The following is a 57,671-nucleotide window of genomic DNA, read 5'->3' on the forward strand; positions in this document are numbered from 1 at the left end:
TTGGTCATTTAGAATACGCAATATCACATTAATGTGCATGTGGCAGCCAATGTTACAGTCAGTACTTGCTAAATGACATGTTACAGCCCATAGCATCTATAGATTAAAGTTAGTAAGTTTGGAGTGAGCCAGTCATGGCCTATTATTCTACGAATGATTTCAAGTCAGGCCTTAAGGTCATGCTTGACGGTAACCCATGTTCAATCATGGAAAACGAATACGTAAAACCAGGTAAAGGCCAAGCTTTTAACCGCGTAAAATTACGTAACCTTAAAACTGGTAAAGTTTTAGAAAAAACTTTCAAATCTGGTGATTCACTAGAAGCTGCTGACATCCAAGAAGTTGAAATGAACTACTTGTATAACGACGGTGAAATGTGGAACTTCATGGATCCAGAATCTTTCGAACAAATCGCTGCTGATAAAGTTGCTATGGGTGACGCGGCTAAATGGTTGAAAGATGACTCAAATGAACTTTGCACAATCATGCTTTGGAACGGTGTTCCTTTAACTGTGAGCGCGCCCAACTTCGTTGTATTAAAAATCGTTGAAACTGATCCAGGTGTACGTGGTGATACTTCAGGCGGTGGCGGTAAACCGGCTAAGCTTGAAACTGGTGCAGTTGTACGTGTTCCATTATTCGTACAGCAAGAAGAAAGCGTTCGTGTAGACACTCGTACTGGTGACTATTTAGAACGTGCATAATGGTTTAAAAATAGACTATTATCGAAAGGGATGAAGTGATTCATCCCTTTTTTTATACCTATTGGTTTAAATTTTTATTCCAAAGTATTAGATGAAAAAGCCCATAACAGGAGTAGAGTTTCAAGGGAAGAAACAGCAGTACCTCGAACAAGAAAAATCAAGCTGATTTATTTCAACATTTATGAGGGATTGAGATGGAAACCATTCAACCGAAGTCAGGAATGGCTTCAAAGATTATCTGGCTGTTTGTAGCCATTCTAGGTGCCGTTTCATTCGGCATACTAGCACTCAGTCGAGGCGAGCATGTCAATGCAGTTTGGCTGATCCTTGCAGCAATCTGTGTGTATAGCATTGCATATCGTTTTTATAGTTTATTTATTGCCAATAAAGTCTTTGAACTGAATGAGCGACGTTTAACGCCTGCCCATCGCTTAGCTGACGGCTTGGATTATGTACCGACCAATAAAAGCGTTCTATTTGGTCACCACTTTGCTGCGATTGCAGGTGCAGGCCCATTAGTCGGACCGATCCTTGCTGCGCAAATGGGTTATTTGCCGGGAACAATTTGGCTCTTGGTGGGTGTTGTTCTTGCCGGTGCGGTTCAAGACTTTTTAGTCTTGTTCATCTCAACGCGTCGTGATGGTCGTTCACTCGGTGAAATGGCAAAACAAGAACTGGGTTCTTTTGCCGGAATCATCGTGATGCTTGGTGCACTTGGCGTGATGATCATCATTCTTGCGGTACTTGCTTTGGTTGTTGTAAAAGCGTTGACCAACAGTCCGTGGGGTGTTTTCAGTATCGCGGCCACTGTACCGATTGCGATTTTCATGGGTATCTACATGCGATTTATCCGTCCGGGTAAAATTGCAGAAGTGTCGATCATTGGTTTTGTACTGATGATGGCAGGGATTATCTATGGTGGTGACATTGCACAGCACCCATACTGGGGTCCATTCTTTACACTTTCAAGTACTGAACTAACTTGGTGGTTGATTGGTTATGGTTTCGTGGCATCAGTTTTACCTGTTTGGTTGCTGCTCGCTCCACGTGATTACCTATCGACCTTCTTGAAAATTGGTGTTATTGCAGGTTTAGCAATCGGGATCATGTTTGCTTTACCTGAAATGAAAATGCCAGCGGTAACGCATTTTATTGATGGTACGGGTCCTGTATTTGCAGGCTCAATGTTCCCATTCTTGTTTATTACCATTGCCTGTGGTGCAATTTCAGGTTTCCATGCGCTCGTTTCTTCAGGAACGACACCGAAGCTTGTGAATAATGAAAAAGATATTCGCATGATCGGTTATGGCGGCATGTTGATGGAGTCTTTTGTTGCGATTATGGCTTTGGTCTGTGCAACGATTCTTGAGCCTGGTGTGTATTTTGCGATTAATGCACCAGCAGCTGTGATTGGTACAACGGTTGAGTCCGCTGCAGAAGCAGTTCGTACATTAGGCTTCGTGGTAACACCTGAAGCATTGACCTTACTTGCACAAGAAGTGGGTGAAAATTCGATTCTGTCTCGTACAGGTGGTGCGCCAACATTTGCGATTGGTATGGCTCACATTATTACGGAAATTTTCAATAACCGTTCAATGATGGCATTCTGGTATCACTTTGCGATTCTATTCGAAGCACTCTTTATTTTAACTGCTGTGGATGCAGGTACGCGTGCATGTCGTTTCATGGTGCAAGATACAGTGGGTATCGTGGTTCCTGCGGTTAAGAACTCACATAATTTCTTCGGAAATCTGTTGGGTACCGCTGTGGCTGTCGCAGGTTGGGGCTTCTTCGTTTACCAAGGTGTGGTTGATCCGCTCGGTGGTATTAATAGCTTATGGCCGCTATTTGGTATTGGTAACCAAATCCTTGCTGCGATGGCATTGATCTTGGGTACAGTGATTTTATTCAAGATGAAAAAACAAAAGTATGTTTGGGTGACGATTATCCCAACAGTATTCTTGTTTATCACTTCTATGACCGCTGGTTGGCAGAAGATTTTCCACGAAAATCCAAAGATTGGTTTCTTGGCTCAGGCAGATCGTTTTAACGCAGCAATTGCGAAAAATGAATTGTTGGCACCTGCAAAAACCATGGCTGAAATGCATACGGTTGCATTGTCGAATCAAATCAATGCCGGTCTTTGTGCATTCTTTATGATCGTGGCATTTGTGATGTTATTTGCAGCGATTGGTGTGGTGCGTCGTGCCTTGGCAAATCCAAATCCATCGGTGAATGAAGCAGAAGCGATTTACCGTGACCCAGCTGAAATTAATCCGTCAAATTCAGCACATTAATAGGGGAATATGAATGAACCTGAAGTTTGCAAAAAGTGGAAAAACGGTGATTTATAAAATCATTAAAATGACCATTATGTCGCAGAAGGATTTAATTCTGAACCCGAAAAATTGGTCACGTATTGCGACACTGTGGCAACGTTTACAGCAAAGCTTCCGCCTGATGGTAGGTGTGCCAGATTACCAAAACTATTTGGAACATATGGCAAAACATCATCCTGATTTGGAAGCGATGGATGCAAAAACATTTTATCGCCACTGTGTGGATGCACGTTATCCATCAGCTGGTGGTGACATGAAGAAGTGTCCTTGCTAATGCTTTGACTCGAGCTAAAAATCTAAGAAAAAAGCGTTCTTCGGGACGCTTTTTTATTGCAAAATTTTGATCAGTCGAAGCGAAAACAACGTTTTTGTATACTCAATAAATATCAAGCGTATGTATTTAAAGTATTGAACTGGGTATGGCTTGGAGATAAACACTGTATTTTTAAATAAAACCCTGTATGTTAGTCATTCATTTAACTTTTTTATTGGGGAATAAAAGGTGTTTTGGGGATCAGAGAAAAGCCAACAAAATAATACATCAACGCTTTTAAGTGAGCAGAGCCTTGCGCCTTTTTACCCGAAAATAAATACATTCCTCGAACAAATTAACCAAATTATTTTGGATAAAAACCAGCAAACCAAATTGGCTTTAGCTTGTCTATTGGCTGGTGGGCATGTGCTATTTGAAGACTTACCTGGTTTAGGAAAAACGACATTATCTAGCGCCTTGTCACATTTAGCGGGATTAAAGTTTCAACGGATTCAATTTACCAATGACATGCTGGCCAGCGATGTGATTGGGGTAAATATGTTTAATCAAAAAGAACATCATTTTGAGTTTAAATCTGGGCCGATTTTTACCCAAATTTTATTGGCAGATGAAATCAACCGTTGTAGTCCAAAGACCCAAAGTGCTTTATTGGAAGCGATGGAAGAGGGGTATGTGACGGTTGATGGTGTGCGCTATGCTTTGCCTCAACCATTTTGGGTGATTGCGACACAAAACCCTTTATTTCAAAGTGGTACTTATGCCTTACCTGAGTCCCAGTTGGACCGGTTTTTAATGCGTTTGTCTTTAGGTTATCCATCGCGTCAGGCAGAGAAATTATTGCTCCAACAAACTTCACGCCATGATCTGATTGCGGCATTAGCACATATCTTTAATGAATCAGAAATTTTACAACTACAAGGCTTTGTCGAGCAGATACATCTGAGTGATCGTTTGATGGATTACATTTTGGATCTTGCTGCTGAAACACGTAAAGGGAGACATGGTCTTTCTACGCGTGGTGTTTTATCCTTAAAGAAAGCTGCGCAAGCCTATGCGCTGATTGAGCAGCGAAATTATGTGAATCCTGACGATGTACAAGCCGTTTTTACAGCTGTGGTATCTCATCGAATTGGGTTGTCAGATCTTGAAGCCTTTAAGCTTTTAGAACAAGTTTCGATTCAATAAAGGAGTTGAACCTTGGCTTCGATGTGGCAGCAATGGATTGAACGTCGATTTAAAATCGATCAGCACAAGCAGCTGACTCAAAAAGACGTCTTGATCTTTATCTATCAGCAAGGCTACTTGTATTTGGTGTTAATTTTCATCACCTTTATTGCAGGTGTGAATTATGCCAATAACTTGATTTTAGGATTTTGCTTTTTAATTAGCGCCGTATTGTGTATTAGTTTCTATATTACTTTTAAACAGCTTCATGCGTTGCAGATTCAAATAAATGTTGTTGATACCCCGCAAGTAGGTGAATTACTTTCGGTCGATATTTACTTTAAACAAGATGTAGAACAGGCGCGATATTTGTGGATTAAAACTGAAAATCAGCTACATAAATTATTGTTCAATACGCAACAGCAATGCTTTCAATTAAATTTTACAACCAGCCAACGCGGTTTTTTTCAGATTCCACCCATACAAATTTATAGTGTTTATCCCTTTGGTTTGGTTCGGGCCTGGACGTATTTGTACGTACAGCAACCAGCGTGGGTTGCACCTCAAGCCAGTTGGCATTCCGTTGAAAATAAGCAACAACAGCAAAATTTTGAACCTGATCTTGATGAATTTCGCGAATTACGGAGTTTTCAGACGGGGGATTCACTTCATGCGGTGTCTTGGAAACAAGCAGCACGAGGACAAGGCTTATATGTGAAAGTCTTTGAACAATATGAAGATCTAAAGAAATTGGAGATTCATTATCACTATATGCCAGCTCAAAGTCATGAAGAAAAACTTAGTCTTATGATGGGTTTGGTCGAGCAGGCTGAGCAAAATCACGATCAATATGCACTGTATTTACCTAATGCTGAGTTAGCATCAGGCACTGGAGCACTGCATTTTTCCGAAGCTAAACGGTTATTGGCGCAGGCTTGATTTATGATTGAAAATACCATACGCCGCTCCATACTACTCACTTTAGCTTTGGTGCTCATTGCACAAATGCTTTATATCCCTGTGGCGACATCATTAGTATTTTTAGTCATTTGGCTTATTTTATTACTCAATACCCGCGCCAGTAAAAAACCATTTTCTAAAATTTTAACTTATGTGCTGACATTGACAGCATTATTTAGCATTTATATAAGCCATAAAACCTTTATTGGTGTTGATGCAGGGGTTGCAGTACTCAGTACATTTTTATTTGCTAAATCTTTAGAAACAAAAACACGTCGTGATGTAATTATTTTATATAACTTTGCGATGTTTGTGATTGCCAGTAGTTTTTTGTTTAGCCAGTCTTTTGCCATGGCATTGGTTATTTTATTGGCGTTGTTGAGCTGTTTTATTGGGTTGTACCGTTTACAGACCGTTGGTTTTAGCCAAGACTCAAGCGGTGAAATACAGGCGATTAAACAAGATATTGGGCATGTGGGAAAATTTATTGGCTTAGCTGTTCCATTTTTTATTTTACTGTTTCTCTTTTTTCCACGCCTGCCACCGCTATGGCACATTCCTATTCCTGAAAATAAAGCCACAACAGGGATAAGTGATAGCATGTCTCCGGGCGATATTGCTGAGTTATCACAGTCGAGTAGTTTGGCTTTTCGTATAATTGGAGATATTCAAGCCTTGCCACCACGTACAGAGCTGTATTGGCGGGCGATGGCATTAGATGAATATGATGGTTCTAAATGGACCAGTCATTTTTTTAACCAGAACGTTATACAGCTGAATCCAGCCGAGTTAAAACCCAAGCGGACATTGAATTATCAATATTTGGCTGCCGACCCAAGTGTGATGTGGATTATGTCGTTGGAGCAATCCGTTCCCAATGAAGCACGTTTTGCATTAGGTCAAGATGGTCGAATTACACCCTACCGATTAACAGCACGCACGGAGCCGATTCAACTGAAATGGTTAGGACGTGCAGAGCCGCCACAAATAAAAAATGTAGCTTTACTTGAAAAATTAAACACTCGCTATGTTGAAAACTTGGATGTTCAATCACAACAATTGGCCCAAACATTATGGCAGCGAAGTCACCAAAATCCTGAGCGTTATATTGCAGAAGTTATGCAATGGTATAAACAAAATCGCTTTGCATATACCTTAAACCCAGGTGTATTGGGGCAAAATCGGATAGATGATTTTTTATTCGGATCAAGACAGGGCTTTTGCGAACATTTTGCTTCGAGCTTTGCAATGTTGATGCGCTATGTTGGTGTTCCATCGCGTATTGTCGTGGGATATCAAGGTGGTCAATTAGCACCAGATGGAAAAAGTTGGGAAGTTCGTCAACTTGATGCACATGCGTGGACAGAGGTTTATGTCAATCAACATTGGCGTCGAATTGATCCTACAGCCATGATCGCACCTCAGCGTATCGATGGTGGGATGCAGGATTATATGGAACAAGATCGGACAATTTTTGGGAGACAGCAGTCGACTTGGGCCTATCAACAATTTTCGATGTTGAAAAAAGTCCGTGTATGGAGTGATTATGCGAGTTACCAATGGCAGAGTAAAGTGGTGGGTTACAATGCAGAATCACAGCAACAATGGTTTAAAAAGCTCGGTACAAATTCTGCTTATGCAGGTGTTTTAATTCTTATTTTGAGTATTGGTGGCATTGTAGCATTATATTTTATATGGATTTTGCGGAAAAAAAGAAAAAGTTTAAGCCCGCTTGAAAGAGAAATTACCAATTTCGCAAAGAATTTACCCTTGAGCCAGCAAAAATTGACTTCTGAAAGTTTTCGGCATTGGTTACAACGTTTGGCAGAAAATGTACCTGAACATGAAAGGCGTTCATTTGAACAATCCATCAAGTTATTTGAGCAGGAAATTTACGTAGGTACTCCGCTAAGTTCTCAAGATATTCAATGTTTTAAGACTTTGCTTAAAACTTGTACGCAAAGTTTAAAAAACTCAGAAAAGGGCTTGTCATAAAAAATAAAAATGAATATGATGCTTGGACTTCAGGTGTATAGCTCAGTTGGTTAGAGCGCTACGTTGACATCGTAGAGGTCTCCAGTTCGAGTCTGGATATACCTACCAAATTCAAAAAGCAGAATCAAAATGATTCTGCTTTTTTTTATCTGAAATTATTAGGGTCTGTTGACATTTACTGTTCATAATTAACCCTATAAAGGTAGCCATAAAAATATACAGGCTAAAGCAACAGAACTTTGATAATTCCTTTTGAGCTTGTCATATCGAGTAGCTATTCCTCTAAATTCCTTTAATCTGCAAAACATATTTTCAACTAAATGCCTGATTTTATATAAATACCAGTCCATATGGTCATTGTTCGATTGGCTATTCGTTTTCCTTGGTATATTCGCTTTGGTCTTTGTTTTCCTGATCTGTTCACGCAGTGGTTCTGAATCATAGCCTTTATCTGCGCATACCACTTATGTCTCTTTTAAATCTAATGTTGATATTAAATCAGGTGCAACTTTAACATCATGTATGGTTCCATCGATAATCATGAAATCAATAGGATTGCCATGTGCATCAACAATCAAATGTATTTTTGAGGAGTTTCCTCCTACACTTTTAGAAATAGATTGATTCGCTATGCCGGCAGAATGTTGATGAGCACGTACATGAGAGCCATCAATAAAAATCCACTCCATATCGGGGCATGAGGCTAGTAATTTAAATAATCTAAGTAACTTACCGCTGCTTGACCAACGATTAAACCGTTTGAAAATAGAGTTTGAATGACTAAAACAAGAAGGAATATCTCGCCACGGACAGCCTGTTCTAATTCTATAGAGAATAGCTTCAATAAAATTGCGTAAATTTGAGTTGTGGTGAATGGATAAATTACGCAGAATAACTTTCAACTTTTGCCAGTGTTGATCTGTCAGCATGGTACGAGGCATAGCGAATAGTAAAATTGGGTTTGGCGATTTGATTTTACTACTTCGCTATTTTTTAAGCTAAAAGTGTCAACACACCCTAATTAAAGTGTTATTAAGACTATAGTTGAATCAAATCTACTTATATGTAAGGTGTTATTCGCAATCGTTTTCAATCGTATTTGGCTTGAATAGATTCATATGGATTGAGTCGTAAAATAATCATGAGATGGAATTGGGTGTAAATGCATCTATGTGCAAATACATCAATTTGGATATTGGTTGTTTAAGTGATTAAGCCAAACTTCTTTGGCTCAAATATCTGCATTTATGACTATATATAGTAGTGCTTGATACAATGTGTGCTTTAGCGGATTGTTTGAAACAAAAGAGCCGCATTCTATGCGGCTTTTAATTGAGCAAATATATTATGCCGCTTCAGCTTCTAAAATTTCAAAGTCATGGGTAATTTCTACACCACCGTCCATCAGCATTTTGCTCGCAGAACAGTATTTTTCAGCAGAAAGTTCAACCGCTTTTGCAACTTGCTTTTCCTTCACGCCATGACCAGTGATTACAAAGTGCAAATGAATTTTAGTGAATACAGCAGGAATAGTGTCGGCACGTTCTGCATTTAATTCACAACGAACATCGGTAATGTCTTGGCGTGCTTTCTTTAAAATCGTCACAATATCGAAAGATGCACAACCACCAAGTCCTGTTAAAATCAGTTCCATTGGGCGCGGACCACGGTTTTCACCGCCATATTCTTGTGATCCATCCATCATAACAGTGTGACCACTTTGAGTTTTTGCTTCAAAAGCAACATTCTCTAGCCAATGAACACTAGTTTGCATTGCAAGTCCCTAAAAAAAGCTATAAATTTACGCAGTACCTGTACACTAACATAAATTGAGTTGATAAGGAATTTCAACTCTTACGTGTGACAAGTTCACTTTAGGTCTTGTGCGATCTATAAATTATCCATATTCGGAAACTGTTAGCATGACTTCAAACTTTTCACAACTTAGCACAGATGCGCTATCTCCGGGGCAGTTACCTGAGTCGGTGAAGGCATTATTAAAACGTGCATATATCAATCGTTACCCAAAACGTACAACAATCGTTGATGCGGGCTCAGAATCTAAATCTTTGTATTTAATTCTTAAGGGTTCAGTATCTATCATTTTACGCGAAGATGATGAGCGTGAAATTGTGGTTGCGTACTTAAATGCGGGTGACTTTTTTGGGGAAATGGGTCTATTCGAAGCAAATGCACAGCGTACTGCAGAAGTGCGTACGCGTGATGTATGTGAAATTGCTGAGATTACCTATGAAAACTTTCATGAATTAAGCAAACAATACCCAGACTTAAGTTATGCGGTATTTGCACAGCTTGTACGTCGTCTTAAAAATACGACACGGAAAGTCACTGACCTTGCGTTTATTGACGTGTCAGGTCGTATTGCACGTTGCTTAATTGATTTATCTTCACAACCAGAAGCAATGATTTTGCCGAATGGTCGTCAGATTCGTATTACTCGTCAAGAGATTGGTCGTATTGTGGGTTGTTCCCGTGAAATGGTTGGTCGTGTTCTAAAAACACTTGAAGAGCAAGGCATGATTGAAACTGATGGTAAAGCGATTCTAATTTTTGATGCATCGCTTGAAGAGAAAAGCCAATTGGCTTCAGATGATTTCGACGACGAAGAATAATCAGTCTTCCGAATCTAAAAAAGCAAACTCAGGGGTTTGCTTTTTTTATGTCTATTCATTTCTCACTATTATAGCGGAAGCAACCTTTCGCACATTTTTTGACAAATAAACAGAAAATTATGATTTAAACAAAGCCGATATCTTAGGTAAGCTACTTCGTGACTTATATATTGATATTTAAAATAAAGAGGGAATTTGTGGCATGCAATTTAAACCATTGGCACATAGCGGAATTTTAGTTCCAGAAATTTGTTTAGGCACTATGACGTTTGGTGAACAAAACACCCAAGCAGAAGCTTTCGAGCAACTGGATTATGCTTTAGAGCGTGGTCTTAACTTTTGGGATACTGCAGAAATGTATCCTGTCCCACCGAAACCTGAAACCCAAGGTTCAACTGAAACTATTATTGGTAACTGGATTGCAGCTCGCGGTGGACGTGATAAATTAATCTTAGCTTCAAAAATTGCAGGGCCGTCACAAGGCGGTAGTCATATTCGTGACGGGCAAACTAAATTTATTGCTTCGGAAATTGAGTCTGCTCTAGATCAATCTCTTCAGCGCTTACAAACAGATTACCTTGACTTATACCAGCTGCATTGGCCGCAACGACCAACCAACTTTTTCGGTAAATTGGGTTTTGGCAATGCCGAAGCGAACAATACGCAAACCATTACCAATTTAGAAGAAACATTGGTTGCTTTAAGTTATGAGGTGAAAAAAGGCCGAATTCGTACTATTGGACTCTCCAATGAAACACCATGGGGAACTTTAAAATTCCTACAACTTGCAGAAAAGCATGGTTTAGAAAAAATTGTCAGTGTGCAAAATCCGTATAGTTTATTGAACCGTACTTATGAAATAGGTTTATCTGAAATTGCACACTACGAAGGCGTGGGCTTATTGGCATATTCTCCATTGGCATTTGGTTATCTAACAGGTAAATTCCGTCATGGTGCGCGTCCTGCCAATGCTCGAGTGACACTATTTTCACGCTTTAGCCGCTATTCAAATGCGGAGAGTGAATGGGCAACAGAACAATATGCACAATTGGCAGAACAGCATGGTTTAACGTTGACACAGTTAGCACTAGCATTTATTAAGCAGCAATTTTTTGTCACCAGTACAATTATTGGTGCGACAAATCTAGATCAGTTGAAAGAAAATATTGATGCTTTTGAGGTGAATTTATCAGAAGACATTTTAAAAGGGATTGAAGCTATTCATCGCCAACAGCCAAATCCTGCACCTTAAGCTGAACTTTTTAGTGGATTAAGCAAAAGCCTGCATGTAAATGTGGGCTTTTTTGACATTTGTATTATTTAAGCAAATGGAAAATCATTGAATTTTATTGTCAGAAAGTCAGTTGAGTTGACAAGAAAATTGCCTAAAAATACATATGTATTTAAACAATATAATAAAGTACTAAATTCTTCAATAAATGACTTGAAAAGTATTCTATTTATACCAATATTATAATTGAGATTTATCTTTATCTTAAAATTAACTCATTGAAAAATATTTAAAAAATGTATTTGAAATTTTAAATATGACTCCCATATATGCTTCAAGTACAGAATTTGTTGTGAGGAATAACAAGAATGCGATTCGAAAAATTTACAAACCGTTTGCAGCAAGCATTATCCGATGCCCAATCTTTAGCAATGGGGAAAGACCATACAGCCATTGAAGGAATCCATATTCTTTCGACATTGCTTGAAGAGCCGTCGAACCAAAGCTTGTTACAACAGGCAGGTGCTAATCTTCCTGAGTTAAAAACCAAGCTTCAGCAAGCCCTACAGGATACCGCCACCATTGCTACGCCGACAGGGGACATCAACCTAAATCCTGAAGCAGTCAAGGCGCTGAATTTAGCTGACAGTTTTGCTCAAAAAGCTGGAGATGAGTTTCTTTCTACAGATTGGGTGATTCTAGGTTTAGCTGAAACGGGTAAAACCAAAACCTTATTAAATAGTGTAGGCGTAACGACAGATAAATTACGCAATGCAATTGAACAAATACGAGGCGGTGAACAAGTCATGAGTAATAACCACGAAGATCAACGTGATTCACTCAACAAATATACCTTAGACCTCAATGCACGTGCATTAGAAGGTAAGCTAGATCCAGTTATTGGTCGTGACGAAGAGATTCGTCGTACCATTCAAGTTTTATCGCGTCGTAGTAAAAACAACCCCGTACTGATTGGTGAGCCGGGTGTGGGTAAAACGGCAATCGTTGAGGGCTTAGCACAGCGTATCGTCAATGGCGAAGTTCCTGAAAGTCTGAAAGGTAAACGTGTACTTTCACTCGACCTTGGTTCATTGCTTGCAGGTGCAAAATACCGTGGTGAATTCGAAGAGCGACTTAAAGCCGTTCTAAAAGATTTAGCCAAATATGATGGCGAGATTATTCTTTTCATTGACGAATTACATACACTTGTTGGCGCAGGTAAAGGCGATGGTGCAATGGATGCTGGTAACATGCTTAAACCTGCATTAGCGCGTGGTGAGCTACGCTGTGTAGGTGCGACGACACTTGATGAATATCGTCAATATATCGAAAAAGATGCGGCTCTAGAACGTCGTTTCCAAAAAGTGATCGTTGATGAACCGAGTGTGGAAGATACCATTGCGATTTTACGTGGTCTAAAAGACAAATATGCAACCCATCATGGTGTGCAAATTTTAGACTCAGCGATTATTGCTGCGGCAAAAATGTCGCACCGTTACATCACAGATCGTCAGTTACCAGACAAAGCCATTGATTTGATTGATGAAGCAGCATCACGAATTAAAATGGAAATTGACTCAAAACCTGAGCCATTAGACCGTTTAGATCGTCGCCTAATTCAATTGAAAATGCAGTTAGAAGCGGTGAAAAAAGATGCAGATTCAGTCTCAAAAGCTGAAGTTGAGCACCTAGAGAAACAAATTGCTGAAGTTCAAAAAGAATATAGTGATTTGGAAGAAGTGTGGATTGCGGAAAAACGTTTGGTTGACGGCACGAATCAAGCTCAAATTGAGCTAGATAAAGCACGTACTGCCTTTGAAAAAGCACAACGTGAAGGTGATTTAGCAGAAGCTAGCCGTTTGCAATATGGTGTTATTCCTGAGTTGCAAAAACGTTTGAATGAAGAAGAAGTTGCCGAGGTGAATGAAGAACCAAAACTGATTCGTACCAAAGTCACTGAAAATGAAATCGCTGAAGTGGTAAGTGCGGCTACAGGTATTCCTGTTGCGAAAATGCTGCAAGGTGAACGTGAAAAACTCTTACACATGGAGGAGTTCTTACATAACCGTGTAGTGGGTCAAGATGAAGCTGTCGTAGCAGTGTCGAATGCGGTGCGTCGTTCTCGTGCAGGATTATCCGATCCAAACCGCCCAAGTGGTTCATTCTTATTCCTTGGGCCTACAGGTGTAGGTAAAACTGAGTTAACCAAAGCTTTAGGTAATTTCTTATTTGACAGTGATGATGCGATTATTCGTATCGACATGTCAGAGTTTATGGAAAAGCATTCGGTGAGCCGTTTAGTAGGTGCGCCTCCGGGCTATGTGGGTTATGAAGAAGGTGGTGTGTTAACCGAGGCTGTTCGTCGTAAACCTTATAGTGTAGTGTTGTTTGATGAGGTTGAAAAAGCACATCCAGATGTCTTTAACATCTTACTTCAAGTGTTGGATGATGGTCGATTAACAGACTCACAAGGCCGTGTGATTGATTTCAAAAACACCGTGATCGTGATGACCTCGAACTTAGGTTCAACCGATGTTCGTGAATTAGGTGAAAACCCGTCGAAAGACGAAGTTCGCGCTGTGGTTATGGCTGCGGTATCTGAACATTTCCGACCTGAATTTGTGAACCGTATAGATGAGTTGGTGGTTTTCCACTCTTTACAAAAAGCGCAAATTCGTGGCATTGCGGATATTCAGTTGGATCGCTTACGTTCTCGTTTGGCTGATAAAGATATGAGTTTGGCGGTTGAAGATAGTGCCTTTGAATTACTTATCGATGCTGGTTTTGACCCTGTGTATGGCGCACGTCCTCTAAAACGTGCCATCCAACAACAAGTTGAAAATACACTGGCACAGAAAATCTTGTCAGGCGCGTTCCAACCGGGCGATACGATTGTTGTTCAAGCGGAAGGAGATCACCTAAGTTTTGACAAGATGAAACTCAATTAAAAGGTACAAATTAGCCACGTTCAGTTGTAAAAACAGAAACCCGGTTTAGGCCGGGTTTTTTAATTTTACGCTTGTCGTAATTTTCGTTTAAATACGTAAAGTTGATTGCATTTCATCATTTTCACCCACTAAGATGACGTCCGCACACATCCAACGAGATGACTGTGTTCTGTAAAACAAAAACAATATCGCTCGTTCATCATGAATGAATGGCAACAGGGAATTATGATTATGATGGAATTTAAACTGCTTAGGCAGATCAAAAAAGAACCTTATAGTTTATATAAACATACTGGTGACATCACTGTTCAAGAACTCAAACGCATGTATGGTATTTATCAAAAGTATTATGCCAATACCCGTTATGAAATTTTTGAACGCGACTTCTTAGAAAAAACCGGTGTTTTTTTTATTATTGAACCGAAAAATAATCAAATTGTCGGATTTTCGACGGTTATGGAACGTGACTTTGTTGTTGATGGTAAAGCCCGACATGCTTTTTTCAGTGGAGATACCATTATTGAGAAAGAGTATTGGGGAAATCGTGCATTAACTAGAGCAATGTTCCGTTATATTATTAGTTTTAAATTTCGTCATCCAAGAACACCTATATATTGGATTTTAATCTCTAAAGGCTTTAAAACTTATCTGCTCTTAGCCAATAACTACTACAGCTACTATCCACACTATGGTGAGAAAAATGCTCATCTCAAAGACTTTGTTGAATCGTACTGTAAAGAATACTTCTCAGAATATTATAACCACGAAACGGGTCTGCTGAATTTTGGCGAAGACTATCAACCACTCAAAGCAGATGTTGCGCCCATCACCCATGAAATGCGCGAAAATAATACCAAGATAGCTTTCTTTGAAGATAAGAACCCAACTTGGGTCGATGGAACAGAACTTCCGTGCATTGGTGAATTACGCTGGAGCGATTTATACCGTTATGTGAATCGATTCTTAACCAAGACCACCAGTGTGAGCAAACATGATAGCAAGTTACGTTATAAGTCACGTACATTACATATTGCGACAGGTTCTGACTCGAAGGTGGCCTAATGGGATTGCTTCTCACCACTGCACATCAAGTTTTGAATATTGCCTGCCGCAAAGCGTTTCAACGCTATACACAGCAGGCAAATCAGCTAGAAAATGTGCAACGTAAAAAATTAAGCCATTTTTTAAAGCAGCACATTTCGCAAAATTTAAGCTATGAGCAATTTGCCAAAAAGTATCCGCTTTCTCGTTATAGCAATTGGAAAAGCCAAATTGAACAATCCAGACAAAGTGGCAAAAATAGTTTGGGGCCTGAAAAAATTGTACGGTTTCAACCGACCAGTGGGTCGAGTGAAGCAATTAAATTCATTCCCTATACTCAGGCTTTTTTAGATGAACTGGATGAGGCTATTGGTTTATGGCTGACTAATTTATATCGGACACACCCACAACTTAAAAATTCAACGCATTATTGGTCGGTTTCATGGTTGCCTGAAAGCCAGCGAAAGCTTTTAGAAAATAGTAATTTAAATGATGACAGTGCGCTGCTTAATCTGTCGAAGCGAGTGTTGAGTAAAATTACTCAATCGGTACCGACTGAAATTGCGATGGCAAATTCAGCCGAAGATGCCATGTTTGCAACCGCGGTGTATCTCGTTGCAGATAAGCATTTAGGCATGATTTCGGTATGGAGCCCTACATTTGCATTGCAATTGCTGGATATTATTCAAGAACATCAAGCTGAAATTGTACAGGTCTTAAAAACTGGACAATGGCAACGTGATGGTTTGAGTTTTCTGCAAGTTCCTAAATCTTGTCAACAATGCTATCGCTTACAAGACTTGGATTTAACCCAAGCAACGGCGTGGAAAAAACTGTGGCCTAAACTCAGTCTGGTTTCGAGTTGGGATACAGCGAGCGCAGAGCAGTGGGCAGTACAGCTACAGCAACGAATTGCAGGGGTGGCATTTGAGGGTAAAGGTTTATGGGCAACTGAAGGCGTAGTGACGATTCCATTTGCAAACCGTTTTACCTTAAGTTATCAGTCACATTTTTATGAATTTATTTTGCAAGACAGCCAAAAAGTGGTGCCATCGTGGCAACTGAAAGTAGGTGATATTGTTAGTCCTGTGATCACGACAGGTTCAGGATTAATTCGTTATGTGATTGATGATGAATTAGAAGTCACCGACTTTTATCAGCAAGTGCCATGTTTCGAATTTTTAGGTCGTAAAATGACGGTAGATTTGGTCGGAGAAAAGCTCGACCACAATGCTGCAGTTAAAGTTCTTGCAGAGTTTAAACAAGCGGATTATTTGCCGATTAGTATCTTGGGTATCGAACAATGTTCGGTTAAAAAACCGCACTATATTTTACTCAGTGAAGGCAATGTAGATAAACAACCATCCGCTCAAGCACTAGACCGTTTGCTTAAACATAATTTTCATTATGAATTGGCACGCGATCTAGGGCAGTTGGATGAACCTGAAGTGGTTCATGTACAAGATGCATGGGACTACTACAAAACATTAGCCATGAACAATGGCATGATTGAAGGGAATATTAAGCCTGAGCCGCTTAAGAAAATGAAAACAAAAATAATTGAGTATTGAGATGGATATTGATGTGTTAGATGCACCGTTCGAAGAAACGGCGCTATATCATTCAAAGAATGAGACTAAGTTTGCGGTTCGAAATGCGACTGTCGAAGATGATGAGCAACTAATGAAAATTAGTGCTGAGACTGTGCCAAGTAATGGCATTACCTTATCTTATGAACGTCACCCGAGTTATTTGGCTGCTAGCCATGCACAGTATAATCGACCAGATTTAAAAGTGGTTGTCCCTGTGGATGATCCATCTATTGTGATTGCGATGATGAATTTGGGATGGCGTTATTGTTATATCAATGGTCAGCCTGACCTAATGCGTTATGTCGCCGATTTAAGAATGAATCCAGCGTATCGTGGTGCTAAAGTCATGCGCTTATTGATGGACTATCTCCATGATGAAATACCACAAGACACGATTTTTGAAAGTGTGGTTTTAAACGACAATATTGTCGCTGCCAGTATTTTACATCATGAAAGATCTGGATTTCCGCTGCCATATTTTTATGATGAAATTCGAACCTTTACCGTTTCACAGGCAGTGAAACCAAAAACTTTCAATCAATATCAATTTAAAACCCTGACTGCTGAACGTGTAGATGAAGCGAATGATTTCATTTTAAAAATGAAAGACCATTATAATTTTTTACCTAGCTATGATTTTAATGCTTTGGTAGATGGTCAAAATCCATTTTGGGCATGCTTAAATCTAGATGACTTCTATTTGATTTACGATCAGCACAATCAGTTGGTTGGACTTTATGGCTTATGGAATCAAAAAAGTTTTAAACAAACTCGAGTGATCGATTATTCAAGGTCATTAAAGTTGATGAAACCTTTTTATAATGCCTATGCCAGTGTGCGTGGTGTGTTATCACTGCCACAAATTCAGGGAACTTTCGATTATTTAATGCTGCACAGTCCACTATGTCATCCTGAACATCTAGATGTATTTGCAAGTTTGATTTTTCATGCCAAGCAACAGACCAAGCGACGTGGCAAAGAAACCTATTGCATCACTTTGGCAGAGAAGGACCCACGTATAGGATGGATGAAAAATACGACCTCACATGTGTTAAAAGCCAAGCACTATTTTCATAGTTTTAAAGCCAATCCATACGCTGCTTTTGATCGTAAACGTATTAGTTATTTTGAAGTTGGGCGTATATAGAGGAAGTGATAACGATCAAAAAATCAATTAAAACTGCCAAATCAATCATTTAAAATCATTCTAATTGTGTACTTATGTAACTGAGTTCTTCAGTATACTGCGCAAAGAATAATCAGAATGAGAAAGACATGTCGAAGTTGATGTGGGGAATTGGCAGTTTAGCGGTGCTTTCAGCAGCAGTGGTGGGAGGGAATTTATATGCAGATAAATCTCTTGCCCAATTTTATACACAGAATAATTGGTCCGCAGCTGTACAAGATGTTGATGTAAAGTACAGCAATTATCAAATGGGCTTGATGGGTGGAACAGTCGATTGGGTATTAACCCTGAAAACAGACCCGTGTAAACCGAAAGAAGTGATCGTGTTGAAGGGTACCGATCAGATTCAACGTGGGTTGAAAGGCTATAACATCAACTCGAATTTTAAGATTGTTCAACAACAAAGTACGTCTGAATATGCCAAGCTTTTTGGTTCAGATTTAACTGCAAAAACCTTGGTCAATTGGATTGGTCAAAGTAAAACAGATTTACAGATTCCTGCATTTAAAACGACTGCACAAGGTGCAACGGTACAAGCTGATGCCAGCCAATTGCAAATTCGAATCAATAGTTTACCAGGGCAAGTCACTAAGGTATCTGAGCTTTCAATCCATTTACCTGTGGTTCGCTTGAGTGAAGGTCCAATGCAAACCATGGTGCAAAATTTTTCGATGAAGACCAATCAAGGTCTAAATCAGAAAAATCTTGAAAATGGTTTTGTTGAAATTCAAGCGGGTTCTATCAAACGTTTAGATCAAAAGTTCTCAGGCGGCATGCGTGGTATGCAACTGCGTTGGGAGACCGAACTAAATAAACATGATGTGGACTTTGAAGGTTACTTAAAAGCTGATGAGATGGATTTCCCAGGTTCACCGGTCACCAAAGATTTCGCACTAAATTTGGCATTGCATAAAGTCAATCTGGATAAAGTCCGTGCATTTAGTGAACTTTTGCATCAGGTGGAAAACTCATGCGATGCAGTGAGTGAATCAAGTGAAGAAATGACTCAAGCTTTCTTAGCAATCGCAAGCCAAGGTTTTGATTTTGAGTCTAAAGATAACTCGATCAGTATTGGTGGAGGTAAAGCCTCTGCAAATGTCGTGGGGAAAGTCATGCCGGGACACCATGCTTCAATGGAGTCTTTTATTAAAATGGTACCGAGCTTACTGGATTTTCAAGCAGACTTAAGTTTTGATAAAAATATGATGACTGCAATCATGAATAACTTTTTACAATTACAGGGCAAAAGTTTGTCAGGACAGGAAGCTGAAGCCATGTTTGCAGGTTTTGAAACATCAGGGCAAGGCAAGCGCGATGGCAATAACATGGTCATGAATATGCAATATAAGTTCGGTCAAAAGCTTTTTGGTCAAGCCATACAAAAGAAATAAGCAACAAGTCGTTAGTCGTTAGTCGTTTAGTTTGAAAATATAAAACCGTCATTGATTGACGGTTTTTTATTTTGAGCTGCGGAATCATGATGTTCACTTTATCGGAACACAGCGGCCTAGCCATTGTTGAACAGTTGAAAAGTTGCTAGCGTCAATGGGCAACTAGCCAATCAAAACAACAATAGGAAAGACACCATGTCACACGATTATTTTTTTAGACGGAAACTTGTTCAATCATCCATGCCTAAATGTTCTTGGGTAAAACACAGTCTTATTAGTAGCATTTTTCTGATCGCTGTTCAGTCTACCGCTTTTGCGGGTACTTCAATTTCAGATCAGCGTTTGTCGAATGAAACGCAAGGTAAAAAACAGTTTAGTGAAGAAACCTTAGATATTATTGAGAGTGAAGCAGCTAAACCCAAAGAAGAGCAGCAGAAAAATTCAAATCATAAATCTAATCGTAATAATAAGATCATTCAAGAAACCCAGCTTGAAGGCTCAACCATGAGTGATTATTTGCTTCAAAAGAAAAGGGCAGCGGATCAGGTCGGGTTAATACAATCTCCAGAAGTCGCACCGATTAACCGTATTGTGCTGCAAGAGCGACATGAAAATATTCGAGTAACGTATCCAGATGGCGTCGTGGTTGAAATGAAGCACTGACGTGCTTCATTTCATAGATCAGGAATTGCTAAAGTTAAACATTAGATTTGTGGATGGGTGATTTTCCATGCACGATGAATTTTGCTGTTACGTTTAAAGTCTAGACCAATGGTTTCATTGCTGATTTCTTCAACGTCAAACATTGCCATGATTACATCGTCCATCTCAAAACCACGGTAGTTGTTTGAGAAGTAAAGCGTTCCGTCAGTGGTTAAACGGTTCATGGCACGTTTAAGCAAAGACATATGGTCGCGTTGGACATCAAACGTACCATAGAACTTTTTAGAGTTTGAAAAGGTTGGTGGGTCAATAAAGATCAGATCATATTGCTCGTGACCTTCTTTTAACCATTCAAAACAATCGCTAGAGAAGAACTGATGTTGTTCATCTGCATGATCTACAGTCAAACCATTTAGTACAAAGTTCTCTTTAGACCAGTTTAGGTATGTATTTGACAAATCGACACTGGTCGTACTTGCTGCACCGCCAAGCGCTGCATGTAAGCTGGCTGTAGAGGTATAGCTGTATAAGTTCAGGAAGTGTTTACCTTTGGCTTCTTTGGCAATCCGTAGACGCATTTGACGATGGTCAAGGAACAAACCTGTATCGAGGTAGTCTGTTAGGTTCACCAAAATCTTTGCTTTGCCTTCTTGAACGATAAAACGTTTAGACGCGGTACTTTGTTTGGTGTACTGATTTTTACCTTCTTGGCGGGCACGTGTTTTAATGAAAATCGCATCACGACCTAAGCCTGTCACTGCACGAATCGCTTGAAGTGCTAAGTTAAAGCGTTTTTTGGCTTTTTCAGGGTCAATTTTTTTCGGTGGTGCATATTCTTGTACGTGTAAACGATCACCATACAAATCTACAGCGACATTAAAGTCTGGCAAATCGGCATCATATAAACGTAGGCAGAAAATATTTTCTTTGACTGCCCATTTTTTAAGATTCTGCATGTTTTTTTGCAGACGGTTAGTAAAGTCTTCTGCACCTTCAATTTTTTCAAATTGTTGAGGTTCCCAATGCTCGAGGAAAGGCTTTTGAACTGCCGCAGGTTTGACTGTACCAAAACGGACGTAAATTGGGAGTTTACCATTCATCAAACGCAAAATTTGCGGATCATTAAAGGCAAGGACATCGGCCTGTTCAACTTGTGCTGCAATAATTGCAGCAGGCTGATTTGGGAAGTTCTTTTGTAATAATGCCGATAGACCTAAATATAGTGCGCGGTTAGAGGCTTTATCACCTAAACGCTCGCCGTATGGAGGATTAGTGACAACAAAGCATTTCTTACCTGTTGCTTGGAATTCTGGCCAGTCTGCAAGTGTACGTTCTTCAATTTTAATTTGATCAAGTACAGATTCGAAACCTGCAGCAATAATATTTTGTTTGGTCGCTTTTACCGCTTCCCAGTCTGCATCAAATGCATAGAATTGTGGGAGAGGATTTTCAAGTGCGGCTTTATGACGTTCAGCAGCTTCGCCTTTGATCGACATCCAAAGTTCATGGTCATGACCATTCCAACCATTAAAACCAAAACGACGAACAAGGCCTGGCGCGCGGTCAGTCAAAATCATTAAAGATTCAATGATAAAGGTCCCTGAACCACACATTGGGTCCAAGATAATATCAGGTTGATGTTGTTTAAGTTTTGCTTTCTGTAAGATAGCAGCCGCTAAGTTTTCTTTAATCGGTGCATCTGTCATGTAGCGACGGTAGCCGCGTTTATGCAGAGAATCACCTGATAAATCTAAGCAATAAGTATGTTCAGTTTTGCCAGCTAATACATACAACGTAATTTCAGGTTGCTTAATGTCAATGCTTGGACGTTTGCCCACAGCTTCCATAAAGGAATCGACCACACCATCTTTGACACGTAAAGTTGCGAACTGAGAATTGACTTTGATGTCACGTTCGATATGTAAACGAACGGCAAATGTACTTTGTGGTGCAAAAATGAGTGACCAGTCAAAGTTTATTGCACCTTCATAGAGCTCTTCCGCTACATCACGTGCATCATGCGTGAACTCTAATTCATGTGTATGAATCGGGGTGAGTACACGTGAAGCCAAACGTGACCACATGCAAATACGGTATGCATCTTCAAGTGTGCCTTTGAATACAAGACGACCCGGGAATTGTTCAATATTTTGAACACCTAAACCTTCAATTTCCTCGCGGAGTAAGGTTTCCAGTCCATCTGCACAGGTAACCCAATATGTAGAAAGACGCGGTTTCGAATTCATGTAAATTTCCAAAGGCAAAAAAGCAATCGCATATTTTAACGTATTTTCGTGGATTTGGGCGGACGATATTGCGCTGAAACGGGAGAAATATCGGTAGATTTGAATGACTTTATCAAATTTATTCTGTGTACATTGTGAGAAATATCACTTAATGGTACAAAAATTGCTATAACCCTGATCAAAATTCGATCTTTATAATATTGATATCATTAGGGGTATTTATGACAGGGCTGGCAATCAATAGTCAATCAAACGCATTTTCAATCGCCACTTTAATCTACGCGCGCTTACGTCGTGTGTCAGGACGGGTTATTGACGCATTATATGTGGTTGAAAATGTCGAATATGCACGCTTTGTTTCTAACTTGGCTTTGGCAACGGCTGATCCTGAATTATCTCGTTTGGTTGCGCGGCTTTACAGCGAGTTGAATTTGCATGAAGCTGCCGTTTCTGAAGCAGAGGAACTGACGGACAGTTCAGTACAGCCTGAAACGGCAGAAATTTTAATGAGCGAACCGACTGCGGAAGACATCTGTAAAGCACAGGTTGCACATCGTTATATCGGCGCATTGCGTTAATTCAATCCCGCTGTGAGCAGCGGCATATATTTCCTGCTGCGCACAGCCTGATGTATCAACCATCTTTCTATTTTTCAAGAGTTGTTGAACTGCGCAGAAGGCGGCTGTTTATGGCTAGAGTTTATCTGTTTGAAAGTATTCAATTCAATCAAAAATAAGAACGGATAGAAGTTCTGTTTGAAGGCTTTATGAAAGGGGAAAGGTGAAAGGGGAAGTTTAATTTAAAACGTTTAATTTATCTAATTGAAATGATAGATAGGAATTTGAAAATTGATTTTGAATAACATCATGCGTTTGCATTGAACGTTGAAAACTTCAACTGCCATTTGCCAAGATTCTCTGTATAATGCGTTAACTTAACGATAAGGAATCTCTCATGCACTTGGCGGCATTGCATACACCGAGCCAGATTCAACTCAACCAAGATGGTAACTTAAAACATTTCCTCACCATCGAAGGCCTTTCTAAAGAAACTCTCACAAAAATATTGGACACTGCACAGTCCTTTTTTAATGACCAAAATCAGCTGATTACCAACAACCTTTTAGAAGGTCGTACGGTGATGAACCTGTTTTTTGAAAATTCAACACGTACCCGTACCACTTTTGAAGCGGCAGCAAAACGCCTGTCTGCAAACGTATTGAACATTGATATTGCACGTTCAAGTACATCAAAAGGCGAGACACTGCGTGATACCTTGTGGAATTTAGAGGCGATGGCGACCGACATTTTTGTGGTTCGTCATTCATCGTCAGGCGCGCCGCATTTTATTGCCAAAGATGTTTGTCCGCATGTGGCAATCATCAATGCAGGCGATGGCCGTCATGCGCATCCAACGCAAGCCATGTTGGATATGTTGACGATTCGCCGTGAAACCAAAAAGAATTTTGAAGACATTTCCATTGCCATTATTGGCGATATTAAGCATTCGCGTGTTGCCCGTTCAGATGTCGCTGCATTGCAAACATTGGGCTGTAAAGATATTCGTGTCATTGCGCCAAATACTTTGCTGCCTTACGGTTTTGATGATTATGGCGAAGGCATTCGTTTGTTCAACAATATGGAAGACGGCATTCAAGACTGCGACGTGATTATTACTTTACGTATTCAAAATGAACGTATTGATTCTCCTGCGCTGTCATCTCAAGCTGAATTCTACAAAATGTACGGTTTGAATAAAGAACGCTTGGCTTTGGCAAAACCTGACTGCATCGTGATGCATCCGGGACCAATGAACCGCGGTGTTGAAATTGACTCGAGTATTGCCGATGGTGCTCAGTCCGTGATTTTACATCAGGTGACCAATGGTATTGCGGTGCGTATGGCGGTACTGGCTTTGGCAATGCAAGGTCAGTTGCAAGAAAAAGGTTTAATTGAAGCGATTGCGGTTTAAGGGATAGTCATGAGTATTGTTAAAGTTGAAAATGTACGTGTCTTAGATCCAATCAATCAAACTGACAGCGTACAGACGGTTTATATTGAAAATGGCCGATTGGTTGCCGAAAGCAATGCCGCTGAAACCATTGATGGACAAGGCAAATGGCTAATGCCAAGTATGGTTGACCTTTGCGCGCGTTTGCGTGAGCCGGGTCAGCAGCAGCATGGCACTTTAAAGTCAGAAGGTAAGGCTGCGCGTGCGAATGGTATTTTGCATGTGTTTACCCCGCCAGACTCTAAACCGATTGTGCAGGACAATGGCGCATTGATTCATGGCCTGGTGGAAAAAGCCATGCTGGACGGCGGCATTTATCTGCAGGTGATTGGTGCGCAAACTCAAGGTTTGTTAGGCAAGCAGCCGGCGAATATGGCAGGTTTGAAAAAAGGTGGCTGTACTGCGGTATCGAATGCCAATGCGCCATTTATGGACGATGATGTAGTGATTCGCACCTTGGAATATGCTGCGGGTCTGAACATGACCGTTGTGTTCTATGCCGAAGAGCCGCAGATTGCCAAAGATGGCTGTGTGCATGAAGGTTTTGTCGCATCTCGTCAAGGTTTACCGATGATCCCTGCATTAGCGGAAACCGTAGCCATTGCAAAATATTTACTGATGATTGAAGCCACTAAAGTGCGTGCGCACTTTGGTCTGTTGTCATCAGGTGCATCTGTTGAATTGATTAAACATGCCAAAGCGAAAGGCTTGCCGGTGACTTGCGATGTAGCCATGCACCAATTGCATTTAACGGATCAGTTGATTGATGGCTTTAATTCACTTGCGCATGTGCGTCCGCCACTGCGTTCAGAACAAGATAAAGACTTGCTCCGCCAAGCAGTGAAAGACGGTGTAATTGACGCGATTTGTACGCATCATGAGCCACTGAGCAGCTCTGCGAAAATGGCGCCTTTTGCTGAAACACAGCCCGGTTTTACCGCATTTGATACCTTTGTACCTTTTGGTATTCAACTGATTCAAGAAGGTCTATTAAGCCCACTGGAATGGGTTGAGAAAGTCACACTCGCACCTGCTAAAGTAGCCAATATGCAACAACGTTGGGCAGATGAAGCGGGTTGGGTGCTTGTTGATCCAGAGCTTGAATGGACCATCAATAAAGACACGATTGTGTCAAATGGTAAGAACACACCATTAATTCAGCACACCGTTAAAGGTAAAGTGCTTCAAGCTTTTTATGCTGTTTAAGCTAGAGCCCAGCATTAAAATCAGTTGAGTTCTAATATTTTAATCAGACATCAAAAAAGTCAGCTTCGGCTGGCTTTTTTTATAATAATTAAAGAGAATAGATTGCAAATAGAAGAAGAGTTGAAAATCTTGACAAGTCCGAACAAATTATTACATTTGATCAAAAAATAAGCATATAAACTAAAGTACACATGAAAATAATGACAACTGCATGGAGTACAAATATGAATATAGACTTATTAGCGCTGATTAAGCAGCACGTCTCCTCGATTGTGCTGGACGGTGATACACAACACTTAACTGAAAAAAATTCAGCCATTAGTCAATTTATTCCATTCCTGTTAAATATTTTTCGATCCAAACCTGAATTTATTGATGCCTTTCAAAAACAGTTAAACCCTCGTATTAGTGATATATTTTCGGCAAATCCCACATTAAAAGATCAATTTTTGCAACATCTCGGTGGCGGTACGGCCCCAACGTCAGAAATAGAGCAAACCTTAAACCACTCTATAGCTCCAACTTTAGGGGCACTTGAAAATGAAGCGGGTTCATCTGATCCCGTCGCAATCACGCATTTACTTGATAATCATGCAGATAGCATTTTGGCGGCACTACCACAATGGGCAGTGCCTTTACTCGCAGGTTTAGGGGTAAACACTGCAGCTGGCCGTACATTACACCAAGCGCCTGTTGTTGAACCAACACCTGTTATCGTTGAAGAAAAACGCTCGAATTGGTTATTGCCAATTATTGCGCTGCTTATATTATTGGGTCTGATCGCATTTTGGTTTAAGTCTTGTACTAATAAAGAAGAACCAACCACCTCTGCAACAACGGTTGCACAGCCTGCTGCATCTCAGCCAGCACATTTGCAATTTAGCACCGGTACAGATGGGCAGTTAACCAACTGTCAAATTCAAACTGGTGATTCAAATTATCTTGAAATTTTGCAGCAACAAGTCAAACAGATCTTTAACTTTAATACGGGTTGTGGTGCTTCATCTGATGCCAGTTACCATACGCAATTTATTGATCAAGATACCATTCCAACGGTTCTGCAAAAACTTAAAGGTGTGCCAAATACCACTTTAACCTGGACAGAAAATCAGTTATCGATTTTGTCGCAAAATCCTGCGGATGCTCAAAACCTTGCCAATCAAATTAAGCCTTTAGCAAAAAATATGACGGTATTGGTTCAAGAAGGCGTGAGCGAACAAACAGCAGTAGATAACAGTATTACTGATGCACAAAAAGCATTAGCGAGCATTAACCCTGAACAAGTTCGTGCGCTAGATGTTGCGACTGCGCTGAACTTACAAATTATTAATTTTGCGACAGGTTCATCTGATATTCCTGACGTGAATAAATCGATTTTAGATCAGGCGGCAGCATTGCTGCAGCGCGCTACAGAAGTACATCTGACTGTACAAGGTCATACCGACGCTGTGGGTAATGCGGAAGCGAATAAAGCTTTATCGCAAGAGCGTGCACAAGCTGTGGTGGATTATTTGGTGTCGAAAGGCGTAGATCCTGCACAGCTTCAAGCGGTGGGCTATGGTCAAGAAAAACCTGTGGCGGATAACAGCACCAAAGAAGGTCAATTCAAAAACCGTCGTATTGAGTTTGAAGTTTTAAATACCGAGAATGGCAAAGTACGAGATGTTACCAGTGAAGGCGTGACTGAAAAGACCAATTAAAACCGTACTAAATTAGATGATATATAAAAATCCCTGCACATGCGGGGATTTTTCTCGTCAAAGCGCTGTAATTTTGAGTAAAATACGCCCGAAGAATAAAATCATAATGGTAATTATACAATGAAAAAAATAGTCATCACGAGCCTCATGTTGTCTGCGGCATTGATATCCGGCTGTGATAATTTTAAAAATAAAAAAGATACTGAAGCCAAAACGGAAGTGCCTGCTTTGGAAGATTGGAGTTGTACTGCACAAACCAATATTGACCAATTGCAAGATCATTTAAAAAACGAATATTTCAAAGAATTAAACAAAGAAATACGTCAGTCCGATTATGAAGCCGATCAGCAACTTATGGATCTGATTGTAAAAAATCTAAAATTTAACATTCAAAATGTCACGACTTTAACTGAAGACCCTAATAAAGCCAAAACATTGGAATGTAGTAGTCAATTGTTGGTGGTTTTCCCGAAAGGATTACAAAAGCGTGCTGAAAACGCCTTTGCTGAACGACCATGTGACGAAGGCTGTGAAGAACGTGGTAATTATACTTTGAATGATTCACTCGAAGATGGTGAGTCAGGCTTAAGCATGGACAATGATCAGCTTAAAGGGAACTTTAGCTATAGCATCACTAAAACGGACAAAGATGGTTTAAGTTTAAGTGTCCCAAGTCAAAATGACGTAATTGATAGCGTTGTAACAGTGACACGTCATGCGGTGCTATATGCGGCATATAGTGCTCAAAATAAGCGAAATGAAGAATCCTATCAGCAAGGGATGGAGAGTCAATCTCAACAAATGAGCCTTGCACAAAAGGCAATGGATATTCGAAAAAAAGAGCTAGATCAGGATAATGCCAAAGTGGTGGATCGTCTCAATCAGACTTGGGATCGTTTTAGTGATGAACAAAAGGCGCAGTTACAGCAAGATCAAGCAGACTGGTTTGAAAAGCGTGATATCGACTGTAAAGTGCTTGCACAAAAAAGTGTTTATTCATTAAATGAAAGTGAAAAAGAGACTTATCAAAAGCATTCGCAATACTGGGATGATGCGATGAATACGCAAAATCAAGAGTTGCAATATACCAAATGTTTTAATCAGAAAACTACAGAACGAATTGTGTATTTAAATAACGTGTTTAATTGATCTAAAAGAAGAAAAGCCCTCAATGAAGGGCTTTTTTTTGAATCTTAGTTTACTGCTTGATGATCAAAACAGGAATTGGGCACTGCGTTAAAATATTTTGTGCTACGCTGCCCAGCATGGCTTTTTTCAAACCTGTGCGTCCATGCGAACCCATGATGATTAAATCTGCAGAGATTTCATCAGCCACTTGTAAAATCCCTTCAGTTGGCGATACACCATGAATCAAACGAGTTTTAACTTCGATACCATCACGTACAAAGGTTTGTTTGATATCTTCTAAACGCAGCTGAGCACTTTTTTCAGCCTGCATAAAATATTCAGTGATTGCAGGTGCAACAGCATAGAAATCGACACCAACGAATGGATCAACAGCAACAACACTGACAATGGTCACTTGTGCATTTTGACTTTTAGCCAAGCTGAGGGCATGTTCAACAGCAGAATATGAAATTGGAGATTCATCCACAGGGACTAAAATTTGTTGATATTGACTCATATCTGCTTCCTTAATATTTTAAATGTTATCAATATAATCTTGCTCTATTCACGAAATTGTATGAATTAGACAAAAGGGTAAGCCTATGGGTGAAGGGTGTGCTGAATAGAAAAAAGCCCACATGATGTGGGCTTAGTCATCTTAAGCTTTTACAACCAACACAGGTAATTCAGTATTACTGAGTACATCTTGTGCGAAGCTGCCGAGTAGCATTTTCTTAAAGCCTTTACGACCATGTGAACCCATCACAATCAAATCGGCTTTGACTTCATTGGCTGCTTCTACCACACCTTCAGCAGAAACTTGGCCTTTAATGATTTTACTTTGTGCTTCTACACCCACTTCAGTTGTAATTTGCACAGCTTCTTTCAACGCGGATTCTGCATTTGCATAAGCTTGTACGAAATATTCTTTCATGATTGATGAAGAATAATAGAAGTCTGCATCGGTAAATGGGTCTTCAGCAACAAGGCTGATTAAAGTGAGTTGGCTGTTAAACGCCTTGGCAATAATTGCAGCTTTTTTAACTGCAGAAAACGAGATTTCTGAACCATCGACAGGTACTAAAATGTTTTGATATGACATGGAACAATCTCCTGTAATTTTGCTTTTAAACCCTATAGATTATTGATAACACATTGTCGTGCATGGTTCAATTTATTAATCTAAAAAATATTGTAAATTCATAAAATTACATAAATTAATGTCGATAAATCGTCAAATAAATCTGAGCAAAAAACTCGGACTTTGCTCAAAAATATTAAAATAAAATCGACCAATTTTCTCGGATTTTGAGCTTAAAAGATCAATTTGAACTTTATGAAAATAAGCCTAAACTATATACAGTTTTAAATCTAAGATTTATAACAGAATTGATGCGATTGGATAGTTTGATATGTCATACAAAGCAGGGTTGGTTGTACTTAGAATGTGTTCAGTGTTGCATTTGTCTGGTTGTCAAAACACGCAAAGTAGTACCAAAGTGATTGCAGGTGTTTTTAATTTATCGACACAAGTTCAAAAGACCTTCATCAACCTACATGCTCCTGACAATGTTATTGTGCAGTCAAATATTCAATATCTACAAAATCCAAATTTAAACTTGGATATCTATCAACCTGAAACAAGTATGGCGATTGCACCAAGACCAACGATTGTTTGGATCCACGGTGGCGGTTGGGTCTCAGGCTCAAAAGAGCATGCAGGTGGATATTTTAAACGGCTCGCAGCCCAAGGCTATAATGTGGTTTCGGTTCAATATCAGTTTGCACCTGAAGCCATTTATCCCACACAGCTCAACCAAATTGATGCAGCATTGAGGTTTTTAAATCTACATGCGGCACAATATGGCATTGATTCGCAAAATATGTATTTGGCAGGGGATTCTGCAGGTGCAAATATGGCTAGTCATTATGCCGCCTTGGTTACGAATCCAGATTTTGCGAAAGCGTCAAAGATTCAACCTGTTTTTAAAGCCTTCACAGCTTAAAGGGCTGATTTTACATTGTGGTATTTATGATTTAAACAGCTTTGTAAATACTGCACCCAACGAGATTGGACTGATCGAGTGGGGCGTCTATAACTTGGTTCAGGCGTATACCGGAGACAAAAAAGATGATGCCGAGTTTTTAACGCGTATTTCAACAGCCTCAAATATTAATGCAAATTATCCGCCTGTATTTATCAGCGGTGGCAATAAAGATTTTTTAACCAAAACGCAATCTGAGCCTTTTGTAGAAAAATTGCTGGCAAATAATGTACCTGTGACGGCGGTATTTTATCCAGATTCGAAAGAATATTTGGTACATGAATATCAATTTATGATGAGTAAAAAGGCCAGTCAGCAGACCTTTTATCGCACTTTAGAATTTTTGAAACAACACGTACAGTCCGTTAAAAATTAAAAATAGGCTTAAAATGCTTGCAGAATAATCTCTAACTTAATAACATACCTACCAGTTGGTATGTTTATTTTGGAATGATTAATGAATTCGGTAACATTGGCCTATGGCTTACTGTCATTGGCGATTATCTCAGAAGTAATTGGTTCGACATTTTTGGTGAAGTCAGAAGGGTTTACCAAACTTGCGCCTTCATTGGCTGTCGCAGTTTTATTCTGTTTGGCATTTTATTTATTGTCTCAGGTGATTAAAGTCATACCACTTGGTATTGCTTATGCCATTTGGGCAGGTGTTGGTATTGTTTTAACCGCACTAATTGGCTACTTTATCTTTCGTCAAAATTTAGACCTCCCAGCCATGTTAGGGATAGGCCTGATTGTTTCAGGTGTGGTCGTAATTAACCTGTTTTCAACTTCAGCTGGACATTAATATGGATAATCCGCATCAGCGCAAGAAAGAGCCTCAACTGATACGCCAAAGTATTTTGCAGCATGCAATCCGTCTTGCTGCTGATAAAGGTGTTAATGGGGTGTCGATTCAAGCCGTTGCGGATTTAGTTGGGGTTACAAAAGGTGGTGTATTTCATCATTTTTCAAATAAGCAAAAGCTCTTAGAGTCCATGATTGTGATGCTTTTGGCTCAATTAGACGAGGTCGTTGACCGATTAATTGACGAAGACCCTGAGCCATACGGTCGTTTTACCAGAGCCTATATTGAAATTACTTTAGAAAAACAAATCATGGGTTTGCAACAGTCTTGGTCCGCGATTTCGATGACCATGCTGACCGATAAAACATTTAATGAATATTGGATCGAATGGATGAACTCACGTTTAGAGCGTCATCATCAGACCGATTCGGATATAGAACTGAAAATTGTTCGTTATGCAGCCGATGGTATTTGGCTCACCGCTTTTACAGAAGTGGAAGATGAGAGCGAAACCCAATTATTAAAACAAGAACTGATCGCCAGAACGTATCGAGCGAAATAGACTAAAGAACGCTGTTTGTAAATGTGCGCTTAATTTCTTTTATATTTGAAAATAGCATGCACGACTAAACCAAAGACCAAACCCCAAAACGCGGAACCAATACCAAAAAATTGTACGCCCGATGCACTAAATAAGAAGGTGAGTAGAGCAGCGTCACGTTCACTCGCTTCTTGGAAAGCAATGACGATGTTGTGTCCAATGGTGCCTAGTAGGGCAATTCCTGCTAAAGCGGTAATAAATACCAATGGAAAAGCAGTTAAGAAACTCACCAAAGTGGCTGCAAACAGGCCCATCAAAATATAAAAGAAGCCACAAGTCATACCTGCGATATAGCGCTTTTTCTCATCGAGGTGGGCTTGGTCATCTAGACTGATGGCCGCACTAATCGCAGCAATATTGACACTAAAACATCCAAATGGCGCGAGTAGCGTTTGGGCTGTACCAGTCCAACCAATCAGTTGATTGACGTGGGGTTGATAACCATAACTTTTAATCATGGCTAAACCCGGTAAATACTGAGAGGCCATATTGATTACAAAGAGTGGTAACGCCAAACCCAGTATTGCTGAGATCGAAAATTCAGGTGTGACCCAAACCGGCTGTGCGAGTTCTAAATTAAGCGCAGGTAATTGAAAACCAAGTAAAAATGGACAAAGCATGATGCCAATGATCACCGTAATGACAATGCTATAACGTGGTAACAGCCGTTTACTGAGGACATAGGCAGCCAGTAAACCAAGAACGAATGCCCATTCATTTTGTAAATTGACAAATAGCTCAATACCAAATTTAAGGAGTACACCCGCCAACATTGCACTAGTTAGACATTGCGGGATATAGCGCAGTATTTTTTCAAAAATGCCTAAAAATCCAAATATTGCTGTCAATAAGCCACAGACCAAGAAAGCACCTAGGGCGGCATTCATGCTGTAACCATTTGCAGTCGCTAAAATCAGTGCCAGTCCTGCAGTGGACCATGAAGTCGCAACGGGATATTTAAATTTCCAAGACAGAATCAGCCCGCTTAAGCCGATACCCAAACCTAGAGCCCAAAACCAAGAGGTTATTTCTGCAGTGTTGGCACCGAGCATTTGTGCAGATTGGATCACCAAAACAGCCGAGACACTGATCCCGACTAAGAACGTAATAAAACCTGCAAAAGCAGCTGGAATGGAAAAGTCTTGGAGTAGTTTTTGCATAATGATCGAGCTATAACTATTGTTGGCGCAGGTTTAAGATGACATTTTTCAGGATGATACGCTCAAGTCCTGTACAGTAAAAGTGCTCATCGAGATATTATGGAAATACTTTATTTATTCACAAACGACACTTTAACAAACAGCACTTTAATAGTACGAATCGACAACCACACATTGTGGATGTTTCAATCATTCAAAAGTTTAAAGGCATGTAGATTTTTAAGTAAAAAAAACAGAACTATTTTGCCCATGTCGTTTACATGGTAGAAGTCGCAAGCTTTAGCCCAAATCCACAAAATAGAAGACCAACTGCAGCCACACAGCATGCCGTAAATTTATAACGATGGCTAAAATAGGTGGCCAGTTTTGCACCGGAAAAGATCAAAATCGTTAAATAGCTCATACTGATAATTTGCAGCACGATCGCGAGTACGGTAAATGTAATCGCAGGATATGGATATGCAGGATCGACGAATTGCACAAAGAACGATAAGTAAAAAAGAATGGCTTTAGGGTTTAAAATACTGATGGTTAATGCAGTCTTAAACGGTTTCAGTTCGCTCAAACTCAGTTGTTTAGTGTCGAGTTGTTCTGGCGTTTGAACGGCATTCCATGTTTGGTAGGCAGCCTTGAAAAGTTTGATACCTAGATAACTTAAATACAGCGCACCGACAATTTTTAATAATAAGAATAACCAAGGGAAGGCGTGAAGTAAGGATGCAGCACCGAGAGCAGTGAGTAAGATTAAGATCAAATCGCCAGTATAAACGCCAAAAGCGCCTAAATAGCCGACCTTAATGCCATAGCGAGAAGCAACAGACATGACATAAAGTGAATTTGGCCCGGGTAAAATCACAATTAATATCGTACCAATAATAAAGGTCGTTAAGTCTGTGATTCCAAACACTGAAGACACTCAAATAAAAAACCGAAGCTGTAGTATACAACTTCGGTTCTAGATGAAACTGAAAATTTCTAATTTATGCTTTTATTTCAGCATCTAAGCCAAAAGTTTGACGCAGTAAGCGACTTAATTGCTCACGGGCTTTAATAAAACCATCAATACCGCCTTGTAATAGTTGGAAAGACATTAAGTCTTTTTCAACTTCAGCTTTGAAAGTTTGCTTGTCGAGCACTTGTACATCGTGTTGACAGTGTGCATGCGCATGATGATTAGACAATTGCACTTCCACGGTACGCTGATCTTTTTCCAGTTCTGCCAATAAATTCGGTGAAACTGTCAATAAATCACAACCTGCTAAGCCGAGCACTTGATCAATACTACGGAAGCTAGCACCCATAATTTCAGTTTTGATGTCATGTTGTTTATAATAGTGGTAAATCTGCTTAACTGATAACACGCCTGGATCTTTCTCAATCGGGTAGCTATCCACATTTTCAGCTTTTTTGTACCAATCTAAAATACGGCCGACAAATGGCGAAATCAGCGTGACTTGAGCATCTGCACAGGCTTGAGCTTGATGTAAGCCAAACAATAAAGTCAGATTACAATGAATGCCTTCGGCTTCAAGGGCTTTAGCGGCTTGAATGCCTTCCCATGTTGAGGCAATTTTAATTAAGATACGGTTTTGATCGATACCATACTGTGCATATAAAGCCAATAACTCTTTAGCTTTTGCAATGGTGGCATCAGTATCATAAGACAAGGCTGCATCGACTTCTGTAGATACACGTCCTTCGATCAATTTTAAGATTTCTACACCAAATTTGACCGTAAGAATATCGATGGTGCGCTCAACCAGCTCATCATTTTGATAACCTTCTTTACGCGCTTGTTCAAAAGCACTTTCAATCAGTTCTTTATTTTCAGGTTGATTTGCCGCTGCTGTAATTAAAGATGGATTTGTGGTCGCATCCAATGGACGGAATGTATTAATCGCAGCTAAATCACTGCTGTCAGCAACAATCGTTGTTAGGCTTTTTAATTGGTTTAACGCATTTTGAGTCATTTGAAATCTAGTTCTTAATGTTCTTGGTGTACATACTTTTATAACACAATCTGTTTAGAACCCAACCAAAAAACGCCCAATTAGACAGTCTAAATCGTAGTTTTTCGTGAATTTCGGATGTGATTAATCAAAAAATGAGCAGCCGAGCCGAGAGGTTTTTCACGGTTCCAGACCAAGTCGACGAAATATTCAAATTTGGCTGTGAAATCTTGAAAGCTTAAGATTTTGAGTTGATCTTTGAGCGTCGGATTTTCATTAAACATCTCTAATGGAAGCACACCCCAGCCCAAACCTTGAATAATCATCGAACAAGCAGAGTGGTGGTTATCTGTACGCCAATTGTGTTTGGAAAATAACAACTCTGGTTTGATGCTTTTATCACGACTTGCAACCACGATTTGCCGGATTTGCAAAATTTGCTCAAAACTGACTTGCTTAAATTTCGACAGGGCATGTTTTGTCGCCGCAACTGGAACCAATGCTTCACGCTTCAATTCGACAAATTGTTCATAACTCTCAAGCTGTTCACGTTCAAACATTAGAGCAAGCTGTGCTTGACCTAGTAATAACATCTTTTGGGCATCTTCTTGAGGCGCAGAAAAAATATTGATTTGCAAAGATGGAAAATGAGTTTCTAGCAAAGAGATATAGTCGGTCCACTGCGTATGAAGCAGTTCTGATACCACCACGATATTCAGTGAAGACTCTAAACCATGACTCAGCGCAATCGCATGCTGTTTCCACTGATTGATTTCTATCAATAATTGTTCAGTTTTTTCATACAGGTTTAGCGCTTGAGCTGTGGGCACAGGCTCACGACCAACGCGCTCAAACAGTTTAAGGTTGAGATCAATTTCGAAATTCGCAATGGACATGCTGACTGCTGATGGCACTTTGCCGAGTTGTCTGGCGGCTGCGGAAAATGATCCTGTTTCCATGACTGTTTTAAAAATCATCAGTTGTTCTTGATTAATATTCATGTGCATACAGAAAAAATAAAGGAATACAACCTTTCAATAATATTGAAAGAACCTGACTCGATTAATCAATAATATAAAAATAAAATAAGTTTTTTACAAATGATAGAGTGTTTCAAAATGACGATTTCCAAGAGAAGGATTATTCATGCGCTAAGCTATGAGATCATCCTATTGGTGATCATTGCTATTGCGTTAAGTTTTATTTTTAAAGTTCCGATGGAGGTGACAGGTACGCTAGGTATTGCGATGGCGATCACTTCTGTGATTTGGAACATGATTTTTAATCATTATTTTGAAAAATTTGAAGCAAAAAGAAAGTTAAAAAGAACCTTTGGTGTACGTGTTTTACATGCGATTGGATTTGAGGGCGGTTTAATGCTTGCAACCATCCCAATGGTGGCTTATGCCATGCATATGACCTTATGGCAGGCGATTTTGCTCGATTTTAGTATGACCATGTGTATTTTAGTCTACACATTTATTTTCCAGTGGTGCTATGACCAGATCGAGGCGCACTTAGGTTACCAACCACAATATCGTTAAATTTCAACAAGAAAATCACATTGGCCTGTATTGATAAGTACAGGCCTTTTTTGCTTTAAAACAGGGCAAAAGTTAACAAATAACAATATATAAAAACATAATATAACTATAAAAAATTATACTAATTACATAACTTTTAAATATAAGAACAAAGAATGTTTTTATAAGTTGATTAAAAAAATATGCAAGACAAGGAGTTAGCATATGAAATTGATAAAAATTGTCACACCTGTTGTTTTACTTGGGCTTACACAATTTACATTTGCAGATGGTAACTTTAAACGTTTTTCTGTATCTGCGGGTTGGATGCATGTGATGCCGCAAGGAAAGGCAAATCCATTTAATATTAATACTGCGGTAGCAAATGGCACACAGGCTGAAGTAGGCACAATTAGTACTGAAGGTTTTCTAAAAGCGATTGATCCGAATGCAATTTATAATGAAGGGAGTAATTCTGCGAATCTTAAGGACACTTTAACCGACCTTGTGAATGGCCCTTTGGGAGGATTAATTAAAGATAAAGATGGCAATATCAAGTCAGAGATTGCAGGGATCGCAACGATCAATGGACTAGATAATTGGTCAGCTGAAGGTACGGGGCTTGAAGCAGAAGATGTTGATACATTAGGTTTAACATTTAACTACCATATTAATGATAATGTTTCTTTGCAAGTGATTGGCGGCATCCCACCTGAGGTAGATATTAAAGGTAAGGGTATGATTACCGCGCCATTATCTGGTCTAGCAGAGCCAGGTGGTCTAGGCGGTTTATTATTCCCTGATGGTTTGCCACTAGATTACGCAGTACCCATTACGGATTTATCATCTTATGGTAAAGCGGCGAGTGCAAGAGCTTGGACGCCGGTATTTCAGGCACAGTACCAATTTGGTCAGTCGGGTGTAAATAAGTTTAGACCTTATGTGGGCGCAGGGATCATGTATGCTTATTTTAATGATATTGAACTCAATAAAGGCATTGAATCTGACTTAATTGCTGCAGGGCATATGATTCAAAACATTAAAGATAATAATGCAGGTGCAGCACTCGATGGTAAAGAATCATCTGGAAAAATGGTGGTCGATGTCGATGCGGATGATGCAATTGCTCCAATTGTCACACTCGGATTTACCTATGACTTCACCCCAAATTGGTTTACAGCAGCTTCGGTGTCTTATGCAAAGTTAAATAATAAAACCAAGATCGATGTGATTAACCAAACGACCGGTGAACAGTTAATTCATGCAACGACCAAGATTGATATTGATCCCATCATTACTTATTTAGGTGTTGGTTATCGTTTCTAAAATTTACGGAATCAAAGAATAAAAAAACCGCTCTCAAGAGCGGTTTTTTGCTTTAAAGCATAAAGGATTATTTTTCAATAATTGCTGTTACGCCTTGACCACCCGCAGCACAGATCGATACAAGTACACGGCCTGAACCTTTTTGGTTCAATAGTTTTGCAGCAGTTGCGATAATACGACCGCCAGTTGCAGCAAATGGGTGACCTGCAGCAAGAGATGAACCTTTCACGTTCAATTTAGAACGATCAATTGAACCCAATGGGGCATCTAAGCCTAAACGTTCTTTACAGAATTTAGGATCTTCCCATGCTTTTAGTGTAGATAATACTTGAGATGCAAACGCTTCATGAATTTCATAGTAATCGAAATCTTGTAGCGTAATACCTGCACGTTCAAGCATACGAGGCACTGCATACGCAGGGGCCATCAATAAGCCTTCTTTTTTCTCTACAAAGTCAACTGCCGCAGTTTCTTGGAAAGTTAAATAAGCAAGAACTTCGTGACCGTTTGCTTTGGCCCATTCTTCTGATGCAAGAAGGACACATGACGCACCATCAGTTAGTGGAGTCGAGTTACCCGCAGTCATCGTACGCGCATCGCCTTTACCAAACGCTGGTTTTAACTTCGCAAGTTTTTCTACAGAAGAGTCTGCACGGAGGTTGTTGTCACGTTCTAAACCTAGGAATGGCGTAATAAGGTCATCGAAGAAACCTTCTTCATATGCAGCTGCCATTTTTTGATGTGAAGATGCCGCAAGTTCATCTTGCGCTTCACGAGAGATACCCCATTCAAGTGTCGTAATCGCTTGATGGTCACCCATAGAAAGACCTGTACGTGGTTCACCGTTCTTCGGTGCATCCATCAAATCTTTAACATTAATTTTAGTTAATGCTTTTAGGCGGTCTTTACCTGTTTTAGCAATATTCAATTCAAGTAAAGCTTTACGTAAGCCATCACCAAAAGCGATCGGTGCATCAGAGGTTGTATCTACACCACCAGCAACACCCACTTCGATTTGACCCAATGCGATTTTGTTAGCAACCAAGAAAGCTGCTTGTAAACCAGTACCACATGCTTGTTGAATATCGTAAGCAGGTGTTTCAGGAGCAAGTTCGGTATTGAGTACACACTCACGGGTCATGTTAAAGTCACGACTATGTTTTAACACGGCACCAGCAACAACTTCACCAAGGCGTTGACCTTGAAGGTTGAAACGTTCAACAAGACCATTTAATGCAGCTGTGAACATATCGCTGTTCGATGCAGTGAAGTAAGCGCCGTTAGAACGAGCGAAAGGAATACGATTACCACCGATAATAGCAACGCGGCGAACTGTGTTTTGACTCATGGTATTATCCTGTTGAACAGACGTTTGAGTTGTTGATTTTAAAGCTGTTTTAGGGTTTGAAGCGGGTGTCTTAGTGCGCGTAGATGCACGACGAGGACGGCTCGTTTTAGCGGCATCACTTGTAGACTTGGTTGCTGTGCCCGTACTTTTAGCGCTACGTGGCGTACTCTTTGATGTATTTGACACAGTTTCCGTAGTCGGACTTTCGACTGCTGGATTTTCTTGAGTTGTTTTGCTCATAAGGCTTTTCCAAGCATGTTGATGATCTTCTTGACGGCTACATTAGCATATTCACCAAAGGGGTAAATTGACTAAAATGACATTCGCTAAAGCATTCAGGTCAAGCCATCTGCGGTTTAACTCAAGTATGATTCCATGGAAACTGATGGAACTATTGAAATATAAGTATCTGACATCATCTTGAAGTTAAAGGGATATCTTCAGATCCATCAAAAATTAATCTGTATGAGAGATAATAAACATGACTGATCAATACCAAACATTTGCAAAATCTCCTATTGGTAAATTTGTCATCAAAAATTTAGGTTTACCATCACCGACTTTTTTAGAGCGTTTTGAGTCTGCAACACCTGTAGTTAAAGGTGCGGTTTTATTCGGTGCAGCGCCTGCTTCAACATTGTCTGGTGCAATTGCACAAGTCTTGGCAAATATTCATGCCAATAGCTATGCAGGTAATAATGCTGAATTACAACAAGCTGCGGCAAAATCAGGTCTGAACTTAAGCGCATTTAACGAAGGCGATAAAGAGTCTAAGTTTAAAGTTGTGGTATTTGATGCTTCAGGTATTCAAAACTCAGAACAACTGCATGTCTTATATGCATTTTTTAACCCAATCGCGCGTCAAATTCAGGCGTCTGGTCGCGTTGTCGTTGTTGGTACAACACCAGAAACTGCGAAAACTGTGAAACAAGCCATTGCACAACGTGCATTAGAAGGTTTTGTAAAATCAGTCGGTAAAGAGTTTAAGAAAGGGATTGCTGCACAGTTAGTCTATGTGGACGAAGGTGCTGAAGCAAACTTAGAATCTGCATTACGTTTTGTAATTTCACCACGTTCAGCTTATGTATCGGGTCAGGTGATTCGTGTATCTAAAGCAGATGTTGTGGATGTTGATTGGAATAAGCCGCTTGCAGGCAAAACAGCTGTTGTAACAGGTGCAAGCCGTGGTATTGGTGAAGCAATCGCACATGTATTGTCACGTGATGGCGCGCATGTGATTTGTTTAGACGTTCCACAGCAGCAAGCAGACCTTGACCGTGTTGCAGGTGAAATTGGCGGTTCTACGCTCGCGATTGATATTACTGCAAACGATGCCGGTGAAAAAATCAAAGCGGCTGCAGCTGCTCAAGGTGGTTTGGATATCATCGTGCACAATGCAGGGATTACCCGTGACAAAACTTTGGCCAATATGAAACCTGAGCTTTGGGACTTGGTGATTAACATTAACTTGTCTGCGATTGAGCGTGTAAATGATTACCTTCTTGAAAATGATGGCTTCAATGCAAATGGTCGTATTGTGTGCGTATCTTCTATTTCAGGTATCGCAGGTAACTTAGGTCAAACCAATTATGCTGCTTCTAAAGCAGGTGTTGTTGGTGTGGTTAAATTTACTGCTCCATTATTGAAAAATGGCGTAACCATTAATGCTGTTGCTCCAGGCTTCATTGAAACGCAAATGACTGCTGCGATTCCATTTGCAATCCGTGAAGCAGGTCGTCGTATGAACTCGATGAGTCAAGGTGGTTTACCTGTAGACGTTGCTGAAACGATTGCGATGTTTGCTTCAACGGCATCGACAGGCTTGAACGGTAACGTGGTACGTGTGTGTGGTCAAAGCTTGTTAGGGGCTTAATACATTCCTCTTAAAACTCCCTCTCTTTAAAGGAGAGGGCTAGGGAGAGGTAAAAATTTGCTATAAATGGAATGGGGCTAACCCTCATTCCAGCTTTCTCCTCGAGCCATATATGGTGCAAGAGAAGAGGCTTTTAAAACATTGAAATAAAAACTTCCAAAGGTTTAGTATGAATACTCGCCATTTTAGTCAACTTCCAAAACCTTATTTAGCCTATCCAAAAGTGATTCAAGGCTTGATTTTTAAAAAGCCTAAAGCTGAAAAAGTGCTGCCGCAAGTTGAATATGTGGTGGATTCATTTAAGGTCGATCAAAAGCATTTAAAAGCCTATAACGAAGTGTGTGGCTTTAAAAACAATGGTTATATCCCAGCGATTTATTTGGCTGTGCTTTCTCAAAGTTTGCAAATGCATATGATGACCACGGAAGCTTTTCCTTTTGCGATCTTAGGTTTGGTACATATTCGTAACCAAGTGAAGCAATATCGCAAAGTCGGTGTGAATGAAACACTGTCATTGTCATGCAAATTTGGTGAATTACAGCCACATGATAAAGGCGTGCAATTTGACTTTATTACCACTGCAAAAGTGGGCGATGAAGTGGTTGTAGAATCATTAACCACGTATTTAGCACGTCAAAAAACAGAGAACAAAGCTGCGGCAAAATCTACCGAAACAAAGCCAGCAGAGTTGCAAGTTCAAGCTGAATGGAATGTTTCTGAAAATACCGGTCGCCGTTATGCGTTGACTTCTGGTGACTTTAACTTAATTCATATTCATGCTGTAACAGCAAAAGCGTTTGGTTTTAAACAAGCCATTGCACATGGTATGTGGAGTAAAGCCAAAGCTTTGTCGAGCTTAACTTTGCCAGATGCCTATGAAGCAGATGTATGGTTTAAATTACCAATGTATTTGCCTTCTCAAGTTGAGTTCCTTACTGCACAAACGGGTAAAGATACAGAGTTTGCCATTCGAAATAGTAAGAACAAAAAACCGCATGTCGCGGGAAATGTGAAGGCACTTTAAGACTTAAGCCTAAATCGATATCGGTTTAGGCTTTTTTGTTTTAATCTCAAGCGATTCATATTCAAAGGAATGATGATGCAGGCGCTCAAAGAATATCTATTTGCACAGAAGAATAATTATCAAGGTACAGTCGACGAGGCGTTTCAAGATTTGGCGGCGCAATTTAGCCGGATGCAGGATGCTCGAAGCCACTTAGGCGGAGCAGCCTTAGTGGTATATTTTAAAGGTCAAAAAGTCGTAGATATTTGGACTGGTAAAAAGTCAGCCGAAGAAGCTTGGCAGGCCAATACACCCTCGGTCTGTTATTCCACGGGTAAAGGTGTACTTGCAACGCTTGCACATATTTTAGTGAGCGAAGGCTTTCTTGATTACGATACTCCCGTTGCAGCATATTGGCCGGAGTTTGCTCAAAATGGCAAGTCGGATATCACATTAAGGCACATGCTGAGTCACCAAAGTGGTTTATACGATATCCGTAATATCATTGAAACGGCATCTGAAATGGCAGATTGGCCACATATGCTTAATGTCATCGAACAAGCTAAGCCACGTTTTGAGCCGACGACTGATGCGGCATATCAACCTTTAACCTTCGGTTGGCAAGTGGGTGGTATACTTGAAAAGGCCACAGGTCGACCGCTTGCTGAATTGATGCAACACTATTTGGTTGAGCCTTTGGCATTGGATCATGCATTTTTTGGCGTACCAGAGCATCAACTTAGTGAGGTTGCTCGCTTGATTCCGAAAAAGAAACAAGTAGAACGTGCTGTAGATACATCTGCACAAGAAAATACCCAAGCGCAGACAACGAAAAAAAAGACAGAGACACGAAAACCGTCAATCTTTGATCAGCTTCTGCAACTTTCTGGACAAAATTTGCAAGACTTTCAAGATGGTATGATTCCTAAAGGAATGCGCAAGTTTTCATTTTTTAGTGATGATGGTTTACAAGCCATTATACCTGCGGCTACTGGTGTATTTAGTGCCAATAGTTTAGCGAAAATCTATGCAATGCTGGCTAACCAAGGGCAGTGGCAGGGACAGACCTTAATCACGCCACAAGTTTTTGAATCTTTAAGTAAAATTCAATATAAAAAACGTGATCGTATTATGCCTTTACCGATGAATTGGCGTTTGGGATATCATCGAATTTTAACTTTAGGCAAATCTAGTCAAGGTTTTGGACATATTGGTTTTAATGGTTCTGGGGCCTGGTGCGATCCGCAGCGTTATTTAAGTTTTGCATATACACATAACTTTGCGACGGGTTCAATCACCGGCGATTATCGCTTATGGGGCTTAACTCAAGAAACGCTTCGCTGTGCAGACAAAGCACTTAAAGGACGTAAGGGCTGGCTTTAAGATACTTCGGGATAGAACAGAAATTGGGGAAATGTGAAAAATATGCTATTTTCCCACGCAGTTTTAGATTGCTGTGATATCCCTATGAAAAAAGTTGTTTTGATTCCCTTAGTAGCAACGTCGGCAATGTTGGGTTGTCAGGATTCAACTCAAACGAAAGCAAAAGAGATAGAAGCGATTACTGCCGAAAAACAGCAAGCTGCATGGGTCGGTGATTTTAAAGGTACCACGCCGTGTATGGGCTGTCTTTCTCGTTGTGAAGATTGTCCTGGCATGGCTGTGGCTATAGAGCTACATGAAGACCAAACCTATACACTCACTCGTGAAAGTCTAAGTGGTCATAACGAAGTAGAAGTGCTAAAAGGTGTAATTCGTTTTAAAGATGAATCAAAGCAGCAGCTAGAACTTATGAATGTGCAAACGCGTAATCTTTTGTATGTTGATTTGGATCAGCAATTACTTGAAATTCGGGAAGACCAGACGGCGAAACGCTATCAAATGCAGAGTGATTTTTTGCTTAAGCGGGCAGAGACTTAATTATAATTAAATCGTTCTTTCTTTACGTAGTTTGTCAGTCATGATAAAAAACCACTTTATAGTCTAATTTTTATAAATAATGATAAAAAAAGAATTATCAATTACGGAGTTATTTGGAATTTTATCCATAGCAGCCCTCACAATTTCTGTTATTTCGAATGCATTTTTCTATTACTCTTTAGATGCTATATGGATAATGTCTGTTTTATCTCCATCATTTTATATTTTTGAAATTATTAAGGTATTAGTCTTAAGTTGTTCAGTCATAGCCGTAGTTGGTGTTCTATTAGATTTCTATAAATTTTTATTTAAACAATATTGCAAAAGTAAGCCTAAAAAGAAAATTTTAGTTTCTAATCATATTACGGAAGCAGAGCTGAAAGAAAAAATCGAACAGTTTTTAAAAAAGCATAAGCTGCTACAAGCTATATTTGTCATTATTGTATGTGTTAGTGGGCTAATTACGCTCTATGTAAATAACTTTATTGGTCAAACTTCAATGCTATGGGGTGCTGTTCTAATTGGTATAACTCTCAATATTTTTACCGATGATGAAGTGCGCAGAGATAAACCACTTAAATTTTTGGTGTTAACCATTCTTGCCATATTTGCTACCTGTTTTTCTGCACAGTTAAAATTAAATGATATAAAGAAGTCGCCTGTAGCTACATTGAAAATCAAAGACGTAAATAAATGGTATGTTCTGGACAGTTTTCAAGGTAATGTAATCTTGTTTAATGATTCAGAAAATAAATCAAATATTAAAGTCGTTAAATTCGAAGATATTGATCGAATTAGTTCCACTGACTAAGAACTTCATTCACTCTTAGACAAAAAAACAGTATGCTTACACCTGTAAAAAGGAGCATACATGTATCAAGTACTTGCACGAAAATACCGTCCACGAAATTTCATTGAACTCGTGGGGCAAAACCATGTGTCACGCGCACTTACCAGTGCCTTAGAACGTGGTCGGTTACATCATGCGTATTTATTTACAGGTACTCGTGGCGTGGGTAAAACCACCATTGCCCGTATTTTGGCAAAATGTCTGAACTGTGAAACAGGTGTAACCTCAACGCCTTGTGAAGTCTGCCCAACGTGTAAAGCAGTAAATGAAGGTCGTTTTATTGATTTAATTGAAATCGATGCGGCATCACGGACCAAAGTTGAAGATACCCGAGAACTTCTCGACAACGTTCCTTATGCACCAACCCAAGGTCGCTTCAAGGTTTATCTGATCGATGAAGTGCATATGCTCTCTACGCATTCATTTAACGCGTTATTAAAGACTCTAGAAGAACCGCCAGAGCATGTGAAATTCTTATTTGCAACTACAGATCCACAAAAATTACCGATTACTGTAATTTCACGTTGCTTGCAATTTACTTTGCGTCCTTTAGCGGTGGATGAAATCACATCGCATTTGACAGATATCTTACAAAAAGAACAAATTCAAGCGGAGCAAGATGCGATTTGGCAAATTGCTGAATCGGCTCAAGGTTCACTGCGTGATGCGCTGTCACTAACTGATCAAGCGATTGCCTATGGTCAGGGTTCAATTCAGCACCAAGATGTTAAAGACATGTTGGGCCTAATTGACCGTACGATCATTTATGATTTGATTTTAGCCATTCATCAAAATCAGCGTGAACGCGTGAGTGCTTTACTCATGCAATTCCGTCAACAAGCGCTGGATGTTTCGCTGGTATTGGATCAGTTGATTTCAACGTTACATGAACTGGCATTATTACAATACTTGCCAGACTTAGCGTTGAAATATAGCGCTGAGATCAATCAAAAAATTATGCAATTGTCGCAGTTGATTTCAGCTCAAGATTTGCAGTTGTATTATCAAGTCGCATGCAAAGGTCGGGCAGACTTGCAGTTGGCAGTCACGCAAGAGCAAGGTTTTGAGATGTGTGTGCTGCGTCTATTAGCATTCCGACCATTACAGCCAAACGAAATGTTGGTCTCTGCCGTACAGCAAGAGTCAGCCGCACAGCCACAGCTTGCTCAAAATCAGGCCGAAACAGTTCAGCCGACTCAAACACAGTCTTTGCAGCAACCCAATACCGTTGTTGAGTCTGCTGCGCAGGTTGCCACTGTTGAGCAGCCTGAAGCTGTACCCGCTGTAGACACATCGCCAGCTTTCGATGATTTTGATGATTCACATTATGATGACGATGATGGCTATGTTTCTGCACCTGCAGTCGATGAACCTTCATCTGATGATTTTTTAGATGATCCTGAAGAAGACGCAATAAGCCAAACTTCTACAGCATCTACAGCAAATGGCACTCTAGATACGCAAGAGGTTGCACCGGTTGAGTCTGTATCGACACAGCAAAATGACACACTTGTTATGGATGCCGTGGCAGAAGATACATTATTTGATTTAGATCCGACGCCGAGTACTGAAACTGAAGAAGTTGATGTGAGCGCTATAAATTTTGAAGATATTGCACCTTTAGAACCAACAGCTTTAGAGTCAAAAAGTGTAGAGCCTGAAACAGCTCAGCCACATTTGATCAATGCCATTGAACCACAACATGTGGTGAATGAATCAGTTTCGGGTGCTCAAGGCGACAATGGTTTTGATCTAGCATCACCACAAGTTACGCAAAGTTCCGTTTCTTCGGATGCTGTTCAAACGGGTTCATCTTCTACCTTGATGCCACAAGATATTTTGACTTTACAGCCTCAAACCCTTGAAGGTGAGTGGACGGTCGAAAAGTGGGAGTATTGGTTCCGAAATAGTCAACTTTCACCTGCGGTACAAGAGTTGGCTCAGCATGGCATTATGCGAGGTACGATTGACGGTGAATCGACTTTCCATATTCCAAAGCGATACGAAGCTTTAGTGACTCAATTACAGCATGTATTGGAACAAGCCATTCATGCACAATGGTCAAAATGTCGTTTCCATATCAGCTTTGAAGATGTCGAAGAAACCACACCGTATGCTTTACAACATGTCCGCAAAGAAAAAGCGTTTGCACGTGCAAATGAGTTATTACATGCAGAGCCTGTTGTGAAAGATTTGCTCAAAAGCTTTGATGGTGAGTTGCAAAATATCCAGCTCAAATAAGTTCTAAGCTGGATTCTAAAAATTAAAGTAAAAACTGAGTTAAAGCATCTCGCATTTCATCGGGTATCGAGGTGCTTTTTCGTGTTTGGCGGTCGACAAACACATGTACGAAATGTCCTTGGGCTGCAGCCTCATTTTGTCCTTGTTTAAAAATAGCCAAGTCATAGCGCAGTGAAGAATTACCAATTTTTTCAATCGCAACCCCAACTTCAATGATTTCTGGATAGGACAGCTCTTGTAAAAAGCTGCAGGCTGAATCGACCACTAAACCAATGATCGGGGTTTTTCGCAAATCAAAACCGGCATGTTGAATCAAGAGTGCATTTGCAGCAGTATCAAAATAGCTGTAATAGGTGACATTATTGACATGACCATACATATCGTTGTCTGCCCAACGCGTTTGGATTGGAAATAAAAATCGATAGTTTTGGCGGCGTTTAGTTTTAGGTTTCATCGTTGGTATTTTCTTTATTTCAAAATGAGTAAACTTTAGGCATAGATCGATTGATAAATCTGGCGAGCATCTTCAAACTGCAGTTCTCGCGGATTATTTTGTAATAGTCGCGTTTGTAATAACGCGTCTTCTGCTAAACGATCAAGCATATTTTCAGGCACATTGAGTTGACTGAGTTTAAGCACTAAACCGCTCTGATCTAAATGATTTTGCATATGATCAATAAATAAATCACATAAACCATCGGTACAGCCCGTACTGTATGGGTCTAGCCAACTCATGAGTTCTGCATAATGCTGTTTGGCCTGAGGTGTATTAAACTTCAACACTTCAGCGAGAACCAGTGCATTGGTATGACCATGCGAGAGATGAAAGTGTCCACCGAGTGGATAGGCGAGTGCATGCACCGCTGCAACTGGCGCATTAGCAAAGGCCTGACCTGCAAGCATTGAACCGACCAGCATGTGCTGACGCGCTTCGAGGTTATGTCCGTCGTGTAAAACCAGCGCTAAATTTTTATTTAATAAACGCAAAGCTTGTTTAGCAAGCATATCCGCATACGAATTTTTTTTAATTTTTGATGTATAGGCTTCAATGGCATGCACCATGGCATCGATACCGGTTGCTGCGGTAATGTGTGCGGGAAGATTTAATGTAAAGTTCGCATCGAGGATACAGACATCGGCATACAGTACAGGGGAGACGATACCTGTTTTGGTGGTTTCACCTGTGGTGACGATAGAGATTGGTGTGACTTCAGAGCCGGTCCCTGCCGTTGTCGGGATCAAAATGAGCGGTAAGCGTGGTCGTTTTGCATTAGCAACACCATATAAATCACTGATCTGTTGTGTTTGCTTAGGATGAGCCAAGATCGCAATAATTTTAGCCACATCCATTGAACTGCCACCGCCAAAACCAATAATCAAATCCACTTTTTCATTCTTGGCAAATTGAACTGCATCCAAAACTATATGTTCTGCAGGGTCAGCTTGAATACTGGAATAAATCACATAATCTTGATGGATACTTTTTAAAATATCCAAAATGGGTAAATGTAATTGTTGTTGCAACATACCGGGGTCGGTCACAAGCATGACACGTTTGGCTTGAAAGTCGTCTAGGACCTCTCTCAGTTGGGAAATAGAGCCTAAGCCTGAAATAATATTGCTGACGGTTTGAAACTGAAATTGACTCATTGGCTTATCCCTAATTTTTTATATCCAAATAAACATTATTCTTGAGTGTTGATATAGGATTCATCCTGTAAATAACTTAACATAAGACGCTTGAAATAAAAGTAGTCTTGAGGTTGTTATGTCATCCAGCACGCCATATAAGGTGTTGTGTGTTTGTTTAGGAAATATTTGCCGTTCACCTACGGCTGAAGTGGTTTTTAGACATTTTTGTGATGAAGCGCAACTCAATATTCACGTCGACTCTGCGGGTACGAGCAATTATCATCCGGGCAAAGCGCCTGATCTTCGTAGCCAACAGCATGCAAAATTACGAGGCTATAACTTATCCGCATTACGCGCACGTCAGTTAACGGTTCATGATTTTATTGAATTTGATTTGATTTTGGCCATGGACTACGAAAATTTAGACAATATTCAAAACCTCATGCAAAAGGCGCAGCAACAATTCGGTCAACTACGTGCCCAAGTGTCTTTGATGAGTCAACATGATCACCAATATCCGCAACAAGAAGTACCAGATCCGTACTATGGTGGTGATGCAGGGTTTGAACATGTATTAGATCAATGCGAATCTAGCAGTCAGGCTTGGGTCAATTATTTAAAAACTCAGTTACAAGCACAGCAAAAAAATTAAGGTTTAGAATGCAAATTCAAACACAGGTTCAGCTTAAGCCATTTAATACATTAAGCCTCGATGCTGTTGCATCGCATTATGTACGCGTTCAATCGGTAGAAGATATTCAAGCAGCGCTCGACTTTGCCAAAGCTGAGCAATTAAATGTATTGGTACTTTCAGGAGGCAGTAATATGCTGTTGCCTGAGCAAATACATGCTTTAGTGATGCATATGGATATTCAAGGTATTGAATATGTACAAGACGATGCCGCAACCCAAACTTTAAAAGTGGGCGCAGGGCAAGTGTGGCATGACTTTGTGCTTTGGACGACGGCACACCAGTTTTATGGCTTACAAAATTTGGCACTGATACCTGGTTTAGTCGGTGCTTCACCTGTGCAAAATATTGGAGCTTATGGTGTTGAGGCGGGTGAATTTATTGAATCTGTGCAGGTCTATGACCGAGTAACAGAACAGCAAAGTAGTATTAGCGCTGCCGATTGCCATTTTTCATATCGTCATAGTATTTTTAAAGATGAGCCAGAGCGTTTTATTATTACGCATGTCACGTTTAAACTTTTAAAACATGCCGATTTAAAATTAAATTATGGTGATTTAAAGCAGGCAGTAGGTGAAGACTTAAGTGCAGAAAACCTACAACAACAAGTCATTCATATCCGTCAAACCAAACTTCCAGATCCAAAAGAATTTCCAAATGTCGGAAGTTTCTTTAAAAATCCTGTGATTAGCCAGCAAGCCTTTGACCAAATTGCGCTGCAATTTCCAAATTTACCCCATTACCCACAACCAAATAATGCGGTAAAACTGGCAGCGGGCTGGTTGATTGACCAAGCAGGTTGGAAAGGGAAATCTGTGGGTTCAGTGGGTATGTTCCATAAGCAAGCTTTGGTTTTGGTCAATTACCAGGACGCCACGCTGCAAGATGTGCGTACAACTTACAAAGCTGTACAACATGATGTTTTTGAAAAATTTAATATTGAACTACATCCTGAGCCTGTATTATTTGATACAAATGGCTTGATTCGATCTCACGCAGATCAATAAAAACACATAGGTTTTAGATTTATGCATAAAACACATTGGATGGTTCGCTTAGTACAAATTGCCGCAGTGCTATTTGTACTTTTGGGCTGTCTAATGATTTTTATCTATACGCCGTTTTATTCTAAATTGATCGTTAAAAGTTTAAATTATTTCGTTCCTGTAGAAGTCAATCAGCTCGCAGCGCAAAGTCAAAAACTCGGCGCCTTGAGTGATGATGATAACTATGAGCCGGGTTCTGACTTATGGATAGCGCGCCAAGCGTATTTAAAACTCATGGAGCAAGCCATACAGTCTGATGAGCCTCAAGATTTAACCCTTATACAAGCACGTTATAAGGCGTTACAGCAGCTCATTGAAGAAGAACATGAAAAAGAAAAGAATGATAGTCAAAAGGACATACCGAAAGTACCTCTGCTGAATCCTTCTGCGTCCGAGGCGGCTTCTTCTGAAGCATTGGCGGAAAATCCTGCTCAAAAAATGAAAGAGCTGCTTGAGCTCAATAGTGCGGAAAATAAAGGACTAATGACTCAATATACCGAGTTCTTAAAAACCCATGAAATTGAGCAAGCGGCTTCAGAAGCGGAACCGATCGATGATGAAACATATCTTGATCTTGCCAAAATGAAAGATAAAACCCTGAAGCAGCCAACCGCAGAGCCGTATGCGATCGTGGTGTTAGGTGGTGGTTTAACCTTAGATAAAAATGATAAAGATATCGTAGTGAATGACTACACACGACTTCGACTGGAAAAAACACTCGATGTTGAACGAGCCAATAAGTTACCGATTGTACTGAGTGGTGTTGAAGCACCGTATATGCAAGCATGGTTGAAGCAATATGATGTTGATGCGAAATTGCTTGAAGACCGCAGTATGAATACTTGCGAAAATTCGCGTTTTAGTTCGTTGCTTTTACAGAAAAAAGGTGGGGCACCGACGGTTATTTTAATCACTGACCAATATCATATGCCTCGAACACGTCGTTTATTTGCATTAAATGGTATCGAAACCATTCCTGTTGTTGCACCCATGCCAACAACATTAACTACATGGCGACCAAGTGAAAAAAATTATGACCATAGTCGTCGTGCTAATTATGAATTATTAGCCACCTTACGTGATGTTTGGTTTGGCTCAAGTGACTGTCGGGAGGTCCCATAATGTCAGATATCCCATTTCTTAATCCTTCAATCCTTAAACAATTAGATCTTCCAGTTCCAAGTCGAGAATTAACCCCACAATTATTAGAACCTCTAAATTTAAATCGACCTTTTGAGCCTAGTGTTGAAATACAGTCTTATAGACGACTTTATGGTTTAGATGCCTTGAACTGTGAACATTGGCAAGGCTATGTAGAAATGCCTTTGTTCAAATTACATGTACAAGTATTTCAACCGAAACTGAAGACTGAAACGGATGTCATTAATGGCACAGTATTTTTATTGCATGGTTATTTAGAGCATAGTGGAATATATCAGCCGATTATTCGTGAACTCTTAGATCAAGGTTTTAGTGTTTTAACCTATGATTTACCGGGGCATGGTCTAAGTAATGGCTCGCCAGCCAGTATTCAAAACTTTGACCATTACCAACAAGTTTTGGAAGCGGTATATCGTTATGTTAAACATGCGGCTCAATTACCGACGCCATGGTTAGGGATTGGACAGAGCACGGGTGGTGCGATTTGGCTGCATCATCTGTTAGATTTTGCTGAACATCGCAAAAACCCATATGTCGAACGGGTTTTATTATTATCTCCGCTGATTCGTCCTGCAAAAACGGCATGGTGGCATAACTCGGTTGGATTAGGCATTATTCGTCGTATTAAACGTGAAGTGCCACGTCATTTTAGACGGAATAATCATAACCCTGAGTTTTTACGTTTTGTCCGCTTAAAAGATCCACTACAACCTCGAATGATGGGGATGGATTGGATTTTGGCCATGTCAAAATGGATGCAGGAGATGGAAGAACGCCCAGCGTGCCGTATTCCAGTGTGGTTAGCGCAAGGCGCACAGGATCAGACGGTAGATTGGCGTTATAACATTGAGTTTATACGTCGTAAATTTCGTTTACAGACGCTTCTCATGCTTGAAGAAGGTTCGCATCAGCTGATTAATGAACGTGCCGATATTCGTGCTGCATTAACAGGTTTGATCCCGGCATTCTTGCATGCTCAATCCAACAGTAAGTCTTATTACTAACTGATGTTACGCACTAACATCAGGAGCGTAATTTGATTCAAATAAAAGTACGATACGCGGGAAGGTCATCCGCAAGTATTTGAGACTGGACTACTCCTAATCAAAAATGTTTTTGCAATACTTTGAATAATTTGACGCTAGTGAACGAGTTTTGTTGGTGAGGTGCATTGCACCGCAAGATGGTTTCCTTGCGAAGCACGCTTCTCATTTTACCAAATGAGAAACAACGTTTCGTAAGAGTACCTCCAGCCGAAGGCTAATCCCGTTATTTAAGCCCTAGATGTAAGACTCCGTCGAATAGGCTTAAAAATTATTTTAAAAATGCGTAATTACTTTTACGCGCGTAACATCAGTTACTAATTGACGATTGAGCACAGCCTACCTTAATCGGTGTGATGGATCTAGACGAAAAAAAGAGGCGTAGTCGCCTCTTTTTTTATGGGGTAGGAATCAGAACTTTTCTAGATGTGCCATATTCCACATACGGAAATAGAAGTTTTCTTCATCTTTATTTTCACAGCTGAGTAACTCCCCATCTTTTAACCAAAAATGTAGCTGTGCATAGTTTTTAATTTCACGGTTGTTAATACGCTGTGCTAGATGGTGTGCACGGATATCCGACGGGTGTTGTAAACCCGCAGAGGCAATAAGTTCAGATAAACCATGCAAGGTATTTTTGTGGAAATTAAAAACACGCTCTGCTTTAGTTGGGACATGAATGGCTTTTTGACGGTCTTTGTCCTGCGTTGCAACGCCAACAGGACATTGGTTGGTGTGACAGCTTTGAGCCTGAATACACCCGACTGCAAACATAAAGCCACGAGCCGAATTGACCCAATCTGCGCCAATTGCCATGGTACTGGCAATATCAAAAGCACTAATAATTTTACCACTGGCACCCACTTTAATTTTTGAACGTAAGCCTGCACCAATCAGGGTGTTATTGACAAAGAGTAGGCCTTCCCGCAGTGGCGTACCCATATTATCGATCAATTCAATTGGCGCTGCGCCAGTCCCACCTTCAGAACCATCTACCACGATAAAATCGGGTGTAATCCCTGTATGTAACATGGCTTTTACAATACTCATAAATTGCCATGGTTGTCCGATACACAGTTTAAAACCCACAGGTTTGCCTTCTGACAGTTCGCGCAATTGCTGAATAAATTGCATCATTTCAATAGGGGTGCTAAAGGCAGGATGGCTAGATGGAGAGATACAGTCATGTTCACGGCTTACACCACGGATTTGAGCAATCTCTTCGGAAATTTTGTCTTTAGGTAAAATGCCACCATGGCCTGGTTTTGCACCTTGAGATAATTTGATCTCAATCATTTTGACTTGAGGGTGCTTGGCTTGTTCAGCAAAACGTACAGGGTCGAATTGACCATCAATCGTACGGCAGCCAAAGTAACCACTACCGAGTTCCCAAACAATGTCGCCACCATTTTCCAAGTGATACGGACTAATACTGCCTTCACCGGTGTCATGGTAGAAATTACCCATTTTTGCACCTAAATTTAAGGCACGAATGGCATTGGCACTTAAGCTACCAAAGCTCATCGCAGAGATGTTTAATATCGATGCGCTATACGGTTGCTTACATTGCTCATTGCCGATATTGATGCGGAAAGTTTCAGGAATGGCAGGAATACAAGGTGACAAAGAGTGATTAATAAAGCGATAATCATTTTGGTAAACATCAACAATTGAACCAAATGGTTTATCTGCATTTTGATTTTTTGCACGTTGATAGACCAAGCTGCGTTGCATACGAGAAAAGGGCAATGCATCTTGATCAGATTCAATAAAATATTGGCGAATTTCAGGTCGAAATTCTTCAAATAGAAAACGAAAGTGCCCCATGATAGGGTAATTTTTTAAGATCGAATGTTTATTTTGTATGACGTCATATAAGCCCAATAAGCTCAAAAGCCCAGTAATGACCCAGATGCTATTCAATAAGGTTTGTGGAATAAAATATTGAATATAGCGAGGGGAATAACCTAAATGAAAACTCGAAATGAGTAGGAAGATAAAAATACAAGCAAACCAAATGGAATGTCGAGAGAAAAAAGTATTTAAAAGTTTATGTCTGATAGTTTGTGCTGGACTTGGCATGTTTTAAAAAATCTTATGAGCTCAGTTTCTATTAATTTGCCGAGTTTATGTACAATGCTCAAGCGTTAATTTGTTGATTCAGTGTAGCTTTATAAAAATAGTACATAAGAATTTTTAAATTTTCATTTAAAGCCAAATCAGATAAGAAAAGCAGAAATGTTCTTTAAGAAAATTTGTGAAAAGTAGCGCGGTTCTTGTTATTTCACAGTGCGCAAAATGGAGGTTAAAGTGATTTTACTTTCTAAACACGAGGTGCTGAATATGACTATGAAATCTATTCGTTATAATAATGCCGACCTAGCCTGCCTATGTCAGTAATTGATTATAGCCATGAGAAATTAGCGCTACGGCATAAGGTATTCAGCAGGTACTTATGCTGTAGTTCCTTTGACCTAAACGACTAAAATTACAAAAATATTCTAAGAAATTATCCAGTCCCAGCGTTGGGACTTTTTTATGTGTTGATATTTTAAGGGAAAATCTAAGCATAAATAATGTACTAGATATTCATTATGCGTTAGAAGTTGTCACCTCAAATAAAAGAATGATACGCGGTAAGGTCATCCGCAAGTGTTTGAGACAGGACTACATTTATTTAAAAATGTTTTTGCGATACTTTGAATAAGTAGACGTTAGTGAACGAGTTTTGCGGATGACAATGGTTTTGGGTGCTTTTGCCGAAACAAAAGTACCTCCAGCCGAAGGCTAATTCATTTATTTAAACCCTAGATGTAAGACTCCGTCGAATAGACTTAAAAATCATTTTTAAAATGCGAAATTACTTTTATGTGCGTAACATTAGTTAGTATTTCAGGTAGCAGAAAACCTTAGATCGGTTTAGTCATTGCGTTGTTGTACAACGACAGCGACTTCTTCAGGTTCAATTTTCTGAATCTTTTTACCAAAACTACGTAGCCACCAAGTTAACTGAGAGGTAAATGGTACTGTTGCGCTAACTTCAACCCAGCCATCTTCGGTTTTTTGAATCACTTGATCTTTACTTAGCTGACTTTCTTCAAAATAAACTGCTTCTGATTCCGACATGGTTAATTTGAGCTGAATCATTTCAGTCGGCTTATTGAAGTCCACACGGAAGCCAAGCGCTCCAGAGTCAATATAGGCATCAATATCAAAATCGACAGGGTGTAATGCACGTGAATTTAAGACCGTAGCAGATTTAAAACGATGTAAAGCAAAGGTTTGGATGTCTGTTTTGTCATGACGTGTGCACACCAAATAAATAATTGCACCTTTTTGGACCAAAGCCAGTGGATTTAAAATATAGGTCTTTTCTTCGCTTTGCTGTCCACGACCTTGATATAGACATTCAAGTTGTTTGTCTTGTAGTAAACCTTCATAAATCGATTGCTGTGCGGCCTTTTCAACCACTGGTGGAATCAATGGCTGAGTTGCTGGCACGATACGCACGCGGTTAATCCACTGACGAACATTATTTTGCGACGACAGGCTCCGACGTGCGAGGTCAAACCAAGGATTCATTTCTTCAATTAAGCTTGGTGGAAGCAAATGTTTTAGGTGTTCCTCAACCATCATAAAGGTGACCGCTTGTGAGCTAGTCATATGTGGCAAGCTTTGAATCGGTGCATCAGAACGCCAACGCCAGCCTTGTGGAGTTGTTTTACTACTCTCAATTGGGAAACGCAGAGAAATTTGATTTAAGTCACGCTGAATGGTGCGTAGGCTGATATCAATGCCTTCACGGTTCAGTATTTCTTGTAATTCACGCGTACCCATCCACTTACCTGTGGACAGTCGTGAAAGAATTTGCCACTGACGATAGAGGCTGTTCGACGTTTCTTTTTCTTGTGAAGACATAATCTAGTGCTTGAACTTGGACTTAAATGAATAAAATGATGCTGTGGGACACAATAAGAAATCTTCCTGCGTTAAGCAAGTCTTCATCTGAAAAAACTAAGATGATTTTAATAACGCAATTTGACACAACTTGAGCAGTTACATGCTGTACCACTTTGCAAAAATGATGCATAAATAATCAAAGAGAAGCAGCATATGTATTGATGGCATATATATTGCTTTATCTGATTTACAAAACATGACAAAAACATGGAGTTGCTATGCTGAAAGAAAATCGTAATACAACTTCAAATGGAATTGAGGGTTATGAGGCAAAGTTAGTCAATACTTCTGTCTCTACATTAAAAAATTTACCTCTTGCTCGAGGACATGCGCTGTTTAATCAATTTTATTCGGATTTTTTTAATGAAATGCGCGATAGCAAAACGGTAGCTAAAGAATCATGCCAACGGATAGAGCAGTGGTTATCACAGCATACGCTTGATGAATTGAAGCAGCTGAATCAGGTTGCAAAACAACATTTTCTCTATGAAGGCATTACCTTTACAGTGTATGGCGAAGATGAGGGCATTGAACGCACCATACCTTATGATCTTATTCCTCGTGTGATTGCACGAAAGGAATGGAATAATTTATCTCTAGGCTGTGCACAGCGCGTGAAAGCACTCAATCTGTTTTTACATGATGTCTATCATCAACAAGATATTTTAAAAGCAGGAATTATTCCTGAACTGCAAGTCTTAACCCATGAAGCCTATTTGCCACAAATGTATATGCATGGGCTAAAAGGTAAAATTTATAGCCAAATCAGTGGCATTGATATCATCCGAGATCAATCAGGCGAATTTTACGTCCTTGAGGATAATCTTAGAACACCGTCTGGTGTGTCGTATATGCTAGAAAGCCGTAAGATCAGTCAAAAACTGATGCCTGAACTTTGCCAGCAAAGCAACATCATGGGGATTGAGCAGTATCCGCAGCTTTTACGTGAAATTCTTGCAGAAAATGCCTACGTCGATAACCCGTTTATCGTGGTTTTAACCCCAGGGCGTTTTAACAGTGCTTATTATGAACATGCTTTTTTGGCAAGGGAGATGGATGTACCCTTAGTGACATCGCGTGACCTTT

Annotated in this window: 47 protein-coding genes, 1 tRNA gene and 2 pseudogenes (1 of these 50 only partly in view); 36 read left to right on the forward strand and 14 right to left on the reverse strand. The window is 40.0% G+C overall.

All coding sequences use genetic code 11. From position 1 onward, the window contains the following. Positions 1–134: 134 nt before the first annotated feature. The 7 genes from efp (at position 135) to FTV04_RS00560 (ending at position 7,544) form a co-directional block, all read left to right on the forward strand. Positions 135–704: an elongation factor P gene (gene efp / locus FTV04_RS00530; protein ID WP_067762759.1), complete on the forward strand. Its 570-nt coding sequence runs from the start codon at positions 135–137 to the stop codon at positions 702–704. 194 nt (positions 705–898) lie between these two features. Then, on the forward strand, positions 899–3,001 hold the full coding sequence (locus FTV04_RS00535; RefSeq protein ID WP_180088111.1) for a carbon starvation CstA family protein: 2,103 nt from the start codon (positions 899–901) through the stop codon (positions 2,999–3,001). Positions 3,002–3,014: 13 nt separating this feature from the next. Next, entirely contained in the window at positions 3,015–3,317 is a 303-nt protein-coding gene (locus FTV04_RS00540) for a YbdD/YjiX family protein (RefSeq protein WP_078190160.1), read from the forward strand. Between the two features lie 228 nt (positions 3,318–3,545). Next, on the forward strand, positions 3,546–4,502 hold the full coding sequence (locus FTV04_RS00545) for a MoxR family ATPase (RefSeq protein ID WP_180009341.1): 957 nt from the start codon (positions 3,546–3,548) through the stop codon (positions 4,500–4,502). 12 nt (positions 4,503–4,514) lie between these two features. Then, positions 4,515–5,420 carry a DUF58 domain-containing protein gene (locus tag FTV04_RS00550; protein ID WP_180088113.1) on the forward strand — a complete coding sequence of 302 codons (906 nt, stop codon included), beginning with the start codon at positions 4,515–4,517 and terminating at the stop codon, positions 5,418–5,420. 3 nt (positions 5,421–5,423) lie between these two features. Further along, a complete protein-coding gene (locus FTV04_RS00555) occupies positions 5,424–7,436 on the forward strand; it encodes a DUF3488 and transglutaminase-like domain-containing protein (RefSeq protein ID WP_180088115.1) in 2,013 nt (670 codons plus the stop codon). Positions 7,437–7,467: 31 nt separating this feature from the next. Further along, positions 7,468–7,544 (forward strand) — tRNA-Val (locus FTV04_RS00560). An 86-nt stretch (positions 7,545–7,630) separates the two neighbouring features. Here the strand turns inward: FTV04_RS00560 and FTV04_RS00565 are convergent. Together FTV04_RS00565 and FTV04_RS00570 are read right to left on the reverse strand one after the other, a co-directional pair. Continuing rightward, a pseudogene (locus FTV04_RS00565) lies at positions 7,631–8,377 on the reverse strand (IS5 family transposase). A 404-nt stretch (positions 8,378–8,781) separates the two neighbouring features. Then, entirely contained in the window at positions 8,782–9,210 is a 429-nt protein-coding gene (locus tag FTV04_RS00570; protein WP_180088117.1) for an OsmC family protein, read from the reverse strand. 148 nt (positions 9,211–9,358) lie between these two features. On the opposite strand from FTV04_RS00570, the gene crp reads away from it, so the two are divergent. The 8 genes from crp (at position 9,359) to FTV04_RS00610 (ending at position 20,121) form a co-directional block, all read left to right on the forward strand. Further along, positions 9,359–10,069: a cAMP-activated global transcriptional regulator CRP gene (gene crp / locus FTV04_RS00575; RefSeq protein ID WP_078188629.1), complete on the forward strand. Its 711-nt coding sequence runs from the start codon at positions 9,359–9,361 to the stop codon at positions 10,067–10,069. A 202-nt stretch (positions 10,070–10,271) separates the two neighbouring features. Further along, positions 10,272–11,321 (forward strand): NADP(H)-dependent aldo-keto reductase, encoded by a 1,050-nt coding sequence (locus FTV04_RS00580; protein ID WP_180088119.1) that lies wholly within the window; start codon positions 10,272–10,274, stop codon positions 11,319–11,321. A gap of 347 nt (positions 11,322–11,668) precedes the next feature. Then, complete coding sequence (gene clpB / locus FTV04_RS00585) at positions 11,669–14,248, forward strand: ATP-dependent chaperone ClpB (RefSeq protein WP_180088121.1); 2,580 nt, start codon at positions 11,669–11,671, stop codon at positions 14,246–14,248. Between the two features lie 225 nt (positions 14,249–14,473). Continuing rightward, positions 14,474–15,310, forward strand: a complete 837-nt coding sequence (locus tag FTV04_RS00590; RefSeq protein ID WP_306669391.1) for a hypothetical protein — start codon at positions 14,474–14,476, stop codon at positions 15,308–15,310. Then, a complete protein-coding gene (locus FTV04_RS00595; RefSeq protein WP_180007877.1) occupies positions 15,310–16,860 on the forward strand; it encodes a GH3 auxin-responsive promoter family protein in 1,551 nt (516 codons plus the stop codon). The genes FTV04_RS00590 and FTV04_RS00595 overlap by 1 nt, the downstream gene beginning before the upstream one ends. A gap of 1 nt (position 16,861) precedes the next feature. Then, positions 16,862–18,028, forward strand: a complete 1,167-nt coding sequence (locus tag FTV04_RS00600) for a GNAT family N-acetyltransferase (protein ID WP_180088123.1) — start codon at positions 16,862–16,864, stop codon at positions 18,026–18,028. A gap of 128 nt (positions 18,029–18,156) precedes the next feature. Next, positions 18,157–19,458 carry a DUF945 family protein gene (locus FTV04_RS00605; RefSeq protein WP_180088124.1) on the forward strand — a complete coding sequence of 434 codons (1,302 nt, stop codon included), beginning with the start codon at positions 18,157–18,159 and terminating at the stop codon, positions 19,456–19,458. 195 nt (positions 19,459–19,653) lie between these two features. Further along, on the forward strand, positions 19,654–20,121 hold the full coding sequence (locus FTV04_RS00610; protein WP_143221546.1) for a hypothetical protein: 468 nt from the start codon (positions 19,654–19,656) through the stop codon (positions 20,119–20,121). Between the two features lie 41 nt (positions 20,122–20,162). On the opposite strand, the gene rlmKL is transcribed toward FTV04_RS00610, so the two are convergent. Further along, positions 20,163–22,367, reverse strand: coding sequence for a bifunctional 23S rRNA (guanine(2069)-N(7))-methyltransferase RlmK/23S rRNA (guanine(2445)-N(2))-methyltransferase RlmL (gene rlmKL, locus FTV04_RS00615; protein WP_180088126.1), 2,205 nt, complete (start codon positions 22,365–22,367; stop codon positions 20,163–20,165). Positions 22,368–22,588: 221 nt separating this feature from the next. On the opposite strand from rlmKL, the gene FTV04_RS00620 reads away from it, so the two are divergent. The 5 genes from FTV04_RS00620 to FTV04_RS00640 all read left to right on the forward strand — a co-directional run bounded on the left by FTV04_RS00620 (position 22,589) and on the right by FTV04_RS00640 (position 28,432). Beyond that, complete coding sequence (locus FTV04_RS00620) at positions 22,589–22,945, forward strand: hypothetical protein (RefSeq protein WP_180088128.1); 357 nt, start codon at positions 22,589–22,591, stop codon at positions 22,943–22,945. 376 nt (positions 22,946–23,321) lie between these two features. Further along, positions 23,322–24,338, forward strand: coding sequence for an aspartate carbamoyltransferase catalytic subunit (locus FTV04_RS00625; RefSeq protein ID WP_180010388.1), 1,017 nt, complete (start codon positions 23,322–23,324; stop codon positions 24,336–24,338). 9 nt (positions 24,339–24,347) lie between these two features. Continuing rightward, entirely contained in the window at positions 24,348–25,583 is a 1,236-nt protein-coding gene (locus FTV04_RS00630; protein ID WP_180007884.1) for a dihydroorotase, read from the forward strand. Positions 25,584–25,807: 224 nt separating this feature from the next. Then, positions 25,808–27,283, forward strand: a complete 1,476-nt coding sequence (locus tag FTV04_RS00635) for an OmpA family protein (protein WP_180065487.1) — start codon at positions 25,808–25,810, stop codon at positions 27,281–27,283. 120 nt (positions 27,284–27,403) lie between these two features. Continuing rightward, positions 27,404–28,432 (forward strand): DUF1311 domain-containing protein, encoded by a 1,029-nt coding sequence (locus FTV04_RS00640; RefSeq protein WP_180088130.1) that lies wholly within the window; start codon positions 27,404–27,406, stop codon positions 28,430–28,432. A 49-nt stretch (positions 28,433–28,481) separates the two neighbouring features. Here FTV04_RS00640 and FTV04_RS00645 read toward each other — a convergent pair whose 3' ends face one another. Beyond that, positions 28,482–28,928 carry a universal stress protein gene (locus FTV04_RS00645; protein WP_078188616.1) on the reverse strand — a complete coding sequence of 149 codons (447 nt, stop codon included), beginning with the start codon at positions 28,926–28,928 and terminating at the stop codon, positions 28,482–28,484. Between the two features lie 141 nt (positions 28,929–29,069). Further along, positions 29,070–29,513 (reverse strand): universal stress protein, encoded by a 444-nt coding sequence (locus tag FTV04_RS00650; protein WP_078191806.1) that lies wholly within the window; start codon positions 29,511–29,513, stop codon positions 29,070–29,072. Positions 29,514–29,823: 310 nt separating this feature from the next. Between FTV04_RS00650 and FTV04_RS00655 the strand changes: the two are divergent. The 3 genes and pseudogenes from FTV04_RS00655 (at position 29,824) to FTV04_RS00665 (ending at position 31,820) form a co-directional block, all read left to right on the forward strand. After that, positions 29,824–30,832 (forward strand): annotated as a pseudogene (locus FTV04_RS00655) (alpha/beta hydrolase). An 81-nt stretch (positions 30,833–30,913) separates the two neighbouring features. After that, positions 30,914–31,258, forward strand: a complete 345-nt coding sequence (locus FTV04_RS00660; protein WP_180088131.1) for an SMR family transporter — start codon at positions 30,914–30,916, stop codon at positions 31,256–31,258. A gap of 1 nt (position 31,259) precedes the next feature. Then, positions 31,260–31,820: a TetR/AcrR family transcriptional regulator gene (locus tag FTV04_RS00665; RefSeq protein WP_168377764.1), complete on the forward strand. Its 561-nt coding sequence runs from the start codon at positions 31,260–31,262 to the stop codon at positions 31,818–31,820. Positions 31,821–31,849: 29 nt separating this feature from the next. Here the strand turns inward: FTV04_RS00665 and FTV04_RS00670 are convergent, their stop codons facing one another. From FTV04_RS00670 to FTV04_RS00685, 4 genes are all read right to left on the reverse strand, one after another. Next, positions 31,850–33,019 (reverse strand): benzoate/H(+) symporter BenE family transporter, encoded by a 1,170-nt coding sequence (locus tag FTV04_RS00670; RefSeq protein WP_180088132.1) that lies wholly within the window; start codon positions 33,017–33,019, stop codon positions 31,850–31,852. A gap of 256 nt (positions 33,020–33,275) precedes the next feature. Beyond that, positions 33,276–33,926: a leucine efflux protein LeuE gene (leuE, locus tag FTV04_RS00675; RefSeq protein ID WP_180026435.1), complete on the reverse strand. Its 651-nt coding sequence runs from the start codon at positions 33,924–33,926 to the stop codon at positions 33,276–33,278. 73 nt (positions 33,927–33,999) lie between these two features. Then, positions 34,000–34,989: a transaldolase gene (gene tal / locus FTV04_RS00680; protein ID WP_180088133.1), complete on the reverse strand. Its 990-nt coding sequence runs from the start codon at positions 34,987–34,989 to the stop codon at positions 34,000–34,002. 89 nt (positions 34,990–35,078) lie between these two features. Further along, positions 35,079–35,969 (reverse strand): LysR family transcriptional regulator, encoded by an 891-nt coding sequence (locus FTV04_RS00685; RefSeq protein WP_180088134.1) that lies wholly within the window; start codon positions 35,967–35,969, stop codon positions 35,079–35,081. 117 nt (positions 35,970–36,086) lie between these two features. Between FTV04_RS00685 and aceI the strand changes: the two genes are divergently transcribed. Then, positions 36,087–36,512 (forward strand): chlorhexidine efflux PACE transporter AceI, encoded by a 426-nt coding sequence (aceI, locus tag FTV04_RS00690; protein ID WP_180088136.1) that lies wholly within the window; start codon positions 36,087–36,089, stop codon positions 36,510–36,512. A 204-nt stretch (positions 36,513–36,716) separates the two neighbouring features. Continuing rightward, the gene (locus tag FTV04_RS00695; RefSeq protein WP_180088138.1) at positions 36,717–37,817 is read left to right on the forward strand and encodes an OmpW family protein; all 1,101 of its coding nucleotides are present in this window, start codon (positions 36,717–36,719) and stop codon (positions 37,815–37,817) included. Between the two features lie 67 nt (positions 37,818–37,884). Here FTV04_RS00695 and FTV04_RS00700 read toward each other — a convergent pair whose 3' ends face one another. After that, positions 37,885–39,405 carry an acetyl-CoA C-acetyltransferase gene (locus FTV04_RS00700; RefSeq protein ID WP_180022001.1) on the reverse strand — a complete coding sequence of 507 codons (1,521 nt, stop codon included), beginning with the start codon at positions 39,403–39,405 and terminating at the stop codon, positions 37,885–37,887. A 241-nt stretch (positions 39,406–39,646) separates the two neighbouring features. Between FTV04_RS00700 and FTV04_RS00705 the strand changes: the two genes are divergently transcribed. The 6 genes from FTV04_RS00705 to dnaX all read left to right on the forward strand — a co-directional run bounded on the left by FTV04_RS00705 (position 39,647) and on the right by dnaX (position 47,052). Then, positions 39,647–41,038, forward strand: a complete 1,392-nt coding sequence (locus FTV04_RS00705; protein WP_180022002.1) for a 3-oxoacyl-ACP reductase — start codon at positions 39,647–39,649, stop codon at positions 41,036–41,038. 169 nt (positions 41,039–41,207) lie between these two features. Next, complete coding sequence (locus FTV04_RS00710) at positions 41,208–42,062, forward strand: MaoC/PaaZ C-terminal domain-containing protein (RefSeq protein WP_180010377.1); 855 nt, start codon at positions 41,208–41,210, stop codon at positions 42,060–42,062. 75 nt (positions 42,063–42,137) lie between these two features. Next, complete coding sequence (locus FTV04_RS00715) at positions 42,138–43,424, forward strand: serine hydrolase (RefSeq protein WP_180010376.1); 1,287 nt, start codon at positions 42,138–42,140, stop codon at positions 43,422–43,424. An 84-nt stretch (positions 43,425–43,508) separates the two neighbouring features. Further along, positions 43,509–43,961 carry a copper resistance protein NlpE N-terminal domain-containing protein gene (locus FTV04_RS00720; RefSeq protein WP_180010375.1) on the forward strand — a complete coding sequence of 151 codons (453 nt, stop codon included), beginning with the start codon at positions 43,509–43,511 and terminating at the stop codon, positions 43,959–43,961. Between the two features lie 79 nt (positions 43,962–44,040). Next, positions 44,041–44,772, forward strand: coding sequence for a hypothetical protein (locus FTV04_RS00725; protein ID WP_180010374.1), 732 nt, complete (start codon positions 44,041–44,043; stop codon positions 44,770–44,772). Positions 44,773–44,832: 60 nt separating this feature from the next. Further along, the gene (gene dnaX / locus FTV04_RS00730; protein WP_180088140.1) at positions 44,833–47,052 is read left to right on the forward strand and encodes a DNA polymerase III subunit gamma/tau; all 2,220 of its coding nucleotides are present in this window, start codon (positions 44,833–44,835) and stop codon (positions 47,050–47,052) included. A gap of 22 nt (positions 47,053–47,074) precedes the next feature. Here dnaX and FTV04_RS00735 read toward each other — a convergent pair whose 3' ends face one another. After that, positions 47,075–47,506 (reverse strand): thioesterase family protein, encoded by a 432-nt coding sequence (locus FTV04_RS00735; RefSeq protein ID WP_180088142.1) that lies wholly within the window; start codon positions 47,504–47,506, stop codon positions 47,075–47,077. A 35-nt stretch (positions 47,507–47,541) separates the two neighbouring features. Continuing rightward, positions 47,542–48,702 carry an iron-containing alcohol dehydrogenase gene (locus FTV04_RS00740; RefSeq protein WP_180088144.1) on the reverse strand — a complete coding sequence of 387 codons (1,161 nt, stop codon included), beginning with the start codon at positions 48,700–48,702 and terminating at the stop codon, positions 47,542–47,544. Positions 48,703–48,820: 118 nt separating this feature from the next. Here FTV04_RS00740 and FTV04_RS00745 point away from each other — a divergent pair, with 118 nt between their 5' ends. The 4 genes from FTV04_RS00745 to FTV04_RS00760 are packed head-to-tail and all read left to right on the forward strand — an operon-like array spanning position 48,821 to position 52,586. Then, complete coding sequence (locus FTV04_RS00745) at positions 48,821–49,336, forward strand: low molecular weight protein-tyrosine-phosphatase (protein WP_180088146.1); 516 nt, start codon at positions 48,821–48,823, stop codon at positions 49,334–49,336. Positions 49,337–49,344: 8 nt separating this feature from the next. After that, on the forward strand, positions 49,345–50,382 hold the full coding sequence (gene murB, locus FTV04_RS00750; protein WP_180088148.1) for a UDP-N-acetylmuramate dehydrogenase: 1,038 nt from the start codon (positions 49,345–49,347) through the stop codon (positions 50,380–50,382). A gap of 21 nt (positions 50,383–50,403) precedes the next feature. Beyond that, positions 50,404–51,543: a YdcF family protein gene (locus FTV04_RS00755; protein ID WP_078188595.1), complete on the forward strand. Its 1,140-nt coding sequence runs from the start codon at positions 50,404–50,406 to the stop codon at positions 51,541–51,543. Then, the gene (locus FTV04_RS00760) at positions 51,543–52,586 is read left to right on the forward strand and encodes an alpha/beta hydrolase (protein WP_180088150.1); all 1,044 of its coding nucleotides are present in this window, start codon (positions 51,543–51,545) and stop codon (positions 52,584–52,586) included. Before FTV04_RS00755 ends, FTV04_RS00760 begins: the two co-directional genes overlap by 1 nt. A 450-nt stretch (positions 52,587–53,036) precedes the next feature. On the opposite strand, the gene FTV04_RS00765 is transcribed toward FTV04_RS00760, so the two are convergent. Together FTV04_RS00765 and FTV04_RS00770 are read right to left on the reverse strand one after the other, a co-directional pair. Continuing rightward, positions 53,037–54,707: an FMN-binding glutamate synthase family protein gene (locus FTV04_RS00765; RefSeq protein ID WP_180007904.1), complete on the reverse strand. Its 1,671-nt coding sequence runs from the start codon at positions 54,705–54,707 to the stop codon at positions 53,037–53,039. An 837-nt stretch (positions 54,708–55,544) separates the two neighbouring features. Beyond that, on the reverse strand, positions 55,545–56,543 hold the full coding sequence (locus tag FTV04_RS00770; RefSeq protein WP_180007905.1) for a YafY family protein: 999 nt from the start codon (positions 56,541–56,543) through the stop codon (positions 55,545–55,547). 260 nt (positions 56,544–56,803) lie between these two features. Here FTV04_RS00770 and FTV04_RS00775 point away from each other — a divergent pair, with 260 nt between their 5' ends. After that, positions 56,804–57,671, forward strand: partial view of a circularly permuted type 2 ATP-grasp protein gene (locus tag FTV04_RS00775; protein WP_180088152.1) — the 5' portion only. Its footprint extends 680 nt past the window's final position; 868 of the gene's 1,548 nt are visible here — the first part of the coding sequence; its start codon is at positions 56,804–56,806; its stop codon lies beyond the right edge, outside the window.

This window comes from Acinetobacter sp. YH12219 (genome assembly GCF_013417875.1).
GTDB lineage: Bacteria > Pseudomonadota > Gammaproteobacteria > Pseudomonadales > Moraxellaceae > Acinetobacter > Acinetobacter amyesii.

Excerpts from the sequence above, each read along its gene's own strand:
- aceI (WP_180088136.1), top strand. The coding sequence starts at position 36,087 with ATGACGATTTCCAAGAGAAGGATTATTCATGCGCTAAGCTATGAGATC.
- FTV04_RS00720 (WP_180010375.1), top strand. The coding sequence starts at position 43,509 with ATGAAAAAAGTTGTTTTGATTCCCTTAGTAGCAACGTCGGCAATGTTG.
- FTV04_RS00625 (WP_180010388.1), top strand. The coding sequence starts at position 23,322 with ATGCACTTGGCGGCATTGCATACACCGAGCCAGATTCAACTCAACCAA.
- FTV04_RS00610 (WP_143221546.1), top strand. The coding sequence starts at position 19,654 with ATGTCACACGATTATTTTTTTAGACGGAAACTTGTTCAATCATCCATG.
- FTV04_RS00700 (WP_180022001.1), bottom strand. The coding sequence starts at position 39,405 with ATGAGCAAAACAACTCAAGAAAATCCAGCAGTCGAAAGTCCGACTACG.
- FTV04_RS00540 (WP_078190160.1), top strand. The coding sequence starts at position 3,015 with ATGAACCTGAAGTTTGCAAAAAGTGGAAAAACGGTGATTTATAAAATC.
- FTV04_RS00665 (WP_168377764.1), top strand. The coding sequence starts at position 31,260 with ATGGATAATCCGCATCAGCGCAAGAAAGAGCCTCAACTGATACGCCAA.
- FTV04_RS00740 (WP_180088144.1), bottom strand. The coding sequence starts at position 48,702 with ATGAGTCAATTTCAGTTTCAAACCGTCAGCAATATTATTTCAGGCTTA.
- FTV04_RS00735 (WP_180088142.1), bottom strand. The coding sequence starts at position 47,506 with ATGAAACCTAAAACTAAACGCCGCCAAAACTATCGATTTTTATTTCCA.
- FTV04_RS00590 (WP_306669391.1), top strand. The coding sequence starts at position 14,474 with ATGATTATGATGGAATTTAAACTGCTTAGGCAGATCAAAAAAGAACCT.
- FTV04_RS00645 (WP_078188616.1), bottom strand. The coding sequence starts at position 28,928 with ATGAGTCAATATCAACAAATTTTAGTCCCTGTGGATGAATCTCCAATT.
- FTV04_RS00640 (WP_180088130.1), top strand. The coding sequence starts at position 27,404 with ATGAAAAAAATAGTCATCACGAGCCTCATGTTGTCTGCGGCATTGATA.
- crp (WP_078188629.1), top strand. The coding sequence starts at position 9,359 with ATGACTTCAAACTTTTCACAACTTAGCACAGATGCGCTATCTCCGGGG.
- FTV04_RS00595 (WP_180007877.1), top strand. The coding sequence starts at position 15,310 with ATGGGATTGCTTCTCACCACTGCACATCAAGTTTTGAATATTGCCTGC.
- FTV04_RS00710 (WP_180010377.1), top strand. The coding sequence starts at position 41,208 with ATGAATACTCGCCATTTTAGTCAACTTCCAAAACCTTATTTAGCCTAT.
- FTV04_RS00770 (WP_180007905.1), bottom strand. The coding sequence starts at position 56,543 with ATGTCTTCACAAGAAAAAGAAACGTCGAACAGCCTCTATCGTCAGTGG.
- FTV04_RS00715 (WP_180010376.1), top strand. The coding sequence starts at position 42,138 with ATGCAGGCGCTCAAAGAATATCTATTTGCACAGAAGAATAATTATCAA.
- FTV04_RS00570 (WP_180088117.1), bottom strand. The coding sequence starts at position 9,210 with ATGCAAACTAGTGTTCATTGGCTAGAGAATGTTGCTTTTGAAGCAAAA.
- tal (WP_180088133.1), bottom strand. The coding sequence starts at position 34,989 with ATGACTCAAAATGCGTTAAACCAATTAAAAAGCCTAACAACGATTGTT.
- FTV04_RS00745 (WP_180088146.1), top strand. The coding sequence starts at position 48,821 with ATGTCATCCAGCACGCCATATAAGGTGTTGTGTGTTTGTTTAGGAAAT.
- FTV04_RS00685 (WP_180088134.1), bottom strand. The coding sequence starts at position 35,969 with ATGAATATTAATCAAGAACAACTGATGATTTTTAAAACAGTCATGGAA.
- FTV04_RS00660 (WP_180088131.1), top strand. The coding sequence starts at position 30,914 with ATGAATTCGGTAACATTGGCCTATGGCTTACTGTCATTGGCGATTATC.
- FTV04_RS00705 (WP_180022002.1), top strand. The coding sequence starts at position 39,647 with ATGACTGATCAATACCAAACATTTGCAAAATCTCCTATTGGTAAATTT.
- FTV04_RS00600 (WP_180088123.1), top strand. The coding sequence starts at position 16,862 with ATGGATATTGATGTGTTAGATGCACCGTTCGAAGAAACGGCGCTATAT.
- FTV04_RS00765 (WP_180007904.1), bottom strand. The coding sequence starts at position 54,707 with ATGCCAAGTCCAGCACAAACTATCAGACATAAACTTTTAAATACTTTT.
- murB (WP_180088148.1), top strand. The coding sequence starts at position 49,345 with ATGCAAATTCAAACACAGGTTCAGCTTAAGCCATTTAATACATTAAGC.
- FTV04_RS00620 (WP_180088128.1), top strand. The coding sequence starts at position 22,589 with ATGACAGGGCTGGCAATCAATAGTCAATCAAACGCATTTTCAATCGCC.
- FTV04_RS00535 (WP_180088111.1), top strand. The coding sequence starts at position 899 with ATGGAAACCATTCAACCGAAGTCAGGAATGGCTTCAAAGATTATCTGG.
- FTV04_RS00695 (WP_180088138.1), top strand. The coding sequence starts at position 36,717 with ATGAAATTGATAAAAATTGTCACACCTGTTGTTTTACTTGGGCTTACA.
- FTV04_RS00755 (WP_078188595.1), top strand. The coding sequence starts at position 50,404 with ATGCATAAAACACATTGGATGGTTCGCTTAGTACAAATTGCCGCAGTG.
- FTV04_RS00580 (WP_180088119.1), top strand. The coding sequence starts at position 10,272 with ATGCAATTTAAACCATTGGCACATAGCGGAATTTTAGTTCCAGAAATT.
- efp (WP_067762759.1), top strand. The coding sequence starts at position 135 with ATGGCCTATTATTCTACGAATGATTTCAAGTCAGGCCTTAAGGTCATG.
- FTV04_RS00760 (WP_180088150.1), top strand. The coding sequence starts at position 51,543 with ATGTCAGATATCCCATTTCTTAATCCTTCAATCCTTAAACAATTAGAT.
- FTV04_RS00630 (WP_180007884.1), top strand. The coding sequence starts at position 24,348 with ATGAGTATTGTTAAAGTTGAAAATGTACGTGTCTTAGATCCAATCAAT.
- FTV04_RS00635 (WP_180065487.1), top strand. The coding sequence starts at position 25,808 with ATGAATATAGACTTATTAGCGCTGATTAAGCAGCACGTCTCCTCGATT.
- dnaX (WP_180088140.1), top strand. The coding sequence starts at position 44,833 with ATGTATCAAGTACTTGCACGAAAATACCGTCCACGAAATTTCATTGAA.
- clpB (WP_180088121.1), top strand. The coding sequence starts at position 11,669 with ATGCGATTCGAAAAATTTACAAACCGTTTGCAGCAAGCATTATCCGAT.
- FTV04_RS00555 (WP_180088115.1), top strand. The coding sequence starts at position 5,424 with ATGATTGAAAATACCATACGCCGCTCCATACTACTCACTTTAGCTTTG.
- FTV04_RS00725 (WP_180010374.1), top strand. The coding sequence starts at position 44,041 with ATGATAAAAAAAGAATTATCAATTACGGAGTTATTTGGAATTTTATCC.
- FTV04_RS00650 (WP_078191806.1), bottom strand. The coding sequence starts at position 29,513 with ATGTCATATCAAAACATTTTAGTACCTGTCGATGGTTCAGAAATCTCG.
- rlmKL (WP_180088126.1), bottom strand. The coding sequence starts at position 22,367 with ATGAATTCGAAACCGCGTCTTTCTACATATTGGGTTACCTGTGCAGAT.
- FTV04_RS00605 (WP_180088124.1), top strand. The coding sequence starts at position 18,157 with ATGTCGAAGTTGATGTGGGGAATTGGCAGTTTAGCGGTGCTTTCAGCA.
- FTV04_RS00670 (WP_180088132.1), bottom strand. The coding sequence starts at position 33,019 with ATGCAAAAACTACTCCAAGACTTTTCCATTCCAGCTGCTTTTGCAGGT.